The sequence below is a fragment of the Marinobacterium sediminicola genome, from assembly GCF_022343685.1.
Taxonomy (GTDB): Bacteria; Pseudomonadota; Gammaproteobacteria; order Pseudomonadales; family Balneatricaceae; genus Marinobacterium; species Marinobacterium sediminicola.
In genome coordinates this window covers 1266227-1323897 of record NZ_CP092123.1, presented here as the reverse complement: position 1 = coordinate 1323897, position 57671 = coordinate 1266227, and the positions used below count along the sequence as shown (strand labels likewise).

Below are 57671 nucleotides of genomic sequence, written 5' to 3'. Positions count from 1 at the left end.
ACCCGCACGCTGCCGAACTGGTCATGACCTCGATAGATCTCTTTGCCCGGTAGCGACATGGTTTTCCTCTCGAGTGGCAAAAAAGGTCCGCATTATGCCTTGATCTACCACCAAAGTCCTGCCGATTGAGCTGCCGTTTCCCTTTTGTCTGGGGCACACTAGACTCAAATAGAACAGAGTCGACGGAACGAGGAAGTGCCCATGCCGCATGTTTTGGTTGTGGATGATGAGCCCAACATCCTGCTGTCACTGGAGTTTCTGATGCAGCAGGCGGGTTTTTCCGTGGCCACCGCTCCCGATGCGGAGCAGGCCCTGGAACTGATCCATCAGCAGTGTCCGGATCTGTTATTGCTGGATATCAGCCTGCCGGGGATGAGCGGCTTTGATCTGCTGGAACGCCTGCGTGCCGCCGAGGCGACGCGCAAGCTACCCGTGGTGATGCTGACCGCGCACGGCCGCGAGGTCGAAAAGGAAAAAGGCATGGCTCTGGGTGCCAATGATTATGTCACCAAGCCGTTCTCGACTCGTGAACTGGTCAGCCGGGTACAGGCGTTGTTGGCCGACACGCAACAGGGAGGTTGAGCCATGCCGTCCCGTCAGAACCTGATCGGGCTCTGGCTGCTGCTGACCGGCCTCTGTCTGGTAGCCGGCCTGGGCGTACTGATCTGGCTGGAAGGCGCTCTTCAGCCCTCCCCCGAAACTCGTCCCCTGCTCTGGTGCCTTGGGCTCGCCCCCACGGTGCTCAGTCTTCTGGTCGGTTGGCAGTTGGAACGACGCCTGTTCCGCCCCTTACGCCAGTTTCAGGTGCTGCTGGCCCGTCTGGTAGCCAGCCCCGACGCTCAGGGGGACTACCCGGTGGATGGCTGGCTGCAACCGCTACAGCCGGATCTCGACCATATTCGTGAGGGCTGGCGTCAGGATCGCGTTAAGATCCGAGAAGCCCATGCTGAAGGCGCGCGCGAGGCGGAAAAGATCAAGCAGGAGCTGGAAGCACTGCTGCAGGTGCTCGACCTCCCGCTGCTGATCTGCGATCGCCATCAACGCTTGCTGTTATTCAACCCGGCTGCGGCCGAGATGTTCCATGACCAACCTGGGCTGGGTCTGGGTCGCCCCCTGTCGCAACTGCTGCCACACCCCAGTCTCGCCGATGCGATCCGCCACCTTCCTGATGACGGCACGCCACACCAATTGCTGCTCCCCGGGGAACATCACTGGCTGCGCTGTCAGTTGCGCCGACTGGGCGCCTACCACGGCGGTGCGCTGATCACGCTGCAAGACACCACCGCCGCTCTGGAGCATGATCAACGCTGGCGTCGAACGCTGGCCCAGCTGCTGCCCAAGCTGCGGGGCCATTGCGGTAGTCTGAACAGCGCCACCGAAGCGTTGCTGCAAGTGGAGGACAACCCGACCTTCAAACAACGACTGGAAAGCGCCATTGAGCAGGAAAGCCAGGCGCTGGCCACTCAGGTCGAGCAGCTGACCCATCTGGTTGAAGCCCAGCAACTCAGTCAGTCCGCACTGGAAGAAACCTGGTCCAATGACCTGTGCAGTGCATTGAAAGCCCAACTGCTGCAGCATCAAATCAGGCTGACCCCCATTGGTATCCCCGCCTGGATGAAAGTAGACGGCCCCGCCCTGCTTGCTCTGTTGCAGTTGCTGGTTCGACAGTTGAGCAGTCTTCAGCGGATTGATGAGGTGGAGCTCGAAGTCCTGTTGGGCAACCGCCGGGTATACGTCGACCTGAGCTGGGATGGCATTCCCTTAAGCGAGCAGCAGCTGCAGCAGTGGCGCTCGCTGCCACTGTTCGACGAGCCCCTGTCACCGCGTGTTGAGGATGTGCTCGACCAGCACGGTGCAGACCTGTGGTCGATACCGCCTCAGCAACCGGGTGAAGGCCCCCGCCTGCGGCTGCCGTTACCGGCATCAGGCCGGGGCATACAACCGCTCCAGCGTCTCTCGCCTCGCCCTGAATTCCATGATTTCAGCATCGCCGACCTGCCCGCACCCAGCGGTGACCTGGCATCCCTACCCCTGCAGCAGCTGGAGATGGTGGTATTCGACACCGAAACCACCGGGCTGGACCTGCGCCGGGGCGACAGGATCATCAGCCTCGCGGCGTGCCGTATCCTTAATGGACGCCTGCTGGCCGATGATGTGTTCGACCAACGGGTGAACCCTCAGCGTGCCATTCCGCCTGAAAGTACGGCGATCCACGGTCTGAAGGATGAGGATGTGGCTCAATCGCCCCCCATCGAAGTGGTCCTGCCCCGTTTCCGGCACTATGTCGGCGACGGCGTACTGGTCGCACACAATGCCGTGTTCGACCTGCTGGCGCTGCAGCTGTCCGAAAGCGGCGACCAGAGCCGGTTCACCATGCCGGTTCTGGATACTCTGCTGCTGTCACGAGCCATCGATCCCTCACTGGAAGGCCACGGGCTGGACGCGCTGGCCGAACGATTCGACCTCAGCTTTCCGCCGGGCACGCGTCACACGGCGCTTGGTGATGCCCGCGTGACCGCTGAACTGCTGTTGTTGCTGCTGCCACGGCTGGCCAACCGTGGCGTGCGTACACTGGGTGATGCCCTGGAACTGCAACGGCAGATCGAACAGGAGCAGCATCGATGAAGCCGATCATGACCGGCCGCCTGGTAGCCCTGAGCCTGTTGGCACTGGCGCTGTTCTCGCCGCCGCTTTTGTTGCTGTTCGACCGTCCGACCGGCTGGGGGTTTTCCAGCCTGCCGGTGGTGATCTATCTGATCTGGGCCGGACTGATCCTGCTGGCCGGACTGGTACTGGAGCGACCTGATGCAGACTAATCTGATGGTACTGATCGTTGCCTTCAGCTATCTGGCGCTGCTGTTCATTATTGCGGCCTGGGGTGACCGACGAGCCGAGCAGGGCCGCTCAGTGGTCAATTCACCGACCATCTATGCACTGTCAATTGCTGTATATTGCACCGCCTGGACCTTTTACGGCAGTGTCGGTCGTGCCGCCACCACCGGGCTCAGTTTCCTGTTGATCTATTTGGGCCCCACGCTGGCCATGCTCAGTGGCTGGCTGGTGCTGCGCAAGATGGTACGCATCGCGCGCTCGCAACGCATCACGTCCATCGCCGACTTTATCAGTGCCCGCTATGGCAAAAGCGGCGGCCTCGGCATGCTGGTTGCGCTGATTGCCGTGATTGCGATCATGCCCTACATCGCCCTGCAGCTGAAAGCGATCACCGTCAGTTACGGCATCCTCACCGAATACCCCAACCCCTCTCCCCCCTCCCTGTCCCTGAGCAATTTTCTGAACGACAAGGCATTCTGGGTGGCACTGGTGCTGGCGGTGTTCATCATCCTGTTCGGCACCCGCCACCTGGACGCCAGTGAGCGTCATGAGGGGATGGTGACAGCAATCGCCTTCGAGTCGCTGGTCAAGCTGTTCGCCTTTATCGCGGTAGGCATGTTCGCCTGTTTCGTGCTGTATCCGGGGCCGGAAGCGCTCTTTGCTCAGGCAGCGGCCATACTGCCCGAAGCCAGCCGCAGTTTCGGCCTTGACCAGATCCCGGGGGGAACCTTGGGCTGGTTTGGCACTCTGATCCTGGCCACTCTGGCGTTCATCACCCTGCCGCGCCAGTTTCAGGTGCTGGTGGTGGAGAACGTCAACGAACAGCATCTCAGACGAGCCTGCTGGCTGTTCCCGCTCTACCTGTTGCTGATCAACCTGTTCGTGATTCCGATCGCTCTGGCCGGCCTGCTGGGCGGGAGTGCCACCGGTGAGCCGGACAACTTCGTGCTGACGCTTCCCCTGTCTGCCGGGCTTAACTGGCTGCCGTTGCTGGTATTCATCGGCGGCCTGTCGGCGGCCACCAGCATGATGATCGTCGAAACCATTGCCCTGTCGACCATGGTCAGCAATCAGCTGGTCATGCCGCTGCTGCTGCGCTGGAGAAGCCTGCATCTGCAGCAGTCCCGTGATCTGTCCGGCTGGCTGCTGGGCATTCGCCGCATTGCCATCGTGTTGATTCTGATTCTGGGCTATCTCTACCACGCCCTGATTGGCGAAGCCTACAGCCTGGTCACCATCGGTCTGGTCTCCTTTGCCGCGGCGTCCCAGTTTGCACCCGCCCTGCTGCTGGGACTCTATTGGCGCGGTGCCAGTCGCAACGGAGCGGCAGCAGGGCTGCTGGCAGGTATTCTGGTCTGGGCCTGGACATTGCTGATCCCCGGTTTCGCCCTGTCAGGGTGGATGAGTACCGATTTTATCGATCAGGGTCCTTTTGGACTTGAGCTGCTGCGCCCCTATGCGTTGTTCGGGCTGGAAGGCTGGGATATCTACACCCACGCACTGTTCTGGAGCATGCTGGTTAATATCGGCTTGCTGGTCGGCGTGTCGCTGTTCAGCCGTCAAAGTCACATGGAGCAGACCCAGGCTGCCTTGTTCACCAATGCCCTGCGGCCGGAAGCCGAACAGGCCGCCATCTGGCAGGGGCAGGCCAACCGCTACGAACTCTATCGCCTGCTCAACCGTTACCTTGGCAGCAGTGCCACCTTACGCCTGTTTGGTGGCCACATCCCCGCGCCCCAGGATGACACTCCCGCGACAACCGCGCTGATCGCGCGTGCCCAGCAGGAGTTGACCGGCGCGCTGGGCAGCGCCACCGCACGTATCCTGATTAACTCGGTAGTCCGTGGCGAGGCACTGGATATGGCATCGATCCTGAGTATCCTCGATACCACTTCGCAGACACTGGAATACAACAGACGTCTGGAACAGAAATCCACCGAGCTGGAGCAGATCGGCAATGAGCTGCGCCGAGCCAACGAACGGCTCAGAGAGCTGGATCGACTCAAGGATGAATTCGTAGCGATGGTCAGCCATGAGTTGCGCACCCCCCTGACATCGATCCGAGCCTTTGCCGAAATTCTCAGTGATGCCGAGGCGATGCCGGCGGAACAGCAACACCACTTCCTGCAGATCATCGTCCGTGAAAGCGAGCGACTGTCACGCCTGATCGATGAGATTCTTGATCTGGCACGGCTGGAGTCCGGGCGCATGACGCTTCATCCTGAGCGCTGTGATCTGGTCGAGCTGTGCCGACAGGCAGTCGACTCTGTGACCCAGCTGTTCCAGCAGCGATCTGTCACGCTGGTGGTGCAACTGCCGGATACTCACTGCCCCGTTATGGCGGACCCCGATCGGCTCTTGCAGGTGCTGATCAACCTGCTGGACAACGCCAGCAAGTTTGCCGACAGCAGCAACCCCCGGGTACTGCTGTCAGTGCAAGTGCACAAGCACCGCTGCCGCGTCCATGTGGAGGACAATGGACCCGGCATCGTTGAAGCCGAACGAGATAAAGTGTTCGAGAAGTTTCATCAGATAGAACAGAGTGCCGAAACGGGCGGCAGTGGCAACCGGCCACGAGGCACCGGGCTGGGATTACCGATCAGCCGCGGCATTATCAATCACTTGGGAGGGCGACTCTGGGTGGATGAACCCCAGCAGCTGTCAGGTGCCTGTCTGGTACTGGAGCTGCCGACAGCACCCGACGAGGAAGGCGGGAGTCAGTCTGAGGCTCAGCTCAACTCGTAGGCGAGACTGACCAGACCGGCCAAGGGCCCCTGATCTTCGTTGAGCTCACGTACGATACGGCGTGCTTCGCAGGCACACTTGCCACACTGAGTGCCCAGTTCAGTCTCTCTGCGGATGTCGGCAAGGGAGGTTGCTCCCTCATCGACCAGGCGTCTGATTTCACGATCACTGACGCGCTTGCAGATACAGATAATCATCGCAACTCACCACCCTGAACATGAGAACAAATATCATTAACATGGAAATATAAATGAAACATATTCTCATTACAAGTCATGACCGGGTATTCATTTGCCATGCCGAACGTGATGTTGAAACGCTTTAACCTGTTGCAGATCCCATTGCAGCCCTCGCAACTCGGCATCACAGAGCGTACTCAGATCCAGCCAATTATCTGCCGTTCCCCCTGCCGACAGGGTGGTGAGCTGGGACCTCAGCAGGAGATCCATCAAGTGCTCGAAGGCGCGTTTCAACCGCCAGCACAGGTCCTGCGTTAAAACCTGATGCCGACACATCCACTCGATCCGCGCACGGGAGGCGACTTCGGGACAGCCCTTCTTCAATGCCAGTAAACGCAACGCTGCCGTCAGCGGCAACAACCCCTGGCGTTTCAGATTGATGGCGTTGGGGTGCGGGGCATCACGGCCATCCCCTTGCAGACGGTCAAAGCGATCCAGCGCCACCGGAGCTTCATCGAACAGTTCTGCCATCTCGTGCAGGAACAGCCCCGCTTCCGGTATCTGCTGCTGAATAAAGACGCGCAGGCGCTCAGCCAACGCCTCATCGCCATAGACCGGTGAGTAGTCGAGCAGAATATTGCTCATCTGCACCAGCTTGACCCGGCGCTGCCCCATCCATAAGTGCATCTGATGGCACCACTCGCTGATCGGCTTGCGCCACAGCGGCCTTGAGGCCATCACCTCCCCACGGCAGAAAGGAATACCCGCTTCGTCCAGGGTCGCCGTAAAGCGCTCGGCAAAATTGAGGAACCAGCTGTCAATCTCGGTATGCCTTTCCGGCGGGTAATCCTCAACAATCAGCGCGTTGTCCTGATCCGGGTGCAACAGGCTTTCATGACGCCCGCCGGACCCCATCACCAGCACGCAAAACCCAACCGGCGGTGCTCCCCAGCCCTGTTCCTGCATGCTCAGCAATGCCTGATCAATGGCACGACGGTAGATCAGGTCGTTATGATCGCTGATCAACTCGGACACCAGCCAGGCGGGCAGCTGCAGCTGCAGCAGCGCGCGTGCCAGTGCAGGCTGACGTGCCCGCAAATCCGGCAGCGACTGCTCATCAGGCCCCAACACTTCCTGCAAGGGCGCCAGCACCCCGTCGAAATTGAAACCGCCCTCGTCAAACAGATGTCGCCAGCTTGTTCGCATCATCCCGCTCCCTGTCCGATACAACCTTCAGCATAGAGGGGCCTGTCGGCAAGTCCAGCTTATGCACCCAACCGGCCGGTCGACCACGTCTTTCAATCCAGGCGTCGACACCCCGGCCCTGTAATTCGACTGCGACCACCACTGACCGGCGACACTTCAATCCGCGTACTGATGCGATCCTTGAGCGCCTGAACATGCGAGATCACCCCGATCAGCTTGCCTTCCTGTTGCAGTCCAGACAGGGTATCCAGCGCCGTTTCCAGCGCCTCTTCATCCAGAGTGCCAAACCCCTCATCCAGGAACAGTGAATCCACCCGCACGTTGCGGCTGGCCATGCCGGACAGACCCAGCGCAAGCGCAAGGCTGATCAGGAAGCTCTCACCTCCGGACAGGTTCTTGGTGGAGCGAATTTCGCCAGCCTGATAGTTGTCGATTACGTTCAGCTCCAGTGGCTGTTCGGCATCCCGTACCAGCAGATAGCGATCCGACATCTTTTGCAGCTGCCGGTTGGCATGACCCACCATTAGCTCGAACGTCAGCCCCTGCGCAAAGTTGCGGAATTTCTTGCCATCAGCCGAGCCTATCAGTTCATGCAGCTGCTCCCAGCGACTGAGCTCACGCTGCTGGGCGTCGATCGCTCGCTGCTGCTCGCCAAACTGCTGCTTGAGCGATTCGTTGCGACTCAACTGCTGCTGCAGACTGCCGCGTTGTTGCAACAACTGGGCCTGATGTGCCTTCAACTGCTGCAATGCGTCTTCCAGATGCTCAATCGGCTCATTACTCAATGCCTGTTGCTGCAACACGGTAACGGCCTGTTCACAGCGATCACGCAGCGCCTTCAGTTCTGCCCCTCTGGACTTCAGCATTTCAGCCTGACGCTGCAACTGCTGCAACTGCTCAGCCGGTTTCAGTGCTGCCTGCAGCTGAGCTTCATCTTTAAACTGGCTCTGCGACAACGCCTGCATGAACGCCGACTGCATCTGTTCGGTTTCATCCTGCAGACGCCGCATGGACGCTTCGCTGTCACTGATCTGCAGGCGCCGCTGGTTGAGCATCTGTTCGCAGCGATGCGCTTCGGCCTGCGCCTGCTCCTGCACCGTGCGTGCCTGCACAACCGAAGCCTGCAAGCGTTTTTCCAGGGCGTCAGTATCCGGCTCAGGTGAAAGGGCCGCGCGTTGCTGCCTCAATTCGGCCAATTCAGCCTCGACACCGTCCACGGCCAAGCGTTGCTGCTGACGCTGCTGCTCCTGCTGCTGCCGTTTTTGTTCGACTTCAAGTGCGTCAATGCGATCCAATCGCTGCTTGAGCTGCTTCCAGTGCTCTCCGGTGTCCCGATATGCCTGCTCGATCACCTCACGGCTGGGGCACGTCTGCCAGCCCAAAGGCTGCAGGCATTGTTGAATAGGCGATTCCAGCGCTTGCAGCTTCTGCAGCAGCCTCTCAGTCTGCTGCCTTTGGCTGCCAATCTGTGCTAGCAGACGAGCCTGCCCGATCTCAAGCTGCTGCAACTCAGACTGCCGAGTGGCCAATCGAGACTCAAGTGTGTGCAGCCGAGCCTTCTCCTCACTTAATTCAGGCGGGTGTTGACTGCGCCAGGGATGCTCTGTGGAACCACACAGCGGGCAGGGCTTTCCGGCTTCCAGCTCATGCCGTTGCTGCTCGAGATCGGCGATTCGATCAGCCAGCCGTTGCAGCTTTTGCAGGTCCTGCTGCTCGCGCAACAATGTTTCGATCTCTTTGCGTACCTGCAGCAGCTGCTCTTGTCCCAGCTGCTGCTGCCGATCCTGCTCAGCCAGCCCTGCCACCAGGGCCTGATGCTCCTGTGTCAATTCGTCTGACTGACGCACCAGACCACGCAACTCACCGAGGCTCTCGCCCCGTGTCCGGATCTCTTCCTGCTGTTGTTTCAGCTCATCGCGGTTGTCATTGCCAAGCAGCACTTTCAGCTCGGATTCGGTCTGCTGTATGGCGGTCACCAGCAGATCGGGGTCGGGTGCCGGTCCTTGCAGCACGTCGGCCGGCAGTTGTGCACGCATCTGCTGCAGCTCTTTCTGCTTCAAGCCAATCGCATAATCCTGCTCACGCAGTTGTCTGAGCAGAGGCTGCTGACGTTCCAGCTCCTCTTCAGCCTGCTGCCGGTGCTGAACCGCCCTGTCCAACTGCACACCGGCCTGATGAGTGGATTTTTCAAGTTCAGGAAGTTGTGCCTGCAGCCGGGACATCCCCTCTTGTGCCTGAGCGAGATCACGCCGCCGCTGACACAACGGAGCAAAATCCGGACGAAGCGCTTCCGCTTTCAGTGCCTGTTCCAGCACCTGCTGCTGAGGCGTGAAAGCCTGCCAGTCCTGATCCAGCCGTTCCTGATCCTGCTGCAGACGCTTAAGCTGTTCATGCTCCCGATCCAGCTGCAGGCGCCAGTTGACGAGGCTTTGCTGATGCTCCACCTGCTGTTGCTGCTCGCGGACCTGTTCATCGAGTGCCGCCAACTCGCGGCTCAGGGTCGCTTCTTCATCATCATCCAACAGCTGCAGGCCTAACTGTGCCGCCTTGAGCTGTTCCAGCTTCTGTTTTTCCTCCCCCTTGCGCCGATGCACGGCGATGGAGATGTCGGAATAGATGGAAGTGCCGGTAATCTGCTCCAGAATGGGGGCTCGCTCATCGGGGTCAGCCTGCAGGAAAGCCGCAAAGCCTCCCTGAGCCAGCAGCATCGAACGGGTAAACCGGTCAAAGTCCATCCCGGTCAGGCGCTCGATGGTATCGGCCACATCCTTGAGCCTGGTGACCAGTACCTTGCCTGTGTCCGCTTCGGAGACCTCATGCCTTGGCTGTTGCAACGACCCATCAGGCCGTTTGCGGCTGCGGTGCTGACTCCAGTGACAGCACCAGCGTCCTTGGGGCGTTTCAAACACCACCTCCGCAAAGCATTCTCCCGTCTGGCGCGACATCACTTCATTCTGACTGGCGTTGACGCGGCTCTGCCGGGGCGTGCGTCCATACAACGCCAGACAGATGGCATCAAGCAGCGTCGACTTGCCAGCCCCTGTAGGGCCGGTAATGGCAAAGATGCCATCGGCAGTATAGGCAGGCTCCGTCAGGTCAATCTGCCACTCACCAGACAGGGAGTTAAGGTTTTTAAAACGGATCTGAAGTATGCGCATGAGGGCCTGGTTCAGTTGCTGTCGGTTGGTCTGTTACTATATTCGGTTTTTCTGATCTTCATCCGCGAGGAAGTATGCTGCAACGGCTGCGTCATCATACCCACGCCCTGTCGCCCACGGAGAAGGGCATGGGCATTATCACTCTGGCCATGTTACTCATTCCCGGCATGGATGCCATCGGCAAGCTGCTCGCCCCGGCTTTATCACCCGCTCAGATCGGCTTTGTACGTTTCGCCATGCAGACCCTGTTGTTGCTGGGGTTCATGACCCGCGACAGGGCGGGATTTGCCATCCGGCCAGTCATCGGGCAACTGATGCTATCAGGCCTCTGGATTGCCGCTGCCGTGACCTTTCTGTTCTGGGGGCTGATCTACCTGCCACTGGCCAATAACATCGCGATCTTTTTCGTCGAGCCGCTGATTTTGCTTTTGTTCTCCGCCTGGTTTCTGGGCGAGAAAGTCGGTCGCCACCAGTACGGCGCGGTTTTCGTAGGTCTGCTGGGTGCCCTTATCGTCATCCGTCCCAACTGGGAAGCCTACGGCTGGGTCACCCTCTTGCCCTTGCTGGCTGCTACGTTCTACGCCGCCCATATGGCAACACTGAGACACTTGTCCGGTCAGATCAGCGGCCTGACCTCTCAGTTCTGGAGTGGCGTATTCGCCTGCCTGTTTCTGGCACTGGCGATACTGCTGGGTGACCCGGCTGGCATCCCCCAACTGGAGTGGCGCCCTGACATGCTTGATCAATGGCCTCTGCTGTTAACGATGGGCAGCCTTTCGGCCATCGCATTCTGCCTGATCAATGCCGCCTTCAAACATGCTCCTGCGAGCCTGCTGGCGCCCTTCCAATATCTGGAAATCATCAGCGCTACCGCACTGGGTTATCTGCTCTTCAACGACTACCCTGACACCATCACCTGGCTGGGCACGGCCATCATTCTCGCATCCGGCCTGTATCTGTTTCAGCGTGAGCGGCGAAGCCGCCAGCGCCTGGCTCGTTCAGGTATCGAGCCGCGCTGATCACTCGGCGCGGTGGTCCTGCTCTGCCATCTCCTGCAGCAGGCCGTTAAAGAGTCGCTTCAACTCGGCCTGTTGAGCATCGGGTATCTGGTGAGCTGCCAGCGCCCGGTCGAACACCTCTGTCGGTTTGAGATCATCCAGTGTTTCTTCCTCGCCACTGCGCGAAAGAATACGATCCACAACACGGTTGTTGCGCACGCGCAGCAGGCTCAGTTCGGTCCCCTCGACTCGTTGCTCCAGCCATAGGCGCAAGTCAGCCGCGACCTGTTCACCTTCGTACAGAACCTCCAGCCAGATCGCTTCACTTTCTTCTGCCAGTTGGTCAAGAGCACTTTCCAGCGCAGCCTGATCGCCTTTGATCCGTTCCAGCCGCTGGAATCGGGGGATATTCAACAGGCTAAGGCTCGGGCGTCGCCCCTCAAACTCGATCAGGCAAAGACTTTTCTGCTGCCGGGCCTCGCCAAAGCCCATCGCCAGTGGCGATCCGCTGTAGCGGATGTACTCGCAGCCAGCCACGGCCTGGGGTACATGCAAATGGCCCAAGGCCACATAATCGAGACACTCAGGGAAGGCATCAACACCCACCTGTGCCAGCGAGCCCACGTAAAGATCGCGTACGCCGTCCCCTTCCAGGGTTTTGCCACCGGCGGCGAACAGGTGTCCCATGCCGATCAGGGGCACTTGCACCTCCAGCTCGGTACGCAACTGGTCGGCAGCAGCACACACCTTTGCATAGTGCTCGCGGATACCGATCACCAGTTTTCGGTCCTTGTCCTCAAGACTTTCTCCGGCCTCGGCCTGTCGAATATCTCGATCACGCAGGTAAGGTACCGCACAGATGATCGCTTCCGGCTGGCCGCTCCCATCGCGCAGCAGCACGACTTCGTCGGCCGGGTCATCACAGGCTGCGCCGACCACGTGCACGTCGAGTGCCTTGAGCAGCTGGGCCGGAGCGTTCAGGAAACTGGGCGAATCGTGGTTTCCCCCTATGATGACCACATGGCGGCAACTGGAAGCGGATACCCGATTGAGGAAACGGTAATACAGCGACTGCGCCCGGTTACTCGGTGTTGTGGTGTCAAACAGGTCTCCGGCAATCAGCAGGATATCGACGGACTGCTCCACGATCTGAACCTGCATCCAGTCAAGAAAGGCTTCGAACTCTTCATAGCGCTTCTGCCCGTACAGCAAGCGCCCCAGATGCCAGTCGGAGCTGTGCAGCACCCTGAGAGGACGCTCTGAAGCAGTACGAGAAGCAGCATGAGTGGACGCAGGCTTCTCGCTGCCATGTGGCGCCTGGTTCTCATCCATGTCTTCAGCAGTGTCGAATAGTGATGGTTGCTCCGGCACGCTTACTCTCCCTGCAAGGTGGCGATGATGCGGCGACTTCCGCCGTGGTTACGATGCTCGCCCAGATAGATGCCCTGCCAGGTTCCCAGATTGAGGCACCCTTCGGTGACGGGCAGTGTCAGGCTGACCCCCAGAATACTGCTCTTGAAATGAGCCGGCAGGTCATCCGGGCCTTCATAGATGTGCTGGTAATAAGGCTCATTTTCGGGCACTGCACGGTTGAAATAGGCTTCGAAATCGGCGCGAACAGTTGGATCGGCGTTTTCGTTCAGCGTCAGGCTGGCAGAGGTATGCTGCAGCAACAGGTGCAGAAGACCAATCTTGACCTGCCGCAGCTCCGGCATGGCCTGTTCAATTTCATCGGTAATCAGGTGAAAGCCGCGCGAGCGCGACTTGAGTCGGATGGTTGTCTGGTACCACATGGGCTTTATGTATCCGGTTGAGCCAGGTCCGTGTGACTATAGAGTGATGCGAACACAGGCTCAACCTGAGCAGGCTGTTTACCCCTTAGAAGCCCAGCTCACGGCGTAAAAGTGCCGCAGCTGTTCGCCAGTACTGCCAGCCCCATGCACGCCGTTCACCGTACACCACAAGCTTGCCACGAAGTTCGGCCAGATTCTGAGCCTGGAATCGGTTTTCGGCCCCCGGCGCCAACTCCAGTGTCAGTCGGTACAGCGCCTGTTCGGGAATCAGCATATCGCCCTGCTCACGAACCAGAAGCTCACCACCGCGGGTAGACGCCAGCATGGCATCGGCCAGCACTCGGGTCGCGTCGGTATCGATACGCACCACGATCAATTCCACTGGCGACAAATGCCCTGACTCCACAAAGAAACGTGCCCTGTCACCCTCATGCACCCGATCTCGCTCGGTTTCGGGCAGGTAACCATGTACCTGCCAGCGATCCGGCTGGATGATTTCACCCAGTTTTTCGTTCTCGGCGACCCAGGTGCCCGCCTTGAGGTCCGGTGACGTCAGCTTGAAAACCCCGGCCTGTTCGGCTAGCACCTGGTATCGCAACAACTGTTGCTCAAGCCCGTCCAGCTCGGCCTGTACCTTGCGTTTTTCTGACTCGGTGACCGCCAGGCGCTGGTGCAGTTCAGGGTCAAGCCGATTGGCGGTACGCTGCCGTTCAAGCCCCTGCAAGCGAGCCCGAGCACTTTGGTATTGTGCCAGCAGATCAGGCGATACCAGTTGGAACAAGGGCTGCTCCAGCTCCACAGGGCTGCCATCGATTGGCACTATCGCATCGATACGGGCATCCCCCGGTGACAATACCGGTTGTGACTGCGCAGGCGTCAACAGCGCCTGAGTATGAATGCGGCTGTCCCATGGCAGTATCAATACCAACAGGGCTGTTACCAATAGCAGTAGACTGCGAAGGCTGCGTTTACTGTTCATGATGTCGCGTTTTCGCTCCAGCCAGACGTTTAGTTCGTTGACCACCGGTCGCAGGATAAACCAGCCGATCTCGATGGCAGCCAGCACAGGTCCCAGGGGTTTGGGGAACATCAGGTACACCATGACGGCGATACCGATAAACACCACAAGGCGGTATAACCAGGTTCCCCAGGAAAAGAGAATCAATAAGCGGTGACGTGTGGGCCTGAAAAACTCGGGCCGTTCGTCTCCCCATCCAAAAAGTCGTTCACGCAGGTCCCATCGGGCCAACGCAAATGCGCGCTGGTGCAGATTGGGCAGATCAAGCCAGTCCATCAGCAGGAAGTAGCCGTCAAAGCGCAGAAAGGGAGAAGCGTTGACCAGCAACGTCGAAATCCAGGTAGTGGTTGCCAGCAAGAAAACGCCATTACGCAGCGGGCCGTCCGGCAGGAACCCCCAGACGAATGTGGCCCAGGCTGCTATCGTCAACTCGGTGCGAATGCCCGCTGCCCCCACCAGCAAGCGCTGCTTCCGTGATGGCAGTTTCCAGGCATCATTGACGTCGGTATAGGCCATGGGAAACATCACCAGAAATGCGATTCCCATCGTTGGTACACGGCAGCCAAGGTGTTTGGCCGTAAGGGCATGCCCCAACTCATGCAGAAACTTTACGCATACCAGAGTTACACCGTAGGCCAGCAGTCCTGATAGGCTGAACATATCAACCAGCGTAGAAGTAAAACTGCCCCATTGGCGCGAAACCTCAAACAGCCCCAGCAACAGTGCCAACATACTGATCAGGGCGAACTGGGGACTGCCAAGCCATTGCACGGCTGGCAGAGTCCTTTCCAGCCAGCCGTCAGGGCGCCACAGTGGCAAGCGGAAGAACAGGTAACGGTGCAGTAACCAGGTCAATGGAGAGGTCTTGCGTTGCTCCAAGCGTTCACAGAAGCGCTCCGTACTGCTGGCGTGAGTCACCTTGACCAACTCATGCTGGTGCAGAAATTTCACCACTTCATCGATGGCTTCGGGCTCAATCCTCAGAGTCGTATCCTGCTTCAGGGATATCAGGATAAGAGCGGGGTCCTCCAGCGACCAGCGACACAGTACTTCAAACGTCAGCCAGTCAATGCGGAAATAGAGGTTTCGCAGAGGATCATGCAATGACCAGGTCGGTTCACCCTGAGCGGAATCAGGCCCGGGATGAAGCCTGATTTCATCTCTCAGAGCGGGCAGTTTAGCGGCAGCTGTCTGCTGTTTCACAGCCCGATCCAGCCCCGCAACCCACTCCAGGGACGGCGCAGTACCCAGTAGATGAGTGATACCGTCTCACCTTCAAGCTTGGCGGTCCCTTTCAAGCCAACGCGCGGGGTAGAAGGCTGCCCCTGCTCATCCAGTTGCGCCCGTACCCGATACGCAAACTGTCCATCAGGGCGCTGCTCAGCCAGGTGTGCGACATAGCTGATGCGTGCGCTGACAGGATTGACGGGATCGGCAGCCAGATACAGCTTGACCTCATTGCCCGGGAGCAGGTTCACCATATCGGCTGGCGACACCCAGGCTTCGACCTGCGTTTTATGCTCATCCGCCACCACCATGATCCGCTCACCCGTTACCACTGGCCGCCCTATCAGATCACCGGCATCTTCGAACAGGACGACCCCCTCGCGTGGTGCGGGCACTTGGCTGCGCTGATTGAGTTCACGCAGATACTCAACTTCCACCTGCCGCTCGGCGATCTGGCTCTGCAAAACAGCCAGCTCCGATTTGCTCTCGGGATCAAACAGGGCTCGCTGTGCATTGCGACGGTATTCGGCCTGAATGGTGGTCAATGACCGCTCGGCCACCTCCAGTCGGCTGGCCAGGGATACCCGATCAAAGGCAAACAAGGGTTGTTCACTTGCCACCCGCTGGTTAGGTGAGACCAGTACATCATCAATGATGCCATCCATGGGGGCGCGGATAATGGCAGGATCAAGCGGCACCAGCTCAGCCGGAGCCAATACGGTCAGCCGCACCGGCAAGACCGAGATCAAGGCGATTGCCAGTACCACTCCACTGCGGATCAGCCAGCGTTTTTTACGGCCCGCCGTGGGTGCAGCATGCAAAGGATGCAACCAGCGTCTGGGCTGCAGGGCGGCATAGGCCTGTACCCAGGCATCACACCACTCCTGCAGCATGGAAAGCTCCGCAGGTGTGAAGGGTTTTTCCCGCGCCAAAACCAACCGCCCACCGGCAAAGCCATCCCGTGAAGGCAACGGAATAACCGCAAGAAAAGGCGGCAGCCATTCCTGCCATCCAGCCCACTCATCGGACCCTGAAAGCGAGCGCAGATCCAGTCCAGCAGCACCTGTGGCCGCCGAGTCGGCCTGTTTGCACCAACGCTCGAGCCAATGGACATAGGGTGCCTGACGTTCAACCGCCGAAACACCTGACAACGCCTCGACCCCCTGGTCAGAGGTCCAAAGAGCAGCCTGCCGATACGGCAGCAACGCATGGCTTTCATTGACCAGCACAAAACGCAGAGAAGCGGCAGAAGCCGCTTCACGTGCCCGCCGCATCAGGTGCAGCAGGGTGGCCAGCATCACCTCGGAGGTGTTCTGCTGGCCGATTTCCGGTTGGAGCCCTTCAGGCATTGCCACTCCGCTCTTCTGCAGCAGCACGTGCCAGGTGGATCAGGCGGTCACGTTCCGCTTTCCAGGCAAACTGGCTGTTGGCCTGGAGCTGTTGCATCAATCCACTCTTGCCGTCGTGCATCACATCAGCGGTTTCCGCCTGCTCCGAACGCACCTGGATCGTGACCATGGTCTCTACCTGGTTGCCATCCTGGTCACGCGCAATCACGCGGATAATCAGAGTGCCATCAAAGCCCTTGGGAGCTACGCCACGGAACTCGCCCTTCTCGGGGTCAAACAGCAGCCAATCCGGAAGATCGCGCCCATCAGCCAACACGGCTGACAGGGTGATTTCTGCACCCGGTTCCGTATGACCGAAGGTATCGGTCGGAATGGTGAAGCTGATCAGTGTGATACCGTTGCTGGAGACAAAGTTCTGCTCCGGAATGTCACGCTGGACAATCAGCTGCCCGATCTCAGGCACAGGAGCCGGTTCGACTACCGCTTCCACTCGCGGCATTTCCGGAATCTCGACCGGTGGCGGCGGCGGAACATCCGGTGTCGGTGTCGGCTCTGCAGGCGCAGGCGGCGGTATTACCACCGGCTTCGGCGTTACTTCGACATTGACCGTGATGATGTCGGTGCCACCTTTGCCATCGCTGACAGTTACAGTGAAGCTGTCATTGCCGGAATAGCCCGGGTTCGGGGTATAGACCCAGTTTCCTTCAGGATCGACGGTGACCGTTCCATTGGTCGGATCGGTCGCCTTTTCGAAGGTCAGATCATCACCATCGGGGTCTTCAGCCTCCAGGGTGCCGCCCACCGGTGTACCTTCAGGCGTAACCACACTGATGTCATCTCCCAAGGGACCACTCTGGCCTACAAATACCGGTACATCATTCACCGGATCAACGGTAATTGTCAGGGTGGATGTATCATCCGTACCCGACCCATCGCTCACCACGTAGCTGATGACGGGGAACACACCGTTCCAGTTACCTACCGGCGTGAAGCTATAGCTGCCATCGGCATTGACGGTGATCGACCCCTTACCTGCCACGCTGTAGACAGCGCTCAATGTGAACGGTCCAGACTCACCGGCGATGCTGAAACTCTTCACCGTCACTGGGCCATCGTTGCTACTGGTACCGATCAACAGATTGCCGGTAGTTTCACCGCTGTCCTCATCCACGTTGAGAGTTTCATTGTCGTCGGTGAAATCATCATTCACCGAATCAACAGTTATCGCGAGGGTAGAGGTGTCATCCGAACCCGAGCCATCGGTCAGCACATAGCTGACTACGGGGAAGGTTCCATGCCAGTTTGCTGCCGGCGTGAAGCTGTAGCTGCCATCGGTATAGACGGTGATCGTCCCTTTGCCAGCCACGCTGTAGGCACTGTCCAAAGTAAACAGTCCTGACTCACCCGCGATGGTGAAGCTCTTCACCGTCACCGGGCCATCGACGCTGCTGGTACCGCTCAGCAAAGTACCGGTGGTTTCACCGCTATCCTCGTTCACGTTCAGGGTTTCGTTGTCGTCGGTGAAGTCGTCATTTTCAGGCGTGACATTGACGGTAAGCGTATAGGCATCAGCACTGTAGGCAGTGCCGTCACTCACTTTAAAACCAGCCGTTGTGTAAGGGCTGCCGTTTTCATCGGCTCCGGGGACAAAACGCAACTTGCCTGCATCGATATCGGCCTTGGTGATCTCCTGATTCAGCGTCACCGGGTTCCAGTTCGTGCCATCGAAGTACTCCAGGCTGCCGCTGCTCTCAAGAGTCGTGATCTGCAGTTTTACGAGCGTGCCGCCATCCACATCGGCAAAAGTACCGAAATCGCCTGCCGTCAACACAACGGGGGTGTCCTCAGGCGTGGTGACGCTGTCGTCCGTACCTGTCGGCAGGTCATTGACGGCCGTCACACTGGTGGAAAGCACTACCGTATCGGCAGAGACGGCAGTAATACCCCCATTACTGCTGACATCGACAGTAGCCGCATTGATGACGCTGGTACTGCTGTCAATCAACCGTACAGTCACATCAGGGGCATCACCATGGTAATCGGCTGCCGGGACAAAGCGCAGCATGGCCGTTGCATCCAGCGTTAACGCACTGGCATCGCCATTGATACTGCCTAGTGTGGTCCAGGAGCCACCAGCATCCGTGCTGTACTGCCACTGACCCTTGCCGGTATCTTCGGTGTAGTCAATGATGGCAATTCCGGCGAGCGTATTGGCGCTGCTGCCGCCGGATACTTCATCCGTCTGGTCATCAAAATTCGGGGTGAACAGGTTCGCAACCGTATCCCCTGGCGGATTGTCAGAATCCTCCGAAATGGATGGCAAGGAGCTGCTGCCGGAAGCCAGCGGTGCGTCGTTAACCGCCGTCACACTCACGCTGATGGTATCAGTCGCTGTACTGAATGGAGAGCCCTGGCCACTCATAGTCAGAGTTAACGTCCAGTTGGTAAGACTCCCACCATGATTATCAACATAATCATCAGCAATATAGAGCGTCCATGTACCGTTGGGATCTGTACCGTCAAAGGCTGCAAGTTGGCTGGCAAAGCTGCCGCTGATGCCATCGAACAAGTCCGGATCGGACGGATCCTCATTATCAATCAAATTAGCCGGTTTATAGGCTCCGCCCGACAGCGCATTTCCTGTCGGCGGCAGATCAGCACTTGCTTCATCATCAAACGACAAAGTCAGGTCGGAAATGGCATTCGTGCTATTTCCACCTGCATCTGACATCAGTATGACCTGTTGGCCTTCAGGGCCAACCAACAGGATATCCATATCCTGGGGCCAGGCATGACTGAGCCCATTCAGGGTAACGTTGATATCAGCCAGAGAACCTGTAAGGCCCGAAATATCCAGCGCAGAGAGTTCCGTTATGCTTCCTGACCCTGTGCCGGGTATCACGATACCGCCAGTCGAGGTATAGCTGGATGTTGTATCTACAGGAGTCGTATCAACCTGTGTGCCTGCCGTACCTTCCGTGCGATCCCAGGCCTTGAAGGTCAAGCCGCTGGCAACATCACCATTGAAATTGGGAGTGGGCTGGAAGTAGAGACGGGTGCTGCCGTCATCTGCCAGCAGCAGCGCACTGGTTTCACTGACAGTACCAACTTCGCTCCAGGTAGCGCCATCATCCAACGAGTAGTACCAAGTCCCCCTGCTGGAGTCGATGCCGGTAACCGCAATCCCCTTAAGCGCACCGCCATCGGCATCACTGATACCGCCGGTAAAATCACCCAGCAGAGAACCAACTGCTCCAGTGGGTGCAGCCGCATCCTCGGCTACAGTCAGCGTCAGGTTGGTATCGGCAAGTTCTGGCGGGGTGTTAGCCGCATCATTGTCACCAATCGTCGCTGTACCGGTTACCCCTTCCGCATTTGCAACCGTACCGGAGACAGTGCCCGTTGACAGGGTAAAGGTTTCAGCCACTTCAATTTCGGTATCGTCGCTTGTCCCAAGGCGGAGCAGGAGGCTTGTTTCACCTGCGGCAATGGTGACGTCAGTAACCACCATGGTCCATGTGGCACCGCCGTCAGTCGATACCTCAAGTGTATTGGCTGCATGGGTATCGGATCCAAGTGCAGCCGACACACCCGCAAGGCTCGGCGTAAACGTAATGTCCTCTGATGAAGGATTCGACAGCTCAACCTTGAACTGAGCCGCTTGGCCTTCGATAACGGAGGTATTGTTAATGCTGATAACGGGACGGTCGTCATCCAGACCGGTGGTGTCCGTAGCCGGCGTACCTCCCGGCATGCCCGGGCCGTACTTGGTACCGCTGCCGTCATCAATGATGGCAGTAACGGCCTCCGCAGTCAGGCCATCCACGTTCTTGTCCGTGGCTATCAGTTTGAAGTTTTCAGTGCCTTCGTAGACGGTGTCGTGCTCACTGCTGATGTCCACGCGCACGTACAGAGTGCCATTGGCCGGCATCACCGGTTCGCTGCCCACTCCATAATTGGCCCAGTCACTGCCATCGGTGGAGTACTGGATGGTCGGACTGGTCAGCGTCGCCGTGTCGTTCTCTATCGCCAGCTCGACCGTCTGGCCGTTGTAGCCGGTCACTTCGAACATGGCGTACTGGGAGCCTTCGTTCACCGGCCCATAGCCGCTCACCGCCAGACTGCGATCATCATCCAGGCTTGTCGTATCCGTCGTCGGTGTACCGCCCGGCATGCCCGGGCCATACTTGGTGCCGCTGCCGTCATCAATGATGGCAGTAACGGCCTCCGCAGTCAGGCCATCCACGTTCTTGTCCGTGGCTATCAGTTTGAAGTTTTCAGTGCCTTCGTAGACGGTGTCGTGCTCGCTGCTGATGTCCACGCGCACGTACAGCGTGCCGTTGGCTGGCATCACCGGTTCGGTGCCCACTCCATAATCGGCCCAGTCACTGCCATCGGTGGAGTACTCGATGGTCGGACTGGTCAGCGTCGCCGTGTCGTTCTCTATCGCCAGCTCGACCGTCTGGCCGTTGTAGCCGGTCACTTCGAACATGGCGTACTGGGAACCTTCATTCACCGGGCCGTAGCCGTTTACCGCCAGAGTCTCTTCCACAACGATTTCGACACTGTCACTGTCATTGGCAAAGTCAGAGTCCTGACTCATGATCGTCAGGTAGTCTGTACCTGCAAACGCAGTGTCGGCCTGGTAAATCAGAGTCGCTAACGCCGCATTAATCTCGCTCTGTGTACCAGTGATGCGAAGCTCGCTTGTGACCTCACCGTCGACACTGGCCGAGCCTGGCGTAACGCTCAAAACGCCGTTATCGACTTTAAGCACGACCCAGGAAAGGTTACCGTCCTGGTCAGCCACGCTGATTTCAGTGCCGCCAGTAAAAACAATCGGGTCGGTTCCGGTTGTGGTGACAACGGTCGGATAGGCGTTAATCGGAGGCTCGTTACCTCCGCTAACGGTAATGGTGAGGGTTTTAGTGGTTATACCGCCGTTGGTATCACGAACCTCGTAGGTGAAGACATCGTCCACATCCATACCCGCTGCAATTTCGGCGGTTACTGCATAGGAGTAACTGCCGTCAGCTCCGATGGTCAGCGTACCGTATGTCCCGGTAACGTCTGTGCCATCCACACCGGTTGTACCACCGGTAACGGCGGTATCTGCAGAGGTGGTCCCGATTCCGGTGACGCTCAGAGAGTCTCCGTTATCAACGTCGGAATCGTTGCTGAGTACGGAGCCAGTAACCGGCACCACGGCATTTTCACGAATGGTATTGGTATCAGCAACAGCAACGGGAGCATCGTTTGAGCCGGAAATTGTGATCGTCAGCGTCGCCCAGCTGGTTTTTGAAAATCCATTGGTAACCTGGTAAGTGAATACCTCGGTCAGTGACTCCCCAGGAGCCAGCGCATCCACGACGGCAAGACTGTCGTTCACGGCATAGGTATAAGTACCATCCGAAGCCAGTGTCAGGCTGCCGTACTCGCCACTGATGACCGCAGAGCTGCCACTCGAAATCGTACTGGCACCGGAGCCTTGCACTGCAACTTGAGTGACTTTATTCAGACCGGGAGTGGCACCGTTGAAAATGTCCTGATCATTATTCAGCACGTTGCCGGTTGCATCAGAGCCTATAGTGCTTCCACCAGCGTCAATGCCGGATTCAACGGCCGTGCCATTATCGTGCCCCAGGTAAGGGTCATTTGAACCTGTACCGTAAACAGTAATGTAAAGTGTGCTGGTGCTCTCAACACCGGCACTATCCCGCATGGTGTAGTCGAAAACCTCAACCGCAGACTCTCCTTCAGCCAGCAGAGGGTTATCCGTGAATGGCGTATAGGTGTAGGTGCCGTCGGCCTGCAGCACCAGCTCACCATGTGCTCCCTGCAAGGTTTGAGTAACACCAGCATCGCCTGTAAAAGTGAATTCGCCCCCAGTTGTATCTGTCAACTCGGCATCAAGTACCACACCCGTTAGAATGCCGTTGGTGTACTCAAGACTCTCGACCCGAGTACCCGCAGGTACCCCAGCGCCCGTCACTGACATGCCAACCGCAATGGTGCCATCCAAACTTGAAACATTGCTCAACGTTGTACTACCAGTCGTTGACGCAACAGCAAGCTGAGCAACTTTGGTCTGCCCACCATCCTGTGTGGTAGTCATGAGATTACTATTACCAGCCACCCAAGCATTAGCCTGGAAAAACGCTTCGACATCATTAATGGCAATATTTCCACTTGCGCCATAGTATGCGGCCGGCACCGCGGAGAATTCGAGCACATCATTGCCTAATGCGTCTGTCCCTTTAACCGTGATGGTGATGGCGCTATCGTCAGCAGCATATAGTGCAACATAGTTGCCCGTACCATCGCCAGAGCCAGCAGCTGTACCATCCACACTGACATACAGATAGTCACCAATCTTGACTGCCGCAAACCCACTGCCTGAACTGAATTGCAGAGAAAGCGTACCTGACTCAACAGTGACATTGTCAGAAGACAGGCTGCCTGAAACCTGAACCCCCTGGATACTAAGTTCAGCTCCCTGGTCATCTACGTCCGCATCGTTCCCCAGCACATTGCCACTGGCCCCATAGCCTGTGTAGTCAAAACCACTGCCGATTAAAGTCGTTGACTCCTTGGCCTGGTTGTAATCGGGATTGGCTGTCGGCTCATCATTGGTACCGTCGATCCGAATTGTCAGAATCGCACTGTCAGTCTCGCCCTTGCCATCACTGATGGTAAAAGTGAACTGATCACTTAGCTGATCGCCAACATTCAAGGCGTCCACTTGGGGAAGCGTATTATTCAAAACATAGGTGTACGTGCCATCGGCATTCAGCGTCAATGTGCCGTACTGGCCATTGAGTACAACAGGTGTTTCACCAACTGCAGTCTGAACCGCACCATTTCCGGGGCCAACAGCTATGACGGATAATGTGTCATTGTCAGCATCACTGGCAAAGTCGAGTACGTTCCCCCCAGCATTCTGGCCTGCAACACCATAACCCTGCTCAATGGCCGCAGTTGTACCACTACTGGTTCCCGAGGTTACATCCTGGGCAACAGGTGCTGTATTGCTATCGATCAGCGCATTCAGCGCATTATCGACGCGGTCTGAAGATGATCCAATGACCTTGTAGGTATCGGAAGCGACACCTGAACGAGACACAAACCCAAGGCCGTCAAAGTATGCCTTGTCGACCGCCAGGATGAAGCCGCGGTTGTCCACCGTACTGCTGTCGCCATCCTGGTTCCCGTCCGCCTGCGCGGTAGAGAAATCAACAAAATCGGTGTCGGTCCAGAAATAGAAGCCCTTGACCTCACCCTGCACCTTGATCGGACGACTGATCCAGCCGTAGTACGTTTCTCCGCCGATGTTAATACCGATGGCAGAGACATCATTACCACTGAAGTAGCGGCTGTCGGTATCATCGATGACGGTTACGGAGCCCAGACCATTAGCTGTGTAAATGAAGTTATGGGTATTCGATTCCTTATCGATCGCATACTCGAAGTTTTCGTCCGGTATCCAGTCCTGTGCTTCAGCGTTATTCTCGATATCAACGACAATTGCGTATGCCGTCTGGAAGTCATAGGTGGCGAATTCTACCTCTACAGTTTCGCCGTCAATGTCCAGCGTCGCTGACGCATCAGTCGAAATCACGCCATTCTGTTCGGTACCGGCAACCGCTGCAGCAAACGCTTCACCCTCGTCCCCTGCGGTATCCCCCCCCGCATTGACCAGGCTGTCGATGCTGTGGCCCAGTTCTTCCACCAGCACCTTGACGATGTCCCGCTCCCCGGCAATACCTTCAACCCACTCGCGGTTCAGGTAGATGGTCGGCTCGCCATCCGTACCTTCGGCGGCAAACGCACCCAACGCCCCCTTGATGGTGTCGCTGTCCAGAAGCTCGACCCTGATCTGGTATTCTCCAGACAGGATCGACTGACGCAGTGCTTCCATCGACTGCAGCCACTGGGCATCCAAAGTGTCCTTACCACCGTTGAACAGCTGAAACAGCTCCTCGGCACTGGCACGCTCAAAGTAATTCTTGATCTGCTGCTGCGCCTGATCAGCTGCCTGCTGTGTCTGACCGTGAGCCACCGCCAGGCTGAACATATCATCAGCCGTTTCCACAGCCTGCTGGTCAGCAACATGGTCTGCCAGGGTATCGATGCTGGCTTCGACAGCAGCACCATCAAACATCAGGCGCTGCTCCAACTGCATCAGGTTAGGTAAAACAGCACCGGGTTTGTTGTTGGGGGTAGACATCTTTCTGCTCCTTGAAAGGCTCTTTACTGCGGGGCCATTTCTAACAATCTTTCAAATAGGGATATCAAGGTTGCGGCGGCGTCAGCAGCAACCGGCCGCTCATGCCTGCCAGCAGCTCGCCATAATGACCGTCAATAACGGCAACCGCTTTCACCGACTGGCTCAGGGGGTCAACTTTTGCCGCAGTATAAGCAAGCTTAACCGGATAGGTTCGGCCGGTATCTTCGATACTCACTTCAAAGGCATAACCGGGCACCAGCCAGCTTAGCCAACGTGAAGGCACGATAAATTCGAGTTCCAGCGCACTGTCGTCGATAATTTCAAGCAAAGGTTGCCCTGCCTGTACAAACTCCTGCTCACGCACCTTTTTTTCACCGATTACACCGGCATAAGGCGCCTTGAGCGAACAGCGCTGAACGGTCGCATCCAGATAGGCAACATCAGCACGCGCCTTGTCTACCTCAACCTTGCTGTTGTTGAGCTCGACACTGCCGATAGCATTCAACTCAGCCATCCGCTGACTGCCTTTGTAGGTGTTTAGTGCCCCCGCTAGTTGAGCGCGGGCCTTCTGTAGCTGAGCGGCTTGAAGCGCGCAGTCGAATTTGATCAGCAACTGCCCCTGTTCGACCCGCTCCCCCTCTCGCACAGGGCTCTGGTCTATTTTGCCACCCAGTTCAGCCGACAGCATGGCATAACGCGCCGGGCTCAACTGAGCCCTCAGCTCACCCTGATCAAGCGCATATTCACTCTGCGCTGCTGCCGGCAACGGAAGCGCCAGCAGCAGTATCAGTCGCACGAACCGCATGTTGATTGCCATAAGATTATTGCGCCGGCTCAGCCTCGGCCGGGGTATTCACCATGGCCACCATTTCAGAGACATCTTGCTCCAGCCAGCCACGGATCTGGCCCTGCAGTTCATGCAGGCTGGTAGTATCCAGACTGTTCAGCTGAGGTTCGAGACCGATACTGGCCTGCAGACGCCCGAGCGATTCCTGCACCTTTGCCATGGCCTGATAGCGACGCAGCTCACTAAGAATAGTGGTGACATTGGCAGAAATGCGGGCCTGCTCACCAACCATATTGCTCTGGAAACGGCCGCGCACCACCTCTTCCAGCTGGGCATCGACCTGATAGATCTGGTCGGCACGACCGAACTGGCGCAGAGAGTCGTTGTACTGATGGCGCGCAAGGTGAACCTGTGTCAGCACAGACATTTGCAGTGCCATGCGTCGAGCTTCAGCCAGGGTTTCATTGCGCTCTGCTGCCTTCATGCGGCTGGGAGCGGCAATCAGGTTGAACAGGTTATAACTGACCTTGACGCCGGCAGCGCGCCACTGTTCATCAATCAGGTAACGGTCATTATCGTAGTAACCGCCATATTCGAAACTGATGCCCGGCAGCAACTTCAACAACGCCTTACGGGTATCCTGAGCCGCGATACGGGCATTGAAAAACTGTTCGCGCAGATCAGCGTTCTGCACCAAAGCGCGAACTTCCAGCTGCTCAACATCCACCGCCAAGGGCTTGGCATGCGCTGCCGGCTCCTCAAGCTTGAAGCGGGTACCGGGCAGCAGACCGATCAGGTTAGCCAGTTCAATGCGGGCACTGGCCAGCTCACGCTCAACACTTTCAAGCAGACGCAGGTTTTCCAGCAGGTTACGCTGATAACGCAAGGACTCATCCGGTGCACGCACTCGCTCATCCGCCAGCTTCACCGAGTCCTGTAGCGCCTTTTCAGCATCACGGATGGTTGCACCAACGCGTTCGCTGAGTTTTTCTGCGGCCAGGGCACGCCAGTAGGCGGTACGCACATTCTGCATCAGCGTGTGCATTGCCTTACGACGTTTTTCGTTGGCAATCAGAAGCTTGTCGGCATTCTGCTTGGCGGTGTAGTAACTGGCACCGAAGTCCAGCAAATTCCAGGACAGGACCAGATCAGCGGTTTCATGTGTTTTTTCAGACGACACATCCACTGTACTGAGGTCAGTATCCAGATTTTCCGGGTCAGTATAAGGCGCCGAATAGCGGCTACCATAGTTGTCCCGCCAGCTATAACCGGCGCTGGCCATCAAGCGAGGCAGCATGTCGTACTTGCCGGCTTCCAGCTCACCAGACGCCAGAGACTGCTCCAGCATGCGTACGCGCTGATCCAGGTTGTATTTGAGCGCCCGGGCAATCGCCTCCTCCAATGAAATGAGTTCACCGTGCGGTTCCATCTCGGCAAATGCGAGCTGTCTGTCACTTGCATTGATCCGATTCATATCGGCCGCACTGAAATCCGTTGGCGTAATCGCACATCCAGACACGACAGTAACACCCGCCAGGACCAGAACCCGTCCCAAGGTTGACGCCTTCCCAATCATTGAATTCTTACCTTTCCTGTAAAAAGTGGATCCATATTTGTTGTTATTGCGCGACTTGGCACTGCTCAAGGCCATGAGCTTTCAACTGAAACACATGTGGAGAAGCAGCGGCTCAGAGCAGTAGCTGCGAAAAGAGGCTGCGCCGTCCCTGTTGCAGTCCAGTGACTGATTATCAGATTTTCAATTCAATTCCGTTATCAATCTGATACAAAAACGCCGAATCGCATTGAAACAATCGTTGGATACTATCGTATGAGGATCGGGTAATCCACCTGCATAGCGGGACTGGGTGCTTCAGGATGCTTCAGGTCAAAAAAGCACGGGAGGGATCGCAACAAACGTTACAAAATTGATCGCGCAAGCGGTTCTACTTAATCACTCACCAGCTGTTGCGCCAGTGCCACTAACGTCTGGTACCCATACAGTTGGCGACGCCACTCGGAGGGAATGGCCTCCAGGCCATAGTAGGCACCTGCCAGTTGTCCGTAGATCGCTCCCACGGTGTCGGCATCCTCCCCAAGATTGACCGCCTTGAGCATACCCTGCTCGAAACTGTCACTGTGACTGAATGCCCAAAGCGCCGCTTCCAGCGAATCGATCACATATCCGGTGGCACGGATCGCAGGCGGCTCACGTTCCAGAAAAGACCCCAAACAGACACCAATCACCTCGGCATCCAGCTCAGGCAAGAGTTCTGTCAAAAGGGGGCTTTGCCACACATCTGCGAGACTATGCGCCGTGATTGCCGCTTTCAGCATCAGGGCAAATGCCTTGTTGGCATCCAGGCACCGGGGATCGGCATGGGTCAGGCGCCCATGCTCTGAAGCCAGACGCAAGAGATCAGGTCTCTGCCAGGCATGGATAACGATGGGGGCGAGCCTCATCAGGGTCCCGTTACCGGCCTGATCCAAGGATTCTTCACCGGCAAAGGGGTCAGCCGTGCGCTCATAACGCAGCAGCGCACTGCGAGTACGATGACCGATATCGAAACAGCGGCCTGTTGACGAGCAGTAGCCTTCTCGAAACCAACGCACAAATCGCTGCATTTGGTCATGGGGGTCAAACCCTCGACAATCCAGAAGGCTGTATGCTGTACACAGTGCCATGGAGGTATCGTCAGTCCAGTATCCGGCCGGCAGATCATGAGGGCCTCCATCTCGAAATCCGGTCAGAAGGTCAAAGCTGCCGGGCGGCATGAACTCCACACTGGCACCCATTGCATCTCCAATTGCGAGACCTGCCAGCATACCTGTCAGTTTGTCTTGCATTCAGACCCCCTCGTGATATGCGTTCACTCACTGTGCCATCTGATAACGCCGATGCAGAATCGCCACGCGCTTAACATAGGCCTGGGTTTCTGCATAGGGCGGAACACCGCCATATTCCTGCACAGCTCCCGGACCGGCATTATAGGCAGCCGTCGCCAGCCGTGTATTCTTGTTATAACGCTCAAGCAGCATCGCCAGATAACGCACGCCACCATCAACATTCTGCTCAGGATCAAATGGATTACTGACACCCAGCTCGGTTGCGGTCTGCGGCATGAGTTGCATCAGGCCCTGCGCCCCGACTCGCGAACGCGCCTGCGCATTGAATGCTGACTCGGCATGGATGATGGCACGCACCAGTGCCTTATCGACGCCATGGCGTGCCGCTATGTCATCTATGGTTTCGCGGTAGCGATCCGTGAACAGCGGGGTCGTCTCCCAATTGACACCGGAATCGACTGTGCAGGCGAAGCAGTCAAAACGTATGACTTCATATTTAACGCCTGCAGGCTTCTCATCACTGAATGACAGCACACCATTGGCATTACGGTACTTGTAATAGGTGCTGACCACCTCAGCCTTTTGTTGAGGGGCAATATTGGTGTATTCAACCCGACCGTCCGGGTGTTCAACCCTGCGCACCTCAGCTTCAGCCGGTATCGCGGTTAACATTATGACGGCGAAAAAGTACGGAAGATAATCTCGAAACATGGCAACTGACAGGGTTTCAAATCCATTTTGAGGAGCATTCTAGGCGTCTGCGATGCTAAATACTGCCACAGGCCACAGGTTTTTGCGTAATGCTTGATCAAATGCAGTTTTCAGAACAGCCCACTCTGCCTGAAAAACCAGCCAACAGCCCCAACAAAGCCGCCATCGCGCAAGAAACATACAGACAAAAATGTATAGATGTTTTCCCCCCTTCATTGCGATACACTCACCCCTGTTTTTGCAGAAGTTCTAAGGGCTCTTAACCAATGGCACGACGCACCAAGGCTGAAGCCGCCGCAACCCGTGAAGCACTGATTGATGCGGCCGAAGAGATGTTCATGGAGCACGGTGTGGCGCGCACCTCGCTGGAGCAGATCGCCCGACATGCCGGCATGACACGCGGCGCTGTCTACTGGCACTTCAAGAACAAGGCTGATCTTTTCCATGCCATGCTTGACCGTGTCCACCTGCCCTTTCAATACCTGTTCGATGAAGTCGATTCTGCGATTGCCGACAGCTGTCCACTGGAAGCGATTCGTCAGGCCTGCATCAAAGGCTTTGCCAGAGCAGAGCTGCCGCGTAACAAACGTGTGCACTTTATCCTTATGTACCGTTGTGAATTTTTCAGCGACATCGACCCTCAAGCGATGCAGGAAGAGATCTCTGGCGACATCTCTCAGGTTCTGCTGAAGTACTTCCAGCTTGCCGCCGAGCGCCAACAGCTGACCACTCTGTCACCGGAAGCCGCGGCAGATCTGTTCCATGCGACCCTTTCGGGCCTGTTCTACGCCTGGCTTCGCCATCCTGAGCGCTACTCCCTCGAAGCTCGCGGCACCATCATGATTGAAGACCTGCTGAGTCTGCTAAGGAGCGGCTGATCTGCTGCCATTGGTGCAGCCTTCCTGCATATCCAATAACAGCCAGCCTTTCCCTCTACTAAAGCCAGAAAGCATTCGAGATACAACGAAAAAGGGCCGATGATTCACCGGCCCTTGAAAAGCTCTGCGCGTCAATGCGCTTCCACCACACCCCGCCTGCGACTGATCCAGTCGGAAACCGATGCAATCATGGCGTAGAAGGTGGGTATTAAGCAGCTGCCAATGATCGCCACTGACGCCATTCCGACCGAGACTGCAGTCCCGATGTGATGGCTGCTGGTGTCACTGGCTCCGGTGGCCAATGCCAGCGGCAACGTTCCCAGAATAAACGCCAGCGATGTCATCACGATCGGCCGGAATCGCAACTTCGCGGCCGTTACCGCGGCTTCCCGTATCGACTTACCCATCTCGCGACGTTGCAGCTCAGCAAACTCGACGATCAGGATGGCATTCTTCGCCGCCAGCCCCACTACCACCAGCACACCGATCTCCACATAGACACTCACTTCGAGGCCTCGCATCATGATACCGCTGATGGCACCGAAGAAGGCAAAAGGCGTAGCCGTCAGTACCGCCAGCGGCAAGGACCAGCTCTCATACTGAGCGGCAAGGATCAGGAACATCATCAGAATGCCAAAGCCAACAGCCAGTGATGCGGTATTCCCCAGTGTGGTTTCCTGATAGGCAGTCCCTGTCCAGCCCATTCCCCAGTCATCACCGAGTGTCTGCTGAACCACTTCCTCCATGGCGGCTATTGCCTGACCCGAGCTGTACCCCTGTGCCGGACCACCCTGGAACTGCGCCCCAAGATAAACCCCAAAGCGCGATACGACCGCTGGCCCCGTCTGGCGTTCGAGGGTCACGAACTCGGACAGCGGAATGCGTTCTCCGCTATTGCTGCGCACGAAAATGGTGTTGAGGTCATCCGGCTTCTGACGATACTCATCCTCATTCTGCAGATAGACCTGGAAGTTTCGGTTCTGGTAACTGAAGAAATTGACGAAGCCATTGCCCAAAGTATTCGACAAGGTGGCGTTCAGGTCTTCCAAAGCCACGCCGTAACTCAACGCCTTCTGGCGATCGATATTGGCGCGATAGGATGGCACGTTGACGTTGAATGTCGTGAATACACGATTCAGGGCCGGGTGCTGGTTGGCAGCCTGCATCACTTTCAGTGACGCCATGTAGAGTTCTTCCGAGGAAGCGCCGGCATAGGACTGCAGATAGCCGGTAAAGCCACCGGTCGTCGACAGCCCACGAATTGGCGGCATATTGAACGCCATGGCACTGCCTCCAGGTGTTTTCGCTCCTATCTGCATGACCTGCCCGATGAGCTGATCCACGGTCAAGTCACGCTGTTCCCAGGGCACCAGACTGATGAACATGATGCCTCGCGCATTGTTCACGGCGCTGCTCAAAATATCGTAGCCCGCAACCGCAGCCACATGCGCCACACCCGGAATCGCCTGGATCTGCTGACTGACTGCATCCATATAACGACTGGTCCGATCCAGCGAAGCGGCATCAGGCAACGAGATGCTGGCCAGAATGATCCCTTGATCGGTCTGGGGCACCAGCGTCGTTGGCGTGCTCTGGTACATCCACCAGGAGCCTGCGCTGAATCCTGCCGTCAACAGCAATGCCAAAACCCAGCGACGCACCAGAATATCGACGAGCCGAGTATAGAATTCGGTAACAACATTAAAGCCCTGATCAAACAGCCGCAAAGGTGCATGAAGGGCACGCAGGAAGCCATTTGCCTTGTTGCCCGACTTGTGATGCTTGATGAACACCGCCGACAACGCCGGTGTAAATGTCAGCGCCATCAGTGCCGAGAAACCGACCGATATGGCGACGGTGAGGGCAAACTGTTTATAGATCTGACCCGTAAAGCCACCGAGAAACGCCACCGGGATAAAGACGGCGGCCATGATCAGCGAGGTTGCGATGACCGGGCCACCCACTTCTTTCATGGCTCTGACTGTAGCTTCTCGCACACTGATATTGGGATCATCACCCAGCACACGCTCAACATTCTCAACCACCAGAATGGCGTCATCCACGACGATGCCTATCGACAGTACCAAGGCAAACAGCGTTAGCAGGTTGAGCGAGAAATCGAACAGATAGAAGCCGGCAAAGGTCGCAACCACCGACACGGGCACCACCGACATGGCGATTACGGTAAAACGCCAGTTCTGCAGAAACACATACAGAATGACACCCACAATCAGGAAGGCCTCAATGAAGGTCTTCACCACAGTATCGACCGACTCAGTGATAAACAGTGTGGTGTCATAGGGGACAACAAACTCCAGCCCCGGCGGGAAGCGATCGGCCAGCTCAGCCATCTTGCGCTTGACCGCATCCGCGGTTTCGAGGGCATTCGCTCCCGGCTGCTGGTTGATGACGATCGGGGTCATACTGGCGCTGTCGAGACGGGCATCGATCCCGTAGAAAGACGCCCCCAGTTCGATGCGGGCCACATCCTTCAGCAGCAGCGCAGAACCGTCCGCATTGGTTCTCAGGAAAATATTGCGAAAATCATCAGCACTGGACAAGCGCCCACCGGCGGTGACCGTATAGGTGTAGGCACGGGGATCGCTCTGCGGAGTTCCGGCCAAACTGCCTGCCGGTACTTCCGTGTTCTGCGCACGAATGGCTCGCGCCACTTCAGTCGGCGTCAGGTCGTATTGCGCCAGCTTTTCAGGATCCATCCAGACACGCATGGCAAACTCGCCGCCCCCCAGCACCTCGGCCGCACCGACACCCGGCAGCTGGCGCAGCTCATCAAGAACATTGAGGGTGGCATAGTTCTGCATGTAGATGTTGTCGTAATCACCTTCCGGCGAAATCAACGCCATCAGTACCAGAATGGAGCTGGAACGCAGTTCAACGGTAACCCCCTGTGCCTGAACGGCTTCGGGCAGCTTCGACAACGCGCCCTGTACACGGTTGTTCACGTTAATAGTGTTGGTATCACCGTTCGTGCCAATATCGAAGGCCACTTCAAGGTTCATTAGACCGTTGTCGGCGCTGGTCGAGGTCATATACAACATGTTTTCGACGCCGTTGATTGCCTCTGCCAGCGGGGCTGCCACCGTCTGTGCGACGGTTTCAGCATTGGCACCCGGGAAACGCGCCTTAACCGATACACTTGGGGGCACAACACTGGGATACTGCTCGATCGGCAGCACACGCAAGCTGACAATGCCGACCAGAGTCAGAATAATCGCGATTACCGTTGCGAAAATCGGTCGACGGATGAAGAAGTTGGAGAAACTCATGCGCCGCTGCCCTCTCGGCCAGCCGAAACGTCAACCGCATTCGGTTTGATTGGCGTACCCGGCTTGATACCGGAGGGGTCTCCTGTGACGACAGTGTCGCCCGACTCAAGCCCTTTAATGATGATCTGCAGATCCCCTGCCAGCTCACCCAGCTCAACACTGCGCGCCCTTGCCTTGCCTTCTGCGTCAACCACGAACACCTGAGGCCCCATGAGCCCCTGAGTCACCGCAATTTCAGGCACCGCTATCACGTTGTAGCGCATCAGGCCTTCAATACTGACCCGGGCAAACTGTCCTGGCAGCACCTGAGCATCCGGGTTGGAAAAGGTTGCTGACGCCTGAACGGTACTGGTGCGCTGATCCACACGCACATCGAGAAAGTCCAGCGTACCCTGCAGGCGAGTTGCCGGCTGACCACCAACGCCACTGATCTCCAGACTGGCACGCACCTGGTTGTGCTCATCCAGTTCCAGCTGGCTGCGCAGCTCCAGAGCATCCTTCAAAGGCACCTGAAAACGCACTTCCAACGGGTCCAGTGGGGTCACGGTGACCAGCTCGGTACCGGGATTGACCAAATTACCCAGATTCACCTGACTCAGGCCAATTCTGCCATCCACCGGCGCCGTTACCCGGGTATAGCCCAGGTCGATGCGCGCACTGGCAAGCGCTGCTTCAGCTTGAGCAACACGCGCCCTTGCTACCTGCTGTTCGGCCAGCGCCTGGTCATACTGCTGGCGGCTGACCGAGTTGCGCTTGAGCAGCGACGCGTAGCGCTCTGCATCACGCCCCGCACGCGCCAGCTCGGCTCGCGCACTCTGCAGGTCAGCATCACGCTGTTTGACCTGAGCTTCGTAATGTTCAGGCTCAATGGTGTAGAGCAACTGCCCCTTGCTGACCTGATCACCCTGCTCAAACTGGCGCGATTCCAGGGTACCGGTCACCCGAGCAACCAGCGTGACTTCATTATCACTGCGCAGCAGGGAGGAATAGGTTTTGTCCAGTGTGATATCACGACGCTCGATACGAGAGACATCCGTCGTCACTGGCGGCAACGGCCGAGCACCTGCGGTCGCAGTGTTGGCTTCATCACCACATGCCACCAGCACAATCGACATGCAGGCCAAAAAGAATACGCGCCCTTGAGTAGCTAAGGTTTTCATCTAATAAATCCTGATGATTGGAAAGCAAAGTCAAATTTTACATTCATACATGTATGGATGTAAATTAGACCAGTATTCAATTAATCCCGTAGCACCGGGCTCCTGCATCCCGCTTACAGCATTGGACCCTGACCTGAAGCAATGCAACCCCTTCCCGCTTCAGCGATTCTGTTTGACCCTTAAGGGTGACACTTTGGCAATCTGGACGCTTAATGATCTCTACGGAAACGACTACCATCAAACGAACCCTGACCGGCCTTGAGCTGCAGGTCGGGACGCGCTTGCCTTGGTCGCTATACAGCCCCCAGGGAACACTGTTGTTGACGGAAGGCACCCTTATCTGCAGCGAAAAGCAGATCGAAAGCCTGCTCAACATTCAGGCCCACTACTACAAACAGGTAAACCCCGCCCCTCTGGCAGCCTCAAAACCCGCTAAGGATGACGCCCTTAAAGTCAGCACTTTCGTCATTGTGCATACGTTGCTGGAACGCCTTAATGCAGCCTTCGAATTACGAAACCAGAGCGAGGCAAACAGCGCGTTTATTCGTCGGATCATGCAGCTGGTATTTGATATTCAAGGCGTGTGCGAAGAAAACCCGGACGCCATGCTCGGCACCATGCAGCTGATTGTTGAAGCACCACACGGACTGGTACACCCTCTGCACGCAGCCCTGATGTGTGAAGTCGCGTCCTGCAGAATGGGGCAAGGCCCCCTTGAGCGCTTTCCAGTAGTCGCTGCCGCCCTCACGCATGACCTTGGGATGTACGATATTCAGCAGGCGCTTTTCGAACAGTCTTCTCCACTCAGCGATGAGCAACGCCGCATCATCAACGAGCACCCGCAGAGAGCCCACGACCTGCTGAAACAGAAAGGCGTCACCGAACCTCGATGGCTGCTGCCGATCCTGCAGCACCACGAACGCATTGACGGCAGTGGCTACCCTGCAGGCTTGTGCGGCGACGCCATCTGCCGTGATGCACGCTTGCTTGCGATTACCGATTCTTACTCGGCGATGATTCGTCCTCGCGCCTACCGCGATCAGGTTTTGCCACGCGATGCATTACGCGAAATATTCCAGCAGAGAGGCAACACCATCGACGCGACCCTTGCGCGCCTTTTCATTGACGTAATGGGAGTATTCTCACCCGGAACACTGGTGAGGCTGACACGCGGCGAATTGGCCCTGATTACCGGCCGTGGCGACAACCTGAACCAACCCACGCTGGCCGTCATTACCGGCCCTCAGGGGAAAAGACTCAACGAACCCAGATCAATGACTCTTGAAGACAGCAGCGAGATCAAGTCGATCCTGTGCATTCAGGATCACGCCGAGTTGATTGCCATGCTGGGGCATATATGGCCTGAGATGACGCCGATTCCATCAGCCGCTTGAGGGTACGCCCGGCCAGCTGTCAGGCACCAGAAACATCCGCTCAGTCTCGACCCAACCACAGGGAGTCTGGCTCAAGTGTGCCAACAGACATGCCCTGCCACTCTGTATCACGCCCATCGCAGCTTGCTGCAATCCATCTTCAGGCGGCACCTCAGACTGTCGCCAACAGGCCAACCAGTGCGGCTTTTGCAGCACCACCCAATCATCTCCGCTCGATAAGGCTGCCTGGCTTGCATAACGCCAGCGCCCACGTTCATGCCCGGGATCAACCTGCTCGGGAGTCTGGAGTGTTTCAGTATCGGGGTAGAACAGATAACCCGGCATGAAAATGCGAGGCACGGGGGGCCTTTGCAGTCCCATCGATTTCAGCACAGGCTCGGCAGCCGGCTGTGCTGCCAGTTGGGCCTGGTGTTGCAACAGCCGACTCGTCTTGAGGTCCAGGCGATCACGGCTGTTGGGACCATACCAGCGCGCACTCCCTGTCTCTTCACCAACATGACCAAGATAGAACTTGATGGCTATTTCGTGATGCTCCACCTCATTCGTGTGCGGGTTCAGCACCAGAAAATCCAGCTCACCCAGAGTACGCTGCTGATCGCGAATCTGCACATTGCGCGCTATCAGCGTCCAGCCGAGCAGCTCCGTCAACACAGCGGCATAGAGCTGTTCAAAATAGAGCCCCAAACGTGGAGACGCCGGTTGCTGCAGCGACAACGGCATGGACTCGGGATATTGATCCCACTGGGTGAGCCGCTGCAGGTAGTCACCCGGCAACCACTCCTGCGGATCAAAACTCAAAGCCCCACGGTACAACTGGCGGGCCTGACAAAGCCAGGCCAGGTGTCGAATGACAGGCTGCCGGAAAGCGCAGATGTCAGCGCTGGCGTTCATAGACACTGAGACTGACGGCCGTACCCAGATTGAGCGATTCGATCAGTCCCACGCCGGGAATCGTGAACGCACGGGCATTCAGACGGTCAAGCTGGTCACGGGGCACACCACGCGCCTCGTTGCCGAACAGGTAACAGTCACATGCCTTGAATGCATCGGCGCTGAGCGGTTCACCCTCCATATCGAGACAGCCGATTCGACTGAAGCGCTCCCCCAAACTCTCCAACGGCACGTCGAGCTCCAGCGGCACATGAAAAATCGCGCCCATGCTGGCCCGAATCACCTTGGGGTTGAACGGATCGACACTGCCGGGACTGAGCAGGCAACGATAACCACCGAACCAGGCCAACGTTCGCAGGATGGTGCCCAGATTACCCGGGTCCTGAATCTCGTGCAGATAGAGTGCAACTTCGTCTCGGGCGGACTCAGTGCGAATAGCCCCCATCGGCAGTACCGCGACAATTCCCTGAGGGCTTTTGGTCGCACTGATCGCGCTCATCTGCTTGCCGGTGACTTCATGAACCTTCAGCTCGGTCTGCCAGTTAGCATACTGCTCGGTCAGATAGAGCTCGGCGGCCTTGAGACTCGGCTGGCTAGCCGCAGCCTTCTGCAGTTCCAGCACCAGATGCTCGCCCTCCACCAGGCAGCAGCCTGTCTCGGTACGGTATTTTTTCTGCTGCAGCTTTTTGATCAGATCCAGTTTCATGCCTGCCTCGCCCCTGTTTAAGCCCGGCATTATAGCCTTGCCCCCCGGGGAAGTCAGTCGGCCCTTGGCGCGCGCACCTGCCGACACGTACAATATGCAGCTCAGTCACAATGATGGTTTTTGCACACTATGGCCCGTTCCAAAAGCAGTGCCCGCTGGCTCAATGAGCATGTCAACGATCCCTTCGTCAAACAGGCCCAGAAGGACGGATACCGTTCCCGTGCCAGTTACAAGCTGCTGGCACTGAACGAGAAGGACAAGCTGATCAAGCCCGGCATGCTGGTCATTGATCTGGGCTCTGCACCGGGCGGCTGGTCACAGATTGCTTCCCAGCTTGTTGGAGAGAAAGGCAAAGTGATCGCCTCCGACATCCTGCCGATGGACGCCCTGCCGGATGTGGACTTCATTCAGGGTGACTTTACCGAGGAGAGCGTCTTTGACGAGATCATGAGCGTCATTGACGGTCGACCTGTCGACGTTGTCATCTCCGATATGGCCCCAAACCTCAGCGGTGTGGCGGCAGCGGATCAGGCGGGCTCTATCTACTTGATCGAGTTGGCACTGGACATGGCCCAACAGGTACTCAAGCCCAAGGGTTCATTTGTTGCCAAGGCGTTTCAGGGCGAAGGTTACGAGGAGTTCGTCAAACAGGTACGTGAGCACTTCGATACGGTCCTGATCCGCAAGCCCGAAGCCTCTCGCGCCCGCTCCCGTGAAGTCTACGTCGTCGGCAAGGGATTCAAGGGCTAGCCCCATAGACCTCAGAGACAAAAATGCCGCAGTGATACTGCGGCATTTTTGACAGAAGCAGCCCAAAACCATCAATCGATACGACTCATTCGCACCTTGGCAAAACCGCTACCTTTTTCCAGAGTTTTATCATCAATGATCTTCCAGGCCTCTTCCTTGTTTTTGTCCTTGAACACCAGGTAACGACTGCCACCGCTCTCGCGCACGAAAATCTTGTCCATTCCAGTTCGCTCACCGTCCGACTCAAGATAGTCACCACCAATCACGATACGGTTATTCGGCATCAACTCACTCAAGTTAACCCCCACGCTGGACACTTCGACCTTATAAGTACCTTCAAAGCCATGACCACAGCCCACCAGAATCAGGGCAAGCATGGAGATCAGCAGCAAACGCATTTTTTTCATCGTATCTTTCCTTGTTGACAAGTAATCCTGCATCAGAAGCGCAGCGGCAGGGAAATTATGCCTCAATACATCCGAATCAACACCACGCCGGCGATAAGACAGAGCACACCCAGAATGCGACCGAGATTGATCTCGTGTTGCGGAAAGGTCGCCCAGCCGATGTGATCAAGAATCACCGACATGATCAGTTGTCCGGCCACCAAGAGCGCCACCATGGTGGCCGCTCCGATGCGCGGTGCCAGAAAGGCCCCCGTCGCTACAAACAAGGCCCCCATGAAACCACCGGTCCAGGCCCACCAGGGCGCCTGCCTGAGCTCGGTCGCAATCGGCCAGTTGTAGCGCATCGCCAGCACCACACCGAACAGTGCCGCCGTACCTACGGCAAAGGAGATCCAGGAGGCCCAAAGCGCACCATTGCTGTGCAGTGCCAGCGTGCTGTTTACTCCCGCCTGCATCGGCATCATCATCCCGGCTACAAAAGCCAGCGCCAACCAGAAGTAGAGCATTGAGCCTCCTTTCATCGGTTTATCGGCGGGTCAGGTAGACACCGCACTCCAGGTGATCGGTATACGGGAACTGATCGAAGATCGCGAAGCGTTCCACCTTGTGGGTCTTGCTGATCTGCTTGAGATTGTCGTGCAGTGTTTCCGGATTGCAGGAAATGTAAAGAATATGCGGATATTCACAGATCTGCTCGACGGTGTGCTCATCCAGCCCACAGCGCGGCGGATCAACCAGCACGGTGGTAAAGTCGCACTCTTCCAGCGCCAGCCCCTGCACCTTGCGGCTGGTCTTTTCACCCTTGAGGATCAGCGACAGGTCTTCAGACGGCATACGCAACACGTCGATATTGTCGATGCCATTTTCCTGGATATTCCACTCGGCGGATCGGACCGAAACCTTGGATATCTCGGTGGCCACTACACGGCGGAAATTCTGCGCCAGCGGTAGCGTAAAGTTGCCGTTACCGCAGTAGAACTCAACCAGATCACCGCCGGCATGCGCGGTGGAATCAATTGCCCACTCGATCATCTTTTCGCAGACATGACCGTTGGGCTGAGTGAAACCGTTCTCGGTTTGCTGGTAGCGGTAAGGACGGCCATTGATATTCAGCTCTTCCACGACAAAGTCTCGATCCAGCAGGATTTTCTGCTTTCGGGCACGACCGATGATGTCGATATTGAACTGCTCGCGCAGCGGCTTCACCCGCTCGATCCACTCGTCATCCAACTGACGGTGATACAGCAAGCTGACCAGCAACTCTCCGGACAGGGTGCTGAGGAAGTCGACCTGAAACAGCTTGAACCGCAACACCGGGTCGGGTCGAATGACGTCCAGCAACTTGAACATCATGTCGTGGATCCGCTCGGACACCATCGGACAGCTATCCAGACGTACCGGAGTACGCTTATCGCCGTCAAACATGACGTAATAGAGGTCATCTCCTTCGTGCCAGGTACGAAACTCGGCGCGCAGGCGATAGTGCTCCGGCTGCGAAGTGAACACTTCGATTTCGGGCAGATCGAACTCGGCGAACTGCGCTTCGATACGGGCTTTCTTGACCGCCAACAAGGCGTCGTACTGTTCAGGCTCCACGCGGGGAAGGGCCATCGGCTACCTCTGTGTACTTTAAATCAATCGGAAGAATCCATTTGGGCGGCGGATTTTAGCACAGGCGCCAGCAGCCTTCATTCGGCGATCAATCAGGCGTAGAATGATGCCCTTTACTTTTTAACCGACTCAGAGCCAACGATGTCCGACAGCAAGCGCAAGATTCTCGTTACCAGTGCCCTGCCCTACGCCAACGGCCCCATTCATCTGGGCCATTTGGTTGAGTATATCCAGACCGATATCTGGGTTCGTTTCCAGAAGCAGCGCGGCCACAACTGCACCTACGTCTGTGCCGACGACGCCCACGGTACGCCGATCATGCTCAAGGCCGATCAGATGGGCAAAAGCCCGCAGGAACTGATCGACCAGGTCAGCGCCGAGCACCAGCGCGACTTCGCCGGCTTCATGGTCAACTTTGACAACTACTACTCCACCCATTCCGAAGAGAATCGCCACTTCTCTGCGCTGATTTATGAGCGTCTGCGCGATGCCGGCCACATTACCCGCCGCACCATCACCCAGGCCTACGATCCGGTGAAGAACATGTTCCTGCCGGACCGCTTCATCAAGGGTGAGTGCCCCAAGTGTGGCGCCAAAGATCAGTATGGCGACTCCTGTGAGGCCTGCGGAGCAACCTACCAGCCCACCGAACTGAAGAACGCCTACTCTGCCATCTCCGGTGCCACTCCGATCGAGAAGGAGTCCGAACACTTCTTCTTCAAGCTGGGTGACTTCGAAGAGTTCCTGCGCAGCTGGGTCAACGAGCATGTACAGAGCCAGATGATCCACAAACTCAACGAGTGGTTCGAGTCTGGTCTCCAGGAGTGGGACATTTCCCGCGATGCTCCCTACTGGGGCTTCGAGATTCCAGACGCTCCGGGCAAGTACTTTTACGTCTGGATGGACGCCCCGATCGGCTACATGGCCAGCTTCAAGAACTGGTGCGACAAGAATGGCGTCGACTTCGACGAGTACTGGAACAAGGACTCCGATGCCGAGCTGTACCATTTCATCGGCAAGGACATCGCCTACTTCCATACCCTGTTCTGGCCAGCCGAGCTGGAAGGTGCAGGCTTCCGGACACCGACCGGCGTTTTTTGCCACGGTTTCCTGACCGTCAACGGCCAGAAGATGTCCAAGTCTCGCGGCACCTTCATCATGGCCGAGACCTACCTGAAGCACTTGCAGCCGGAATACCTGCGTTATTACTTCGCAGCCAAGCTGGGTTCCGGCATCGACGATATCGACCTGAGCCTGGATGACTTCCGCCTGCGCGTCAATGCTGACCTGGTCAACAAGGTGGTCAACATTGCCAGCCGTTGCGCGGGCTTCATCAAGAAGAAATTCGACGGCATGCTGGACAGCACACTGGCCAACGAAGCCCTCTATCAGGAGGCTGTTGCCCTCGGTGAGGTCGTCGCTGATGCCTACGAGAAGCGCGAGTATGGCCGTGCCATGCGCGAGATCATGCACCTTGCTGACAAGGCCAACCAGTACATCGATGCGGCCGAGCCCTGGGTTATGGCCAAGCAGGAAGGCAAAGAAGCCGAAGTGCAAGCCAGCTGCACCATGGGCATCAACCTGTTCCGCGTCATCATCAGCTACCTGGCCCCCGTGTTGCCGGAAGTGGCCGAAAAAGCCTGTGAGTTCCTCAACATCGACACGCTGGCATGGGATGCCGTCAAGGAACCTTTGCTGGGACACCAGATCAACAAGTTCAAGCCACTGATGCAGCGCGTGGACGAGAAAGTGATCGAAGAGTTGATCGAAGACTCCAAACAGAGCCTTCAGGCACAGCCTCAGGTGCAGTCATCCCAGCCTGTAGCCGAAACCGAGCTGAGCAAGGAACCGATCGCCGACACCATCGAATTCCCTGACTTCGCTAAAGTGGACCTGCGTGTCGCCAAAATAGCCAAGGCCGAGCATGTAGAAGGTGCCGACAAGCTGCTGCGCCTGACACTGGATCTGGGCGGTGAAACCCGCAATGTGTTCGCCGGCATCAAGTCTGCGTACAAGCCTGAAGACCTGGAAGGCAAGCTGACCGTGATGGTTGCCAACCTGGCGCCGCGCAAGATGAAGTTCGGCATGTCCGAAGGCATGGTGCTGGCTGCCGGACCAGGTGGTAAGGACCTGTGGATTCTGGAGCCGCACGAAGGCGCTCAGCCGGGCATGCGTATCAAGTAACACAGCGCCTACCTGACTGAGAATGAGAGCCGGCCATGCGCCGGCTTTTTCTGTCTTTGCCCCCTCAAATGCCCAAAATGCAAATGACAGCTTGAGGGAAGCATGAGTGCACTTTATGATCGCGAGCACTGAAGAGCAGCCCGAACCGAGACCGAGGTATGAAAACAGAGCGACTTGATGCCCATAATCCTGAGCACCTCAAACGCGCCGGCGAACTGCTGCGTGCTGGTGAGCTGGTGGCCGTCCCGACCGAGACGGTTTACGGCCTTGCGGCGGACGCAACCAATCCGGATGCGGTCAGGAAGATTTTTGCGGCCAAGGGACGCCCGACGGATCACCCATTGATCACCCATATTGCCTCGGCAGAGCAGCTGTCACACTGGGTGAAAACGGTGCCGGAATGGGTGAAGCCGCTGGCTGAAGCTTTCTGGCCTGGACCGCTCACACTGCTGTTTGAACGCCACCCCAATGTATCGGATGCGATTACCGGCGGTTTGCCAACGATTGGTATCCGGGTACCTGACCATCCGGTTCTGTTGCCGCTGCTGCGGACATTCAACCTGGCAGTTGCAGCCCCTTCTGCCAACCTGTACCAGAAGCTCAGCCCGACCAGTGCCGATCAGGTGATGGCAGGCCTGGATGGCAGGATTGCAGCGGTTCTGGACGGCGGACCCTGTGGCGTGGGTACTGAGTCCACCATATTGAAAGTCGGCGATCAGGACGCCGAAATTCTGCGCTGCGGCCCCATTGCTGCCGAACAGCTACAACCCTACCTGACCGTACCCGTCAGAACCCCCGAAACACATGAGCACTCTGTCTCCGGCAATAAAAAAGTCCATTATCAGCCCGATGCCCGCGTTATCCTTTGCCCCACGGAAGAACTGGCGACCAGACTGGCGGCAGCTGGGCCAGACTGTATTGCACTGGTGTATTCGACCGCTCAGGAGACATTACCGGGTAAGCAACTCAAGCGGATGCCTGCTGACCATCAGGGCTACCGCCAGGCGCTGTATGCCTCCCTTTATGAGCTGGACTGTTCGGGCACGCAAACGCTTTTGGTCGAAATGCCCCCGGAAGACGCCGCCTGGGCTGACATCCGGGACCGACTAACGCGAGCGTCTGCCTGCTGACACTCCATCAAGAGCCCGGCTCAAGCGATCACAGACAAAGATTGTGCAGTTTTCAGCCGGCAGTGTTGACCCATTCAATCACTCGCCCTTTGCCTCAGAGCACGGAGCTCAGGAATAGTCCTGATCCGGATTGGCCAGTTTGACTTCCAGTGGTTCCGGTTTGGCACCTGCGGGCATACCGATCATCTCATTGTAGGGGCTCTCGTGTATCAGCACCGTCTGCTCGATACCCAGCCCCTTGAAGGGAAGCTTGGCTTCCAGCTGACTGGTAAAACGCATGATCGCCCCCTGGTCATCACATACATTCAGCAACTCTTCTCGATGAGCCAGCTGCACCTGAACCAGGTACATGCTGCTTTCGAAAGCCCGAAGCACGAGTCGTTCGATTTGACCAAACTGCTTTTTGACCTCAGTGATGGAAATTTTCATCTGCGCCTCCTGTTGCATTAATGCATTTACGCGCTCCCATCCGATACGGTTTAACTGCCGTGACATTTAAGGTAAAAACAACCGTCCCGCTTGAAGGAGGTACAGCATGAAGTTTCTGATTATCGGAGCCGGAGGGATCGGCTGTTATTACGGTGCACGTCTGCTCGATGCGGGCCATGAAGTAACCTTCATTGCTCGCGGCGCCCACTTGGAAGCCATGAAGCAGCAAGGACTCTCGGTTGAGCATGAAGCTCTGCACTTCAAAGCCTCTGTTGAAGCGCTGTCCATGGATGAACTGTTAAACCGGCACAACTGTGCCGATTACGATCTGGTCATGCTGGCGCTCAAGTCAGGCGCAACCTCCGACTGGCTGTCCGAGTGCGGTCACTGGCTGAAACAGGCCGAGACCCCCGTACTCTCGCTGCAAAACGGTGTCGATAACGAACCCCTGATCGCTGCGGTGATTGGCGAAGAACGTACCCTCGGCGGTCTGGCGGTTCGGATTGGTGGGCACATCATTGCGCCTGGCCACATCGAAGCCAAAGGACCCGCTCAGGTTGTGATGGGCCGTTGGCCTCAGGTCAAGGAGAGCGTTCCGGCATTGGATAGCCTGTCCGACACCCTGAATGCCGCCCAGATTCCCACCCGCATTACGAACAATATCCGTTATGAGCTTTGGAAAAAGTTGCTGATCAACAATGGCGTCAACCCGCTCAGCGCGCTGACCGGTCTGGATACCCGCTCGCTGACAGCAGACCCGGCCCTGGGCAAGACGGTGTATGCCATGATGCAGGAAACCGCCCTTGCCGCTCGCGCTGACGATGTAGAACTGACACCGAGTGATGTCGACGAGATGTTCGCCCTGATCAGCCAGTTTGATGCGATCAAGACTTCGATGCTGGTCGATCGGGAGAAGGGACGCCCACTGGAACTCGATGATATCAGCGGTGCCGTGATTCGCCGTTGTCGCCAACTCGGGGAATCCGCACCCAATACCGAACTGGTCGAACGCCTGTTGCAGCTGGACATTCGCCCTGTGCAGTGGCGGCCACTGACGGCATAATGGCCGCCCCACTATCCCAAACTGAAAATCAGACCCGATATTCTGAAGAGGACACGAGATGACACCGGAAGCCTTTGCTGCTCAAATCGGCCAGGACGCCAACCTGGACTTCGAAGATACCCAAGCCGTGATCAATGAGCACTTCGATTACACGCCCTGCGCATTCAACAATGGCGAGGTTTTCAACGAAGCGGGCCAGAACGAAGGTTCCTGCAAGATTTTCGGCTTCGGTCAGCTGATGCAGCTGAACCAGGAACAGACACTGGCCTGCTTCGGACGTTTTTACCGTGACGTTCTGGCCACACCGGAAGGCAGCGATCACGCCAATATCCGCAATTTCATGCGTTCCGGTTGGGATGGCATCCAGTTCGAGGGTCAGCCACTGCAGCGCAAGGCTGACTGATCAGAACAGCGGAAGCTGCTCGGCTTCCGCCTCACCTTCTCTTGGTCCCAGACGATAACCGACGCCCAGGAGGCGCACGGGTCGCGCACCTCGGTACCAGGCCTCTTCAATCAACGATGCGTACAGACCCTTGTGCGGCTGCTCTGCGCGGCATTCGGCAGTGGTCTGAGTGAAATCACTGAACTTGACCTTGACCACCACCCCAAGGACTTGCCTGGCGTCTCGGTGGCGCTCATAACGCCGCTCAAGGTCTTCCAACAAGGGGTCAAGCTGATCCAGACAACTGGCCAGATCGGGCAGGTCCTGACTGAACGTATGCTCTACGCTCACCGACTTGCGTTCACGGTGGGTACGGACCTCGCGTGAGTCCTCCCCCCGCGCCAGTTGCCAGAGGCGTTCACCGAAACGGCCAAAATGGTTCTGCAACTCCATCAGTGACACGGACTGCAACTCGGCGCAGGTTCCAACCCCCAGCCCCATGAGCTTTTCTTGAGTGCGAGGCCCCACACCGGGAATTTTTTTTACCGGCAACTGAGCCACAAATTCGCTTTGCTTATCGGGCGTTATCACGCACAGCCCGTCAGGCTTGTTCCAGTCACTGGCCACCTTGGCGAGAAACTTGTTTTGCGCCACACCTGCCGACACCGTGATGCCCGTTTCATCACGCACCTGCTGCCTGATCGCCTCCGCTATACGTGTTGCGCTGCCGCCACACAAGGGGCTGTTCGACACATCCAGGTAGGCTTCGTCAATCGAAACCGGTTCGATCAGATCGGTAAAACGACGATAGATGGCAAAAATCCGGTCTGCTATCTCGCGATAGCGAGCCATGTTGCCGGACACCAATTTGAGTTGAGGGCATAGCTGCAAGGCACGCGCACTGGACATGGCCGAATGGATGCCATACTCGCGTGCCGGATAGTTACAGGTTGCAATCACGCCTCGCCGCTCGGCAGCTCCACCAACGGCTAAGGGGATCTCCCGCCATTCGGGGTGCTCCAGCATTTCGACAGCCGCGAAAAAGCAGTCACAGTCAAGATGAATAATTTTTCGAGCAGAAACAGGGGCATCAGGAGCCGGGTTTGCAGGTTTCATCGGGGCACTTCTGTTATACAGTGTATACATTCACTCACGAAACTCGCCCTGGAGCAAGCTGATGTCAGAAGAACAAGAATGGAATGGTCGTGAGCGCCGCAAAGCCCCGGACAGACGCCAGAGCACTGACCGACGTCAGGAAATACGATTCGAGCCTGGCAACCCGGATCGCCGTAAAAGCCGCGGACGCCGCAAGGCAGACAAGGACCCCTGGCAGAAAAGCCTGGAAGACTGACAGCACTGTCATCGGCCGGTCATTTTTCAGTCACCCAAGTGTCACCTGATCGCCATAGTGTATGGCCTCAGTTGATAGAGGTGACTGAACATGCAAATCGATGTAGAACAGGTACTGGTCAATAAATACCCCGCCTTTGCGCACAAGCCCGCTCCCGTCCGCCGCTCTACCCTATTCTGCCTGCGACGCCTGGTACGTGAGCAGGAGATCAATCGCTTTCTGGAAACCCATAAAGGCAGCCGCGGCTTCGAGTTCATCGACGAGGTCCTGGACTACTTCAACTTCAGTTACACCGTCAGTCACAAGGAGCGGATGAACATTCCGTCTTCGGGACGCGTGGTGATCATTGCCAACCACCCGCTCGGAGCACTGGATGGTCTGGCACTGCTCAAACTGGTAGGCGAGGTTCGCCGTGATGTCCGCATCATTGCCAATGACGTCCTGATGAACTTCAATGCGTTGCAAAACCTGTTTCTGCCGGTCGACAATCTGGGCAAAAGCACCCGCAAGGCCAACATTGCACGCATCACTGAAGCCTTGCAGAATGATGAGGCCGTGATCGTGTTCCCGGCCGGCGAGGTGTCCCGGGCAGGCTTCACAGGTATCAAGGATGGCAAATGGAACAGCGGCTTTCTCCATTTCGCCCGCAAGGCCAACGCACCCATTCTACCGGTCTATCTGGGCGGCAAAAATTCTCCTCTTTTTTACGGGCTTTCCTACATCAACAAGTCGATGTCCACACTGATGCTGGCCCGTGAGATGTTCAACAAGCATTCGGTTACTCTGCCGGTGCGTATTGGTGAACCGATCGCCTTCAATCAACTGGACGCCCTGCCGGTTTCTAACCGAGACAAGGCCAAGCTGCTTAAGAAACATCTGTACCGCATAGCACGCAACAAACCGCCCCTGTTTCTGACAGAAAAGACCATTGCTCACCCCCAGGAGCGACAGGCACTCAAGCAGGAACTCAAGCAGGCAGAACTGCTGGGCGAAACCTCAGACGGCAAGAAGATCTACCTGTTCGACTATCATCCCGATTCGGTGGTGATGCAGGAAATCGGTCGCCTGCGTGAAGTCGCTTTCCGCACCGTCGGGGAAGGCACCGGAGAAAAACGGGACCTTGACCGCTATGACCACTACTACCGCCACCTGATTCTCTGGGACGATGAAGATCTCGAAATTGCCGGCGCATACCGCATCGGTGAGGGAGCCCGGCGAGAGCAAAGCGGTGATTATCAGCTCTACAGCGAGTCACTGTTCAACTACAGTGAGCAGATGGGCCCTATTTTTGAGCAAGGCATCGAACTGGGACGCAGCTTCGTACAGCCACGCTACTGGGGTAAACGCTCTCTGGATTATCTATGGTACGGCATCGGAGCCTATCTGCGCCGTCACCCGGAAGTACGTTACATGTTCGGTCCGGTCAGCCTGAGCAACAGCTATCCTAAGCGTGCCCGCGACCTGTTGGTCTGGTTTTATCGACACTACTTTCCGGATACCGCATGGCTGGCACGATCCCGCAGCCCTTATCAGCTGGACAGCGATGCAGAAACCACCATTCGCCAACTGTTCAGCGGTCAGGATTACAAGGAAGATTTCGGCCGACTGCGCGAGCAGCTCGACTTTCTGGGTGTGTCCGTGCCTACCCTTTACAAACAGTACAGTGAACTCTGCGAACCCGGCGGGGTCAGTTTCTTAGACTTCGGTGTTGATGCCGATTTCAACTACTGTATTGACGGACTGGTGCTGGTAGATACTCACAAGGTTAAAGCACGCAAGCGGGACCGCTACATCGGCAGCCATGGCTAATTCTGACCGCTGAGGTAAAGTACCTGTCTGTCATAGAATACTGGAGACAGGATGCACCCTCTCGGACTGGTTCTTTTCGCAATCATTGCACTGGGCAGCTGGTACTGGTGGCAGGCGCAACCGGTTGACCAGCGCCGCAGTGCCAGCTGGAAGATCATACTGCTGCTGGTCACCATTGGCCTGCTTTATCTGGCGATTACCGGGCGCATGCACTGGCTGGGAGCACTGATCGCCCTGGTCCTGCCATTTCTCAAGCAAATCCTGCCCCTGTTGCTGCGCTTCTTCCCGACACTGGCACGCTGGTGGCAGTCTCAACAACAGAAACGTCAACAGGGAAAAACGAACCACAGGCAGCGCAAAGCGGGTAACAGAAGCAGCATGACGGAAGCCGAGGCACTGGACATTCTCGGACTGAAAAGCGGCGCCAGCCGTGAGGATATTATTCGGGCACACCGCCACCTGATCCAGAAATTACACCCTGACCGCCAGGGCAGCGCCTATCTGGCGGCACGTGTTAACGAAGCTCGAGACTGCCTGCTGGACGAATAACCAGGTCAGCGCCACCAATCCAGCTCACCACTGGATACACGCAAAACAGGCCCGGCAGGATTCAACTCCAGTGAGCGACCGTAAGCCGGATGAAAACCCTGGAGCCGGAGATGCCCGCCTGTGCCGATTTGAAAGGTGATGGGGGCCAACTGCTGATCATCGGGAAACAGTCTAACCCGTTCGGAGGAGAGCCTTTGCCAACGCCCCGAATATTCAATCACCGGCTGCTCGTTCAGGTAATCCTCGACAAGACGAAACCGGCCGTCTCGTTCGAAGCTTACACTCAGCCTGCGTGTCGTGATGCTGTCAGCTGTCGCGTAGCGGATGCGTAAGGGCCAATGCCCCAGATCTCCCAAACGGGCACAGCCTCGGTATTGGACACCATTGACCTTGGCATTCATGCCAAGCGCATACCACGCCCCCGAGGCACCACGGCAGGGTTCAGGCACTACTTTCAGCGAGAACTCGTGCTCCTTGCGCCCCCCACCAGCAGGCAGGGTTTGCTGCCAACGACGCTCCAGGGCCATACGATTTACCTCGGGACGATCAAAGCTCAATAGCAGCATACGGCCCGGATACTGCACACGCAGATGCTGCTCTCGCAGGTCAACAACAACGCTGCCATCTTCAGCTACGGCTCTGAGTTCGATTCCGGGCAGGTTGTATTCACAAGCCGATAGCGAACCACCCACGACCAATGGCTGAACCAACACCACTGAGCCTTTGCCGATATTTCCCAAGGCTTCAACATAAACCGGCCAGCCTTCGCCAACACTCTGGGCGAGATGTTCGCGCTTTAACAGATCTGAAGCCAGCTCTGCATCAAGAACCTCCGACATTCCGCACGCACTAAAGCGATACCCCTCTCCTTCCTTGCTCAAGGTTCCCCGTACCAACTGATCTGTTTGGCCAGGCTTGACGCTCTGGGGCGTGCAGCCCGCCATCAACGCAAACAACGTGACGCAAAATAACGACACCCATTTAAACCGCATTAATCTTCACCGTTATTTTAAACGCCCGTTTATATGACCCGATATTTTGCGCGGTATTTTACTCGCTCAGCGCCTAAATCAAAACGCTGCCATATTTCTGCTAAAAACCGTCTTCCCGGCACGACAGCTTTTTCTCGTCTAGACTCAATACGCCCACCCGGAACAGAGGAGAAACACCGTGAGTGATCACATTTATAAAATTGTCGAAGTTGCCGGTTCTTCAACCGAGAGCCATGATGATGCCATTCGACAAGCGATTGCCAAGGCAGCTGAAACCATTCAGCACATGAACTGGTATGAAGTCAAAGAAATGCGCGGACATATCAGTGACGGCAAGATCGCCCATTATCAGGTAGTCATCAGATTGGGGTTTCGTCTCGACTGACTAAGTCTCTTAATAGAGACACCATAACTCACTGATCAATAAGGTTTTTTTATTATGGCGCTCATTATTGTCAGCGCAATGGCGACACAATAATTAACGCAATACACCAAGGCCCCCGCTAAAAACACATAACCTTTTGAATATAAATGCTTTTTAAATTACGGCACGCTCCTTGCTAATACCAAGCAAGCCAGACACCGCCCTCTCATGCAATTGATTCGGCCGGCTCAGCCTGACGGAGTGTCTGTTTAATGGAATAATCATGCCCACACTGGCTGAAGAAACAGACATTAATGATTCGATTGAAATGGCACACACACTCTCTTAAGCAACTTGTGTTACTGGCTTTTTTTCTGGCTGCCATTCCACTTGCCATCCTGATTTTCCAATCAGGCAACGCCCTGGTTGACCAATCTGAACGGGGCCGAAGCCTGGCTCGAGAGATGCTGCAAAGCAGTCAGCAAACGGAAGAGCTGCGCATTCTGGCTGAAGACATTACACGCGCCGCTCGTCAATTCGAGATCGTAAAACGCTCGGAGTTGCTTGACCGCCTGGAGCTGCAGCTTGAATCCTTTCGAACCTTGCTGAAACAACTCAACCTTCCCGAGTCATTGGCGGCTTCAGCGCTGGAGTTGGGCACGTTGCTCAACAACATCAGCCAACAGGCACAGAATGTTACATCACCCCATTTCACACCGGACGACCTGGATCAGCTCATCACGCTGACCCAGAACCTGATCCGCGAAATCGGACGCTCATTCAATTACCGCCTGACCGAACTTGAGCAGCAGGTCAAAACAGAGCAGTTGCGCACGGCACTGCAAGCCACGGCTCTGATGCTGGTCTCCATGATCCTGATTCTGTTTTTCAGCGCCCGAATCAACCGACCCGTCCAACAGCTTATTCAACATATCAGAGCACTGGGGGAAGGTGAGCGTAATCGTTATCCCAGGCTTTCCGGTCCCGTGGAGCTGGTACAGGTCAATGAGCAGCTGAACTGGCTTGCCGAGCGGCTGATCGCCCTTGAGGAAGATAAGGCACGTTTTTTACGACATATTTCACATGAGCTGAAAACACCATTAACCACCCTGCGCGAGGGGGCTGATATTTTATCTGAAGAACTTGCAGGCCCACTGACTAAAAACCAAAGCGAGATCGTCAACCTACTCAGACAAAATAGTATTACCTTGCAAGAGTTAATCGAACAACTGTTAGATTACAACCGCTTACAGCAACCACACAGGCTTCAGATTGAAACTATTGTATTAAAATCTTTGTTGGATCGTATAATTACACCATTCCAGCTTCAAATTGATCAAAAAAAATTGAAGCTTGAGCTGGAACTTAATAATATCCACGGCTGGAATACTGACGCGCATATGCTACAACGCATAGTCGCCAACCTGATTTCGAATGCGGTTCATTATTCGGATCAAGGGGGCACGATATGCATTTCGGCTTGTCAAAAAGGCTCTGTACTGGAGCTTGAGGTCGCCAACACCGGCCCTCAAATTCCGGAAACGGATATACCCCAGCTTTTTGAGCCATTTTATCAGGGCAAGAATCGCCGCCGCGGCCCTTTGAAAGGATCAGGCATAGGATTGAGCATAGCGTCACAAGCCAGTACGGCATTGGGTGCCAAGCTTAAGGTCAGCCGAAACAGTGACGGCTGGGTTGCATTCAGCCTTTTTCTACCATCTCTGGAACACTGAAGCGATGCGACAGCTATTACTCGGTACCATGATGATGTTTCTGGCAGGTTGCCAGTTACTGGACAAGGTTGCTCTTCACCCGACTGGTGACGGCAGTCAGACCTGTGACATTGACGACGCTCAGGTAATTGAATGGTTAAATTTTGAACATCGTTATGTTTCGTCTACACTTGACACCAAGCGCAGGCTTCTTATTGACGCCGAAAAAAGACAGCAAAGGATTTTGCACGCACTCTTGCTGAGCACACCGGGCCAGTCGCAGGAACAACTGAAGCGAGCACTGGAGTATTTGAGTACAGTCGATCTGAACTCCTCCTGTACCGCCAGTCAGTACATCCGGCTGCGAACCCGCCAACTGCAATTGCAGTTGGGCCTGCTGGATCAAAACCAGAGCCTTAAGCAGCAGGTAAACGAATTGCAGCGTCAGGTAGACGCACTAACAGATTTAGAACGACAGATTACGCGACAGCGTGAGGAGCACTGACAGATGACGTCAACCCCCAACATCCTACTGGTCGATGACGATACCGCACTACTTAAGCTGCTGGAAATGCGACTGCAGGCATCCGGTTATGAGATCAGCTGCGCGGAAAGCGGTGAAGAAGCACTGGGCCTGATCCGCCAGTACAGCTTTGACCTGGTTCTGACTGACCTGAGAATGGATGGCATGGACGGCCTTACGCTTTTCTCTCGCATCCAACAGGAACAGCCTGACCTGCCAGTTATCATCATGACCGCCCACGGCTCCATTCCCGAGGCCGTCGAGGCGACCCAGAAAGGGGTCTTCGGTTTTCTGTCCAAGCCGATCGACAAGCAGCACCTGCTGGATACAGTTCGAGCGGCACTGAAAAGCTCCCAGCGCAATCTGGACCAAAGCTGGCGAGCAAGCATCATCAGCCACAGCGACCGCATGGAGCAGATTCTTGACCAGGCACAGCGTGTGGCTGCGTCTGATGTCAGCGTACTGATTACCGGTCCGAGCGGCAGCGGCAAGGAACTGGTCGCCAAGGCGATCCATAAAGCCAGCGCGCGCGGCGATAAGCCTTTCGTTGCCATCAACTGTGGCGCTTTGCCTGAACAGCTGCTTGAGTCCGAGCTCTTCGGCCATACCAAGGGCGCGTTTACCGGTGCCGTCAATCAGCATGAGGGGCTGTTCCGTGCCGCTCAGGGCGGAACCCTGTTTCTTGACGAAATAGGCGACATGCCGATCACTCTTCAGGTGAAACTGCTGCGCGCGCTTCAGGAGCGCACCATCCGCCCTGTCGGTTCAACCCAGAGCGTGCCGATCGATGTCCGAATCATTTCGGCAACCCATCGCAATCTGGAATCCGCCATGTTGAGTCAGGAGTTCCGTGAAGACCTCTACTACCGCCTCAACGTGGTTAACCTTGAACTTCCGCCACTGCGAGAGCGCCCGGAAGATATCCCGCTGCTGGCACGTCACTTCCTGTCGCAGGCGGCACAGCGTCATAATCGCAAGGTACGAGGCATCTCGCCGGGTGCGCTGCACCTGCTGGCACAGGCGGCCTGGCCCGGAAACGTGCGCCAGCTGGAAAACGTGATGGAACAGGTGGTTGCCTTGAGCCCATCACCGATCATTCCGGAAGGACTGGTATCCAAGGCGCTGACCAATCAGGAACGCGTTATTCCATCTTTCAATGAAGCCCGCGCAGACTTTGAGCGCCGCTACCTCATCAAGGTGCTGCAGATTACTGAAGGCAACGTGACCCACGCAGCACGCATTGCACAGCGTAACCGTACCGACTTCTACAAACTGCTGAACAAACACGATCTTGAAGCGGCAGAGTTCAAGGCAAGCGCCAAAGCGGCTCTGGCGGCACAGCAGGAAGCCCTGAAACAGGTGGACAAGAAGAGAAAGGCTGGCTAATCGCCAGCCCTTTCGGGGTAACTGAGCAGATACACGCTCAGTTACCCAACATTTCCAGCGCCTTATCGGTTAACTCAATCACATCCAACACCGTGCCACGACCTTCGGCAACACGCACGATACGATCACCCAGTATAATCAGCTCCGCGGCTTCAGAGCCATGACCCAGGCGCTCCAGATAATGACGCGGCAGGCGCTCGCCCTGACGATAAAGATCGTCATCCAGCACTTCCCCACGACGGACCTTATCCTGCCAGCCCGGCGGCAAATCTCCACCCCGTTCCAGCTTTTTCCTCAACCCCGGCGGCAACGACTTGTACTTACCCTCTTTTGACGTTGCCCCATAATGCTCATCAAGTATCCAGTCGCGGAGAGAGCGACGTTCACGATCACTCAAAGGCAGATAGCGGCCTTCGTCACGATCATCCCTGTCTCGGTAACGCTCATCACGCTGATCCCGATCTTTCTTGTCCCGATACTCGTAACCGGAGTCCTGTCGTTCGTCGCGATGATCGCCTCGACTTTTATACTCTTCTCGAGCTTCCTTGGGCTGCCCGGCCCATTCCGGCTTTTGCGCCAGTGCCGGAGTCGCCAGCAAGCTCAGTGCCAGCCCCATGATCGGTAACTTCATACAAAACCTTCCTTCAGTTGCTCAATTGATCTGCTTGTTCCCGGAAACGTCAGGCATTGGCATTTTGCCGCGGCTTGACTAGTATCGCTCTGTTTCCGTGTTATGCCTGATGAGTTCGTGATGTCAGTACCCAGCCTTAATGAAGCGCTCGCGCTGATGAATCAGGGCGCATTTACAGACGCCCGCGCCATTTGCCAGCAACACCTGGCCCACCGAGCAGACAATTTCAATGCTCGCCATCTACTGGGCTTAATTCAGTTCAAAGGCGGCAACCTGATTGCCGCAACCAAAGAACTGACCAAAGCCAGCAAAATGAATCCGGCGCCTCGCTTCAAGGCCCAAGCCTTCAATAACCTGGCACTTGTCCTTCAGGCCAGGGGTAAGCTTGAGCAGGCTACTGCTGCCTGCCATAGTGCCATTCACTTGCAGCCGGGGGAAATGGCCTTTCACCTTAACTTGCTGGGCCTGCTGGAAAGGCAGCACGGCTGGTCGGACATTGTCCAACACATGCAGGCTACACCGCTATTATCCAGCAATGAAGAGGCTCTGCTTTTCCATGCAGTAGCACTGCGTCACCAGCGCGCACACGCCGAGGCCCTCGACATTCTGGCCAGTCTGGATTCGAGTATAGAGGTTGAATCTGAACGTGCATTGAACCTGTGCCTGTTGCACGACAGTGAGACGGTAATCGGCCGCTGGCAAGCCGGTGATGCTGACCCTGAACGTCTCATCCTGATCGCCGACTATATCGCCGAAGAGGGCCATGCAGCAGCGGCCACGCCACTGTATGAAATTGTCGCACAAGCCAACCCGAACAACCTGAGCGTGCGCCATATGCTGAATGCCGCACAGGGTACCTGTACCGCGGAGGCCCCAAGCGACTATGTACGTCGTCTTTACGACACCCATGCCCAACAGTTTGAGTCCCGGCTGCAAGGGCAGCTGGATTACAATGCGCCGGAATTACTGTGCCGCCACCTCGCCAGCATGCTGGACCACGAACACCTCATTAATGCCGCCGATCTTGGGTGTGGTACGGGCCTCTGCGGGGCTGAACTGCGCAAGCAACTGTCCATCGATGAACTGAGCGGTTGCGACCTGTCGTCACAGATGTTGCAACTGGCCGCACAGAAGCAGGTTTACAACACGCTCAGCTGCTGCGCCCTGATAGACTTTCTGCAAACCCTGAAGCCGGTTGAACTGATTACGGCGACCGATGTTTTGATCTATACGGGCAACCTCAAACCGGTCATCGAGGCTATCCCGGGCGTTTTAAAGCCGGGCGGTCTTTTTGCCTTTACGGTCGAACGCCATAAGGGTACTGAGGAGGTTTGCCTCCATACCTCCGGGCGTTACCGCCACAGCCAGCGCCATATTGAAATACTGGCCGAACAACAGGGCTTGCGTGTCAAACTGATTGAACCTTTTCCCCTGCGACTGGAAAACAGCATCAGTATTGAGGGCCTGATGGTGATTCTGCAGCGAGTTTAGCCAGCAACAAGGTGCACAGCTGGCGCAATCGATCCAGTTGTGCCCGCTTGCCCTCCGGTGCGGTCACGGCAGCCGGCGGAAGCTGACGAATGATGCGGTCACAGAGCAGACGCTGGTCGACCACCGACAGCTGCCACTCCCCCCATCGGTCAATGCTGGCCTCCAGCAACTCTCTCAGCGGTATCAGACTGCTTTCGAGGCTGCGCTGAGCCTCGCCAAAGCCTTTCAAGCGCTGCAACACCGATGGGGCTAACGGCTGCTCCGCTGCCGTATTCTGAAGTAACGCGGGCAAATGCTCCGCTTCAAGGTCTTTTAACATCCCGGGCAAACGTTGCAACAAGCTGCGACGATACCAGCGCTGCATCTCGGGCATAAAATGTCGGGTATTTTCAGACAACGGCTTCAGCACCAGTAACGCATGGCTACCGGCTACAGGATCACGCTGCTCCCCCAGCCTCAAAGGCCGAAAGCCGTTGGACAGCCAGAACTGCAAAAGTGAAGGACTGGCCGCAAAACTGGCCCCCAGATAGTCAATCTGATCAGCAACCGCATCCTGCTCAATCTGCCCAAGCAGCAGACTGCCCACACCAAACTTCTGAACCTCCGGGTGCACGGCAATACGAACAACCCGTAACGCGCGCCAGGGCGCGGCCTCAAGCCATCCTTCCTGCGCCACCAGCGTCTGTGGCAACAGATGTCCACGGGGACGTCGCCGACCTCCCCAGACCGCCTGAGCCAGTGTATCCGGCAAAGGTCCCTCCTCTGCCAGCAACGCACAAGCCACGGGAACGCCGGAGGAGCGGACCAGATAGATCCGTATATTTGGACTGTCCAGCATGATTCGCAAATCACCCGGCGTAGTGCGGTAATGCGCCAGCACCAGCAGGCCAAAAACGTTGCGAAGCAACTCTGTATCGTCAACCAGCGTCTGTTGCGACACACGCACAACTTCAAGCTCGGCATCAAGCCTGTCAGGGCTGCCGGCATCCACATCCAGCAGCAACAAACGGTTACTCAAGTGCTCAAGCGGGTCTGGCGACGCCCAGCGAATAGGTGTGCACAAGCGGTACTCGCGGCAACGCGGATAGCGACTGCGCAACAGTTGCATAAATCTGAGGGCAAAACCCTGACCATTACCTTCATAGCCATGCAGTGTGGTTGCAAATACCGTACGGGGAAAAACCGCCACCATTTCTGACAGCAGGGGGGTCGGGATCGCAGCCGCCTCGTCTACCAACAACAGATCGGCCTGAACCTCGGCATGCAGGAGCTCATCTGGACGGTAAAACGCCACCCGGTGAACACACTCCGGGGCCAGCGCCTCGACTCTTTCCAGCAGTGCAGCGATCGCATTGCGCGAAAACGCTGTCACAGCCACGCGTTTACCCGCCTGCAGCAAGCGTGCAGCGGCAATACCCAAAGCGGCACTCTTGCCACGACCTCTGTCTGCACTGAGTACCAAAGGCTGCTGACGCTTTCCTGCTGTTTCCAGTATGAGCTCAACAGCTTCCATCTGG

Annotated in this window: 45 protein-coding genes (2 of these 45 running past the window's edge); 20 read left to right on the top strand and 25 right to left on the bottom strand. The window is 56.7% G+C overall.

The window, feature by feature from the left end; translation table 11 throughout:
- Nucleotides 1-59, bottom strand: the beginning of a protein-coding gene (locus LN244_RS06110) for a spermidine synthase (RefSeq protein WP_239041961.1). It extends 685 nt beyond the left edge of the window; only the first 59 of its 744 coding nucleotides appear in the window; its start codon is at nucleotides 57-59; its stop codon lies off the left edge, out of view.
- A 142-nt stretch (nucleotides 60-201) separates the two neighbouring features.
- Here LN244_RS06110 and LN244_RS06105 point away from each other — a divergent pair, with 142 nt between their 5' ends.
- Genes LN244_RS06105 through LN244_RS06090 form a run of 4 tightly spaced genes read left to right on the top strand, consistent with a single transcriptional unit; the run spans nucleotide 202 to nucleotide 5577 of the window.
- Nucleotides 202-582, top strand: coding sequence for a response regulator transcription factor (locus LN244_RS06105; RefSeq protein WP_239041960.1), 381 nt, complete (start codon nucleotides 202-204; stop codon nucleotides 580-582).
- Nucleotides 583-585: 3 nt separating this feature from the next.
- A complete protein-coding gene (locus tag LN244_RS06100) occupies nucleotides 586-2625 on the top strand; it encodes a 3'-5' exonuclease (RefSeq protein ID WP_239041959.1) in 2040 nt (679 codons plus the stop codon).
- Nucleotides 2622-2816, top strand: a complete 195-nt coding sequence (locus tag LN244_RS06095) for a hypothetical protein (RefSeq protein WP_239041958.1) — start codon at nucleotides 2622-2624, stop codon at nucleotides 2814-2816. Before LN244_RS06100 ends, LN244_RS06095 begins: the two co-directional genes overlap by 4 nt.
- Nucleotides 2806-5577 (top strand): ATP-binding protein, encoded by a 2772-nt coding sequence (locus LN244_RS06090; protein WP_239041957.1) that lies wholly within the window; start codon nucleotides 2806-2808, stop codon nucleotides 5575-5577. The genes LN244_RS06095 and LN244_RS06090 overlap by 11 nt, the downstream gene beginning before the upstream one ends.
- Here LN244_RS06090 and LN244_RS06085 read toward each other — a convergent pair.
- The 3 genes from LN244_RS06085 to LN244_RS06075 form a co-directional block, all read right to left on the bottom strand.
- The gene (locus tag LN244_RS06085) at nucleotides 5562-5774 is read right to left on the bottom strand and encodes a (2Fe-2S)-binding protein (protein WP_239041956.1); all 213 of its coding nucleotides are present in this window, start codon (nucleotides 5772-5774) and stop codon (nucleotides 5562-5564) included. The genes LN244_RS06090 and LN244_RS06085 overlap by 16 nt on opposite strands.
- A 90-nt stretch (nucleotides 5775-5864) precedes the next feature.
- A complete protein-coding gene (locus LN244_RS06080) occupies nucleotides 5865-6962 on the bottom strand; it encodes a DUF294 nucleotidyltransferase-like domain-containing protein (RefSeq protein WP_239041955.1) in 1098 nt (365 codons plus the stop codon).
- 92 nt (nucleotides 6963-7054) lie between these two features.
- Nucleotides 7055-10120 carry an AAA family ATPase gene (locus tag LN244_RS06075; protein ID WP_239041954.1) on the bottom strand — a complete coding sequence of 1022 codons (3066 nt, stop codon included), beginning with the start codon at nucleotides 10118-10120 and terminating at the stop codon, nucleotides 7055-7057.
- 74 nt (nucleotides 10121-10194) lie between these two features.
- Between LN244_RS06075 and LN244_RS06070 the strand changes: the two genes are divergently transcribed.
- Nucleotides 10195-11139, top strand: a complete 945-nt coding sequence (locus LN244_RS06070) for a DMT family transporter (protein WP_239041953.1) — start codon at nucleotides 10195-10197, stop codon at nucleotides 11137-11139.
- Here the strand turns inward: LN244_RS06070 and LN244_RS06065 are convergent, their stop codons facing one another.
- The 9 genes from LN244_RS06065 to LN244_RS16430 all read right to left on the bottom strand — a co-directional run bounded on the left by LN244_RS06065 (nucleotide 11140) and on the right by LN244_RS16430 (nucleotide 29005).
- Complete coding sequence (locus LN244_RS06065; RefSeq protein ID WP_239041952.1) at nucleotides 11140-12489, bottom strand: exonuclease SbcCD subunit D C-terminal domain-containing protein; 1350 nt, start codon at nucleotides 12487-12489, stop codon at nucleotides 11140-11142.
- A 2-nt stretch (nucleotides 12490-12491) separates the two neighbouring features.
- The gene (locus tag LN244_RS06060) at nucleotides 12492-12911 is read right to left on the bottom strand and encodes a secondary thiamine-phosphate synthase enzyme YjbQ (RefSeq protein ID WP_239041951.1); all 420 of its coding nucleotides are present in this window, start codon (nucleotides 12909-12911) and stop codon (nucleotides 12492-12494) included.
- Between the two features lie 85 nt (nucleotides 12912-12996).
- Nucleotides 12997-15132 (bottom strand): HlyD family efflux transporter periplasmic adaptor subunit, encoded by a 2136-nt coding sequence (locus LN244_RS06055; protein ID WP_239041950.1) that lies wholly within the window; start codon nucleotides 15130-15132, stop codon nucleotides 12997-12999.
- The gene (locus LN244_RS06050) at nucleotides 15129-16505 is read right to left on the bottom strand and encodes an efflux RND transporter periplasmic adaptor subunit (RefSeq protein ID WP_239041949.1); all 1377 of its coding nucleotides are present in this window, start codon (nucleotides 16503-16505) and stop codon (nucleotides 15129-15131) included. The genes LN244_RS06055 and LN244_RS06050 overlap by 4 nt, the downstream gene beginning before the upstream one ends.
- The gene (locus LN244_RS06045) at nucleotides 16498-24732 is read right to left on the bottom strand and encodes a tandem-95 repeat protein (RefSeq protein WP_239041948.1); all 8235 of its coding nucleotides are present in this window, start codon (nucleotides 24730-24732) and stop codon (nucleotides 16498-16500) included. Before LN244_RS06045 ends, LN244_RS06050 begins: the two co-directional genes overlap by 8 nt.
- Nucleotides 24733-24796: 64 nt before the next feature.
- Complete coding sequence (locus LN244_RS06040; RefSeq protein WP_239041947.1) at nucleotides 24797-25537, bottom strand: efflux RND transporter periplasmic adaptor subunit; 741 nt, start codon at nucleotides 25535-25537, stop codon at nucleotides 24797-24799.
- Between the two features lie 16 nt (nucleotides 25538-25553).
- Nucleotides 25554-27095 (bottom strand): TolC family protein, encoded by a 1542-nt coding sequence (locus LN244_RS06035; RefSeq protein ID WP_239041946.1) that lies wholly within the window; start codon nucleotides 27093-27095, stop codon nucleotides 25554-25556.
- A 371-nt stretch (nucleotides 27096-27466) separates the two neighbouring features.
- Entirely contained in the window at nucleotides 27467-28363 is an 897-nt protein-coding gene (locus LN244_RS06030) for an ADP-ribosylglycohydrolase family protein (protein WP_239041945.1), read from the bottom strand.
- Nucleotides 28364-28390: 27 nt separating this feature from the next.
- Entirely contained in the window at nucleotides 28391-29005 is a 615-nt protein-coding gene (locus LN244_RS16430) for a lytic transglycosylase domain-containing protein (protein ID WP_275424709.1), read from the bottom strand.
- A 335-nt stretch (nucleotides 29006-29340) separates the two neighbouring features.
- Here LN244_RS16430 and LN244_RS06020 point away from each other — a divergent pair, with 335 nt between their 5' ends.
- Nucleotides 29341-29952 (top strand): TetR family transcriptional regulator, encoded by a 612-nt coding sequence (locus tag LN244_RS06020; RefSeq protein WP_239041944.1) that lies wholly within the window; start codon nucleotides 29341-29343, stop codon nucleotides 29950-29952.
- A gap of 131 nt (nucleotides 29953-30083) precedes the next feature.
- On the opposite strand, the gene LN244_RS06015 is transcribed toward LN244_RS06020, so the two are convergent.
- Both LN244_RS06015 and LN244_RS06010 read right to left on the bottom strand, forming a co-directional pair.
- Nucleotides 30084-33239, bottom strand: coding sequence for an efflux RND transporter permease subunit (locus LN244_RS06015; RefSeq protein WP_239041943.1), 3156 nt, complete (start codon nucleotides 33237-33239; stop codon nucleotides 30084-30086).
- Nucleotides 33236-34399 carry an efflux RND transporter periplasmic adaptor subunit gene (locus LN244_RS06010; protein ID WP_239041942.1) on the bottom strand — a complete coding sequence of 388 codons (1164 nt, stop codon included), beginning with the start codon at nucleotides 34397-34399 and terminating at the stop codon, nucleotides 33236-33238. The genes LN244_RS06015 and LN244_RS06010 overlap by 4 nt, the downstream gene beginning before the upstream one ends.
- Nucleotides 34400-34611: 212 nt before the next feature.
- Here LN244_RS06010 and LN244_RS06005 point away from each other — a divergent pair, with 212 nt between their 5' ends.
- Nucleotides 34612-35793: an HD-GYP domain-containing protein gene (locus LN244_RS06005; RefSeq protein ID WP_239041941.1), complete on the top strand. Its 1182-nt coding sequence runs from the start codon at nucleotides 34612-34614 to the stop codon at nucleotides 35791-35793.
- Here LN244_RS06005 and LN244_RS06000 read toward each other — a convergent pair.
- Together LN244_RS06000 and LN244_RS05995 are read right to left on the bottom strand one after the other, a co-directional pair.
- Nucleotides 35782-36684, bottom strand: coding sequence for a DUF1853 family protein (locus LN244_RS06000; protein ID WP_239042371.1), 903 nt, complete (start codon nucleotides 36682-36684; stop codon nucleotides 35782-35784). The two genes, LN244_RS06005 and LN244_RS06000, sit on opposite strands and share 12 nt — an antisense overlap.
- Nucleotides 36668-37390, bottom strand: coding sequence for a TrmH family RNA methyltransferase (locus LN244_RS05995; protein ID WP_239041940.1), 723 nt, complete (start codon nucleotides 37388-37390; stop codon nucleotides 36668-36670). The genes LN244_RS06000 and LN244_RS05995 overlap by 17 nt, the downstream gene beginning before the upstream one ends.
- 129 nt (nucleotides 37391-37519) lie before the next feature.
- On the opposite strand from LN244_RS05995, the gene rlmE reads away from it, so the two are divergent.
- Nucleotides 37520-38140: a 23S rRNA (uridine(2552)-2'-O)-methyltransferase RlmE gene (gene rlmE, locus LN244_RS05990; protein ID WP_239041939.1), complete on the top strand. Its 621-nt coding sequence runs from the start codon at nucleotides 37520-37522 to the stop codon at nucleotides 38138-38140.
- Nucleotides 38141-38211: 71 nt separating this feature from the next.
- Here the strand turns inward: rlmE and LN244_RS05985 are convergent, their stop codons facing one another.
- From LN244_RS05985 to trmA, 3 genes are all read right to left on the bottom strand, one after another.
- Nucleotides 38212-38547: a hypothetical protein gene (locus LN244_RS05985; protein WP_239041938.1), complete on the bottom strand. Its 336-nt coding sequence runs from the start codon at nucleotides 38545-38547 to the stop codon at nucleotides 38212-38214.
- 62 nt (nucleotides 38548-38609) lie between these two features.
- Nucleotides 38610-39053, bottom strand: a complete 444-nt coding sequence (locus LN244_RS05980; RefSeq protein WP_239041937.1) for a DMT family transporter — start codon at nucleotides 39051-39053, stop codon at nucleotides 38610-38612.
- Between the two features lie 19 nt (nucleotides 39054-39072).
- Entirely contained in the window at nucleotides 39073-40158 is a 1086-nt protein-coding gene (gene trmA / locus LN244_RS05975) for a tRNA (uridine(54)-C5)-methyltransferase TrmA (RefSeq protein WP_239041936.1), read from the bottom strand.
- A 141-nt stretch (nucleotides 40159-40299) separates the two neighbouring features.
- Here trmA and metG point away from each other — a divergent pair, with 141 nt between their 5' ends.
- On the top strand, nucleotides 40300-42342 hold the full coding sequence (metG, locus tag LN244_RS05970; protein ID WP_239041935.1) for a methionine--tRNA ligase: 2043 nt from the start codon (nucleotides 40300-40302) through the stop codon (nucleotides 42340-42342).
- Nucleotides 42343-42500: 158 nt separating this feature from the next.
- Nucleotides 42501-43472, top strand: coding sequence for an L-threonylcarbamoyladenylate synthase (locus LN244_RS05965; RefSeq protein WP_239041934.1), 972 nt, complete (start codon nucleotides 42501-42503; stop codon nucleotides 43470-43472).
- Between the two features lie 108 nt (nucleotides 43473-43580).
- Here the strand turns inward: LN244_RS05965 and LN244_RS05960 are convergent, their stop codons facing one another.
- Nucleotides 43581-43901: a DUF6482 family protein gene (locus LN244_RS05960; RefSeq protein ID WP_239041933.1), complete on the bottom strand. Its 321-nt coding sequence runs from the start codon at nucleotides 43899-43901 to the stop codon at nucleotides 43581-43583.
- A 106-nt stretch (nucleotides 43902-44007) separates the two neighbouring features.
- On the opposite strand from LN244_RS05960, the gene LN244_RS05955 reads away from it, so the two are divergent.
- Together LN244_RS05955 and LN244_RS05950 are read left to right on the top strand one after the other, a co-directional pair.
- Entirely contained in the window at nucleotides 44008-44964 is a 957-nt protein-coding gene (locus LN244_RS05955) for a ketopantoate reductase family protein (RefSeq protein ID WP_239041932.1), read from the top strand.
- Nucleotides 44965-45022: 58 nt separating this feature from the next.
- Nucleotides 45023-45367 (top strand): HopJ type III effector protein, encoded by a 345-nt coding sequence (locus tag LN244_RS05950; RefSeq protein ID WP_239041931.1) that lies wholly within the window; start codon nucleotides 45023-45025, stop codon nucleotides 45365-45367.
- Here the strand turns inward: LN244_RS05950 and dinB are convergent, their stop codons facing one another.
- Entirely contained in the window at nucleotides 45368-46462 is a 1095-nt protein-coding gene (gene dinB / locus LN244_RS05945) for a DNA polymerase IV (RefSeq protein WP_239041930.1), read from the bottom strand. It lies immediately after the preceding gene.
- A gap of 61 nt (nucleotides 46463-46523) precedes the next feature.
- Between dinB and LN244_RS05940 the strand changes: the two genes are divergently transcribed.
- The 3 genes from LN244_RS05940 to LN244_RS05930 all read left to right on the top strand — a co-directional run bounded on the left by LN244_RS05940 (nucleotide 46524) and on the right by LN244_RS05930 (nucleotide 49055).
- On the top strand, nucleotides 46524-46697 hold the full coding sequence (locus LN244_RS05940) for a hypothetical protein (protein WP_239041929.1): 174 nt from the start codon (nucleotides 46524-46526) through the stop codon (nucleotides 46695-46697).
- A gap of 90 nt (nucleotides 46698-46787) precedes the next feature.
- The gene (locus LN244_RS05935; protein WP_239041928.1) at nucleotides 46788-48506 is read left to right on the top strand and encodes a GNAT family N-acyltransferase; all 1719 of its coding nucleotides are present in this window, start codon (nucleotides 46788-46790) and stop codon (nucleotides 48504-48506) included.
- A gap of 51 nt (nucleotides 48507-48557) precedes the next feature.
- Nucleotides 48558-49055, top strand: coding sequence for a DnaJ domain-containing protein (locus tag LN244_RS05930; RefSeq protein WP_239041927.1), 498 nt, complete (start codon nucleotides 48558-48560; stop codon nucleotides 49053-49055).
- A 5-nt stretch (nucleotides 49056-49060) separates the two neighbouring features.
- Here the strand turns inward: LN244_RS05930 and LN244_RS05925 are convergent, their stop codons facing one another.
- A complete protein-coding gene (locus LN244_RS05925) occupies nucleotides 49061-49894 on the bottom strand; it encodes a hypothetical protein (protein WP_239041926.1) in 834 nt (277 codons plus the stop codon).
- A 331-nt stretch (nucleotides 49895-50225) separates the two neighbouring features.
- Between LN244_RS05925 and LN244_RS05920 the strand changes: the two genes are divergently transcribed.
- The 4 genes from LN244_RS05920 to LN244_RS05905 all read left to right on the top strand — a co-directional run bounded on the left by LN244_RS05920 (nucleotide 50226) and on the right by LN244_RS05905 (nucleotide 54032).
- Entirely contained in the window at nucleotides 50226-50432 is a 207-nt protein-coding gene (locus tag LN244_RS05920; RefSeq protein WP_239041925.1) for a dodecin, read from the top strand.
- A gap of 293 nt (nucleotides 50433-50725) precedes the next feature.
- Complete coding sequence (locus tag LN244_RS05915) at nucleotides 50726-52144, top strand: sensor histidine kinase (RefSeq protein WP_239041924.1); 1419 nt, start codon at nucleotides 50726-50728, stop codon at nucleotides 52142-52144.
- Nucleotides 52145-52148: 4 nt separating this feature from the next.
- Nucleotides 52149-52628, top strand: coding sequence for a hypothetical protein (locus tag LN244_RS05910; protein ID WP_239041923.1), 480 nt, complete (start codon nucleotides 52149-52151; stop codon nucleotides 52626-52628).
- 3 nt (nucleotides 52629-52631) lie between these two features.
- Nucleotides 52632-54032: a sigma 54-interacting transcriptional regulator gene (locus LN244_RS05905; RefSeq protein WP_239041922.1), complete on the top strand. Its 1401-nt coding sequence runs from the start codon at nucleotides 52632-52634 to the stop codon at nucleotides 54030-54032.
- Nucleotides 54033-54069: 37 nt separating this feature from the next.
- On the opposite strand, the gene LN244_RS05900 is transcribed toward LN244_RS05905, so the two are convergent.
- Nucleotides 54070-54663: a hypothetical protein gene (locus tag LN244_RS05900; protein ID WP_239041921.1), complete on the bottom strand. Its 594-nt coding sequence runs from the start codon at nucleotides 54661-54663 to the stop codon at nucleotides 54070-54072.
- A 120-nt stretch (nucleotides 54664-54783) separates the two neighbouring features.
- Here LN244_RS05900 and LN244_RS05895 point away from each other — a divergent pair, with 120 nt between their 5' ends.
- Nucleotides 54784-56154: a methyltransferase gene (locus LN244_RS05895; protein ID WP_239041920.1), complete on the top strand. Its 1371-nt coding sequence runs from the start codon at nucleotides 54784-54786 to the stop codon at nucleotides 56152-56154.
- Here LN244_RS05895 and LN244_RS05890 read toward each other — a convergent pair.
- Nucleotides 56114-57671, bottom strand: the 3' portion of a protein-coding gene (locus LN244_RS05890; protein WP_239041919.1) for a tRNA(Met) cytidine acetyltransferase TmcA. It continues 548 nt past the right edge of the window; 1558 of the gene's 2106 nt are visible here — the last part of the coding sequence; the start codon falls outside the window, past its right edge; it ends in the stop codon at nucleotides 56114-56116. The two genes, LN244_RS05895 and LN244_RS05890, sit on opposite strands and share 41 nt — an antisense overlap.

Coding starts and splice junctions, on each gene's coding strand:
- LN244_RS06105 (WP_239041960.1), top strand. CDS start 202: ATGCCGCATGTTTTGGTTGTGGATGATGAGCCCAACATCCTGCTGTCA.
- LN244_RS06100 (WP_239041959.1), top strand. CDS start 586: ATGCCGTCCCGTCAGAACCTGATCGGGCTCTGGCTGCTGCTGACCGGC.
- LN244_RS06095 (WP_239041958.1), top strand. CDS start 2,622: ATGAAGCCGATCATGACCGGCCGCCTGGTAGCCCTGAGCCTGTTGGCA.
- LN244_RS06090 (WP_239041957.1), top strand. CDS start 2,806: ATGCAGACTAATCTGATGGTACTGATCGTTGCCTTCAGCTATCTGGCG.
- LN244_RS06085 (WP_239041956.1), bottom strand. CDS start 5,774: ATGATTATCTGTATCTGCAAGCGCGTCAGTGATCGTGAAATCAGACGC.
- LN244_RS06080 (WP_239041955.1), bottom strand. CDS start 6,962: ATGCGAACAAGCTGGCGACATCTGTTTGACGAGGGCGGTTTCAATTTC.
- LN244_RS06075 (WP_239041954.1), bottom strand. CDS start 10,120: ATGCGCATACTTCAGATCCGTTTTAAAAACCTTAACTCCCTGTCTGGT.
- LN244_RS06070 (WP_239041953.1), top strand. CDS start 10,195: ATGCTGCAACGGCTGCGTCATCATACCCACGCCCTGTCGCCCACGGAG.
- LN244_RS06060 (WP_239041951.1), bottom strand. CDS start 12,911: ATGTGGTACCAGACAACCATCCGACTCAAGTCGCGCTCGCGCGGCTTT.
- LN244_RS06050 (WP_239041949.1), bottom strand. CDS start 16,505: ATGCCTGAAGGGCTCCAACCGGAAATCGGCCAGCAGAACACCTCCGAG.
- LN244_RS06045 (WP_239041948.1), bottom strand. CDS start 24,732: ATGTCTACCCCCAACAACAAACCCGGTGCTGTTTTACCTAACCTGATG.
- LN244_RS06040 (WP_239041947.1), bottom strand. CDS start 25,537: ATGCGGTTCGTGCGACTGATACTGCTGCTGGCGCTTCCGTTGCCGGCA.
- LN244_RS06035 (WP_239041946.1), bottom strand. CDS start 27,095: ATGATTGGGAAGGCGTCAACCTTGGGACGGGTTCTGGTCCTGGCGGGT.
- LN244_RS06030 (WP_239041945.1), bottom strand. CDS start 28,363: ATGCAAGACAAACTGACAGGTATGCTGGCAGGTCTCGCAATTGGAGAT.
- LN244_RS06020 (WP_239041944.1), top strand. CDS start 29,341: ATGGCACGACGCACCAAGGCTGAAGCCGCCGCAACCCGTGAAGCACTG.
- LN244_RS06015 (WP_239041943.1), bottom strand. CDS start 33,239: ATGAGTTTCTCCAACTTCTTCATCCGTCGACCGATTTTCGCAACGGTA.
- LN244_RS06010 (WP_239041942.1), bottom strand. CDS start 34,399: ATGAAAACCTTAGCTACTCAAGGGCGCGTATTCTTTTTGGCCTGCATG.
- LN244_RS06005 (WP_239041941.1), top strand. CDS start 34,612: ATGATCTCTACGGAAACGACTACCATCAAACGAACCCTGACCGGCCTT.
- LN244_RS06000 (WP_239042371.1), bottom strand. CDS start 36,684: ATGAACGCCAGCGCTGACATCTGCGCTTTCCGGCAGCCTGTCATTCGA.
- LN244_RS05995 (WP_239041940.1), bottom strand. CDS start 37,390: ATGAAACTGGATCTGATCAAAAAGCTGCAGCAGAAAAAATACCGTACC.
- rlmE (WP_239041939.1), top strand. CDS start 37,520: ATGGCCCGTTCCAAAAGCAGTGCCCGCTGGCTCAATGAGCATGTCAAC.
- LN244_RS05985 (WP_239041938.1), bottom strand. CDS start 38,547: ATGAAAAAAATGCGTTTGCTGCTGATCTCCATGCTTGCCCTGATTCTG.
- LN244_RS05980 (WP_239041937.1), bottom strand. CDS start 39,053: ATGCTCTACTTCTGGTTGGCGCTGGCTTTTGTAGCCGGGATGATGATG.
- trmA (WP_239041936.1), bottom strand. CDS start 40,158: ATGGCCCTTCCCCGCGTGGAGCCTGAACAGTACGACGCCTTGTTGGCG.
- metG (WP_239041935.1), top strand. CDS start 40,300: ATGTCCGACAGCAAGCGCAAGATTCTCGTTACCAGTGCCCTGCCCTAC.
- LN244_RS05965 (WP_239041934.1), top strand. CDS start 42,501: ATGAAAACAGAGCGACTTGATGCCCATAATCCTGAGCACCTCAAACGC.
- LN244_RS05960 (WP_239041933.1), bottom strand. CDS start 43,901: ATGAAAATTTCCATCACTGAGGTCAAAAAGCAGTTTGGTCAAATCGAA.
- LN244_RS05955 (WP_239041932.1), top strand. CDS start 44,008: ATGAAGTTTCTGATTATCGGAGCCGGAGGGATCGGCTGTTATTACGGT.
- LN244_RS05950 (WP_239041931.1), top strand. CDS start 45,023: ATGACACCGGAAGCCTTTGCTGCTCAAATCGGCCAGGACGCCAACCTG.
- dinB (WP_239041930.1), bottom strand. CDS start 46,462: ATGAAACCTGCAAACCCGGCTCCTGATGCCCCTGTTTCTGCTCGAAAA.
- LN244_RS05940 (WP_239041929.1), top strand. CDS start 46,524: ATGTCAGAAGAACAAGAATGGAATGGTCGTGAGCGCCGCAAAGCCCCG.
- LN244_RS05935 (WP_239041928.1), top strand. CDS start 46,788: ATGCAAATCGATGTAGAACAGGTACTGGTCAATAAATACCCCGCCTTT.
- LN244_RS05930 (WP_239041927.1), top strand. CDS start 48,558: ATGCACCCTCTCGGACTGGTTCTTTTCGCAATCATTGCACTGGGCAGC.
- LN244_RS05925 (WP_239041926.1), bottom strand. CDS start 49,894: ATGTCGGAGGTTCTTGATGCAGAGCTGGCTTCAGATCTGTTAAAGCGC.
- LN244_RS05915 (WP_239041924.1), top strand. CDS start 50,726: ATGATTCGATTGAAATGGCACACACACTCTCTTAAGCAACTTGTGTTA.
- LN244_RS05910 (WP_239041923.1), top strand. CDS start 52,149: ATGCGACAGCTATTACTCGGTACCATGATGATGTTTCTGGCAGGTTGC.
- LN244_RS05905 (WP_239041922.1), top strand. CDS start 52,632: ATGACGTCAACCCCCAACATCCTACTGGTCGATGACGATACCGCACTA.
- LN244_RS05900 (WP_239041921.1), bottom strand. CDS start 54,663: ATGAAGTTACCGATCATGGGGCTGGCACTGAGCTTGCTGGCGACTCCG.
- LN244_RS05895 (WP_239041920.1), top strand. CDS start 54,784: ATGTCAGTACCCAGCCTTAATGAAGCGCTCGCGCTGATGAATCAGGGC.